This is a genomic window from Streptomyces sp. NPDC050997, from assembly GCF_040660135.1.
Taxonomy (GTDB): domain Bacteria; phylum Actinomycetota; class Actinomycetes; order Streptomycetales; family Streptomycetaceae; genus Streptomyces.
On sequence record NZ_JBFAGK010000010.1, the window covers coordinates 1 to 57,175 of the forward strand.

49 protein-coding genes and 2 pseudogenes (1 of these 51 cut by a window edge) are annotated in these 57,175 nt (G+C 70.4%); 24 read left to right on the forward strand and 27 right to left on the reverse strand.

Going from position 1 to position 57,175, the window contains the following annotated elements; translation table 11 throughout:
- The 12 genes and pseudogenes from AB0H86_RS22870 to uvrC form a co-directional block, all read right to left on the reverse strand.
- Positions 1–674: pseudogene (locus AB0H86_RS22870) on the reverse strand (glucose-6-phosphate isomerase); the annotation flags it as partial.
- A gap of 64 nt (positions 675–738) precedes the next feature.
- Complete coding sequence (locus AB0H86_RS22875; protein ID WP_362441618.1) at positions 739–2,007, reverse strand: MFS transporter; 1,269 nt, start codon at positions 2,005–2,007, stop codon at positions 739–741.
- 133 nt (positions 2,008–2,140) lie between these two features.
- Complete coding sequence (locus AB0H86_RS22880) at positions 2,141–2,476, reverse strand: RNA polymerase-binding protein RbpA (RefSeq protein WP_003957010.1); 336 nt, start codon at positions 2,474–2,476, stop codon at positions 2,141–2,143.
- Between the two features lie 213 nt (positions 2,477–2,689).
- Complete coding sequence (gene secG, locus AB0H86_RS22885; protein WP_362441621.1) at positions 2,690–2,920, reverse strand: preprotein translocase subunit SecG; 231 nt, start codon at positions 2,918–2,920, stop codon at positions 2,690–2,692.
- Between the two features lie 132 nt (positions 2,921–3,052).
- A complete protein-coding gene (gene tpiA, locus AB0H86_RS22890; protein WP_362441624.1) occupies positions 3,053–3,829 on the reverse strand; it encodes a triose-phosphate isomerase in 777 nt (258 codons plus the stop codon).
- Positions 3,830–3,833: 4 nt separating this feature from the next.
- A complete protein-coding gene (locus tag AB0H86_RS22895) occupies positions 3,834–5,045 on the reverse strand; it encodes a phosphoglycerate kinase (RefSeq protein WP_362441627.1) in 1,212 nt (403 codons plus the stop codon).
- A 133-nt stretch (positions 5,046–5,178) separates the two neighbouring features.
- Positions 5,179–6,183 carry a type I glyceraldehyde-3-phosphate dehydrogenase gene (gene gap / locus AB0H86_RS22900; RefSeq protein WP_362441630.1) on the reverse strand — a complete coding sequence of 335 codons (1,005 nt, stop codon included), beginning with the start codon at positions 6,181–6,183 and terminating at the stop codon, positions 5,179–5,181.
- A 225-nt stretch (positions 6,184–6,408) separates the two neighbouring features.
- Positions 6,409–9,357: a M14 family zinc carboxypeptidase gene (locus tag AB0H86_RS22905; RefSeq protein WP_362441633.1), complete on the reverse strand. Its 2,949-nt coding sequence runs from the start codon at positions 9,355–9,357 to the stop codon at positions 6,409–6,411.
- A gap of 150 nt (positions 9,358–9,507) precedes the next feature.
- Positions 9,508–10,497, reverse strand: coding sequence for a DNA-binding protein WhiA (gene whiA, locus AB0H86_RS22910; RefSeq protein ID WP_362441636.1), 990 nt, complete (start codon positions 10,495–10,497; stop codon positions 9,508–9,510).
- Positions 10,488–11,555 (reverse strand): uridine diphosphate-N-acetylglucosamine-binding protein YvcK, encoded by a 1,068-nt coding sequence (yvcK, locus tag AB0H86_RS22915; RefSeq protein WP_362441639.1) that lies wholly within the window; start codon positions 11,553–11,555, stop codon positions 10,488–10,490. Before yvcK ends, whiA begins: the two co-directional genes overlap by 10 nt.
- Positions 11,552–12,628 (reverse strand): RNase adapter RapZ, encoded by a 1,077-nt coding sequence (gene rapZ / locus AB0H86_RS22920; RefSeq protein WP_362441642.1) that lies wholly within the window; start codon positions 12,626–12,628, stop codon positions 11,552–11,554. The genes yvcK and rapZ overlap by 4 nt, the downstream gene beginning before the upstream one ends.
- Positions 12,625–14,688, reverse strand: a complete 2,064-nt coding sequence (uvrC, locus tag AB0H86_RS22925; protein WP_362441645.1) for an excinuclease ABC subunit UvrC — start codon at positions 14,686–14,688, stop codon at positions 12,625–12,627. Before uvrC ends, rapZ begins: the two co-directional genes overlap by 4 nt.
- Positions 14,689–15,000: 312 nt before the next feature.
- Here uvrC and AB0H86_RS22930 point away from each other — a divergent pair, with 312 nt between their 5' ends.
- From AB0H86_RS22930 to AB0H86_RS22945, 4 genes are all read left to right on the forward strand, one after another.
- Entirely contained in the window at positions 15,001–15,135 is a 135-nt protein-coding gene (locus tag AB0H86_RS22930; protein WP_362441648.1) for a hypothetical protein, read from the forward strand.
- Between the two features lie 643 nt (positions 15,136–15,778).
- Positions 15,779–16,735: a hypothetical protein gene (locus AB0H86_RS22935; RefSeq protein WP_362441651.1), complete on the forward strand. Its 957-nt coding sequence runs from the start codon at positions 15,779–15,781 to the stop codon at positions 16,733–16,735.
- A gap of 226 nt (positions 16,736–16,961) precedes the next feature.
- Positions 16,962–18,020 (forward strand): LacI family DNA-binding transcriptional regulator, encoded by a 1,059-nt coding sequence (locus AB0H86_RS22940; RefSeq protein ID WP_362441654.1) that lies wholly within the window; start codon positions 16,962–16,964, stop codon positions 18,018–18,020.
- On the forward strand, positions 18,017–18,925 hold the full coding sequence (locus tag AB0H86_RS22945; RefSeq protein ID WP_362441657.1) for a carbohydrate kinase: 909 nt from the start codon (positions 18,017–18,019) through the stop codon (positions 18,923–18,925). Before AB0H86_RS22940 ends, AB0H86_RS22945 begins: the two co-directional genes overlap by 4 nt.
- Before the next feature lie 317 nt (positions 18,926–19,242).
- On the opposite strand, the gene uvrA is transcribed toward AB0H86_RS22945, so the two are convergent.
- On the reverse strand, positions 19,243–22,281 hold the full coding sequence (gene uvrA, locus AB0H86_RS22950) for an excinuclease ABC subunit UvrA (protein ID WP_362441660.1): 3,039 nt from the start codon (positions 22,279–22,281) through the stop codon (positions 19,243–19,245).
- 223 nt (positions 22,282–22,504) lie between these two features.
- On the opposite strand from uvrA, the gene AB0H86_RS22955 reads away from it, so the two are divergent.
- From AB0H86_RS22955 to AB0H86_RS22975, 5 genes are all read left to right on the forward strand, one after another.
- Entirely contained in the window at positions 22,505–23,194 is a 690-nt protein-coding gene (locus AB0H86_RS22955; RefSeq protein WP_362441663.1) for a maleylpyruvate isomerase family mycothiol-dependent enzyme, read from the forward strand.
- A gap of 47 nt (positions 23,195–23,241) precedes the next feature.
- On the forward strand, positions 23,242–23,898 hold the full coding sequence (locus AB0H86_RS22960) for an MBL fold metallo-hydrolase (protein WP_362441666.1): 657 nt from the start codon (positions 23,242–23,244) through the stop codon (positions 23,896–23,898).
- Between the two features lie 402 nt (positions 23,899–24,300).
- On the forward strand, positions 24,301–25,185 hold the full coding sequence (locus AB0H86_RS22965) for an ABC transporter substrate-binding protein (RefSeq protein ID WP_362441668.1): 885 nt from the start codon (positions 24,301–24,303) through the stop codon (positions 25,183–25,185).
- Positions 25,182–26,096, forward strand: coding sequence for an amino acid ABC transporter permease (locus AB0H86_RS22970; RefSeq protein ID WP_362441671.1), 915 nt, complete (start codon positions 25,182–25,184; stop codon positions 26,094–26,096). Before AB0H86_RS22965 ends, AB0H86_RS22970 begins: the two co-directional genes overlap by 4 nt.
- Positions 26,097–26,116: 20 nt before the next feature.
- Positions 26,117–26,845 carry an amino acid ABC transporter ATP-binding protein gene (locus AB0H86_RS22975; RefSeq protein ID WP_362442466.1) on the forward strand — a complete coding sequence of 243 codons (729 nt, stop codon included), beginning with the start codon at positions 26,117–26,119 and terminating at the stop codon, positions 26,843–26,845.
- A gap of 24 nt (positions 26,846–26,869) precedes the next feature.
- On the opposite strand, the gene aroQ is transcribed toward AB0H86_RS22975, so the two are convergent.
- Positions 26,870–27,343 (reverse strand): type II 3-dehydroquinate dehydratase, encoded by a 474-nt coding sequence (aroQ, locus tag AB0H86_RS22980; RefSeq protein WP_362441674.1) that lies wholly within the window; start codon positions 27,341–27,343, stop codon positions 26,870–26,872.
- 224 nt (positions 27,344–27,567) lie between these two features.
- Between aroQ and AB0H86_RS22985 the strand changes: the two genes are divergently transcribed.
- A complete protein-coding gene (locus AB0H86_RS22985) occupies positions 27,568–28,839 on the forward strand; it encodes an MFS transporter (protein ID WP_362441676.1) in 1,272 nt (423 codons plus the stop codon).
- A gap of 222 nt (positions 28,840–29,061) precedes the next feature.
- Here AB0H86_RS22985 and AB0H86_RS22990 read toward each other — a convergent pair whose 3' ends face one another.
- The 3 genes from AB0H86_RS22990 to AB0H86_RS23000 all read right to left on the reverse strand — a co-directional run bounded on the left by AB0H86_RS22990 (position 29,062) and on the right by AB0H86_RS23000 (position 32,978).
- On the reverse strand, positions 29,062–30,063 hold the full coding sequence (locus tag AB0H86_RS22990) for a TerC/Alx family metal homeostasis membrane protein (protein WP_362441679.1): 1,002 nt from the start codon (positions 30,061–30,063) through the stop codon (positions 29,062–29,064).
- 225 nt (positions 30,064–30,288) lie between these two features.
- Positions 30,289–32,367, reverse strand: a complete 2,079-nt coding sequence (locus AB0H86_RS22995; RefSeq protein ID WP_362441682.1) for a TerD family protein — start codon at positions 32,365–32,367, stop codon at positions 30,289–30,291.
- Between the two features lie 32 nt (positions 32,368–32,399).
- Positions 32,400–32,978 (reverse strand): TerD family protein, encoded by a 579-nt coding sequence (locus tag AB0H86_RS23000; protein WP_362441685.1) that lies wholly within the window; start codon positions 32,976–32,978, stop codon positions 32,400–32,402.
- A 290-nt stretch (positions 32,979–33,268) separates the two neighbouring features.
- Between AB0H86_RS23000 and AB0H86_RS23005 the strand changes: the two genes are divergently transcribed.
- From AB0H86_RS23005 to AB0H86_RS23025, 5 genes and pseudogenes are all read left to right on the forward strand, one after another.
- Positions 33,269–34,249 carry a hypothetical protein gene (locus AB0H86_RS23005; protein WP_362441688.1) on the forward strand — a complete coding sequence of 327 codons (981 nt, stop codon included), beginning with the start codon at positions 33,269–33,271 and terminating at the stop codon, positions 34,247–34,249.
- A complete protein-coding gene (locus tag AB0H86_RS23010) occupies positions 34,246–36,315 on the forward strand; it encodes a hypothetical protein (RefSeq protein ID WP_362441691.1) in 2,070 nt (689 codons plus the stop codon). Before AB0H86_RS23005 ends, AB0H86_RS23010 begins: the two co-directional genes overlap by 4 nt.
- Entirely contained in the window at positions 36,312–37,259 is a 948-nt protein-coding gene (locus AB0H86_RS23015; RefSeq protein WP_362441694.1) for an AAA family ATPase, read from the forward strand. The genes AB0H86_RS23010 and AB0H86_RS23015 overlap by 4 nt, the downstream gene beginning before the upstream one ends.
- 52 nt (positions 37,260–37,311) lie before the next feature.
- Positions 37,312–38,673 (forward strand): annotated as a pseudogene (locus AB0H86_RS23020) (SAV_2336 N-terminal domain-related protein); the annotation flags it as partial.
- Between the two features lie 285 nt (positions 38,674–38,958).
- Complete coding sequence (locus AB0H86_RS23025; protein ID WP_362442469.1) at positions 38,959–39,510, forward strand: TerD family protein; 552 nt, start codon at positions 38,959–38,961, stop codon at positions 39,508–39,510.
- Positions 39,511–39,528: 18 nt separating this feature from the next.
- On the opposite strand, the gene uvrB is transcribed toward AB0H86_RS23025, so the two are convergent.
- Positions 39,529–41,670, reverse strand: a complete 2,142-nt coding sequence (gene uvrB, locus AB0H86_RS23030; RefSeq protein ID WP_362441697.1) for an excinuclease ABC subunit UvrB — start codon at positions 41,668–41,670, stop codon at positions 39,529–39,531.
- A gap of 90 nt (positions 41,671–41,760) precedes the next feature.
- A complete protein-coding gene (locus AB0H86_RS23035) occupies positions 41,761–42,630 on the reverse strand; it encodes an MHYT domain-containing protein (protein WP_362441700.1) in 870 nt (289 codons plus the stop codon).
- A gap of 280 nt (positions 42,631–42,910) precedes the next feature.
- On the opposite strand from AB0H86_RS23035, the gene AB0H86_RS23040 reads away from it, so the two are divergent.
- Together AB0H86_RS23040 and AB0H86_RS23045 are read left to right on the forward strand one after the other, a co-directional pair.
- Positions 42,911–43,786 (forward strand): glycerophosphodiester phosphodiesterase family protein, encoded by an 876-nt coding sequence (locus tag AB0H86_RS23040; RefSeq protein WP_362441703.1) that lies wholly within the window; start codon positions 42,911–42,913, stop codon positions 43,784–43,786.
- 83 nt (positions 43,787–43,869) lie between these two features.
- Positions 43,870–44,424: a methylated-DNA--[protein]-cysteine S-methyltransferase gene (locus AB0H86_RS23045; RefSeq protein ID WP_362441706.1), complete on the forward strand. Its 555-nt coding sequence runs from the start codon at positions 43,870–43,872 to the stop codon at positions 44,422–44,424.
- Between the two features lie 48 nt (positions 44,425–44,472).
- Here the strand turns inward: AB0H86_RS23045 and AB0H86_RS23050 are convergent, their stop codons facing one another.
- Entirely contained in the window at positions 44,473–44,901 is a 429-nt protein-coding gene (locus AB0H86_RS23050) for a VOC family protein (RefSeq protein ID WP_362441709.1), read from the reverse strand.
- 99 nt (positions 44,902–45,000) lie between these two features.
- Here AB0H86_RS23050 and AB0H86_RS23055 point away from each other — a divergent pair, with 99 nt between their 5' ends.
- Both AB0H86_RS23055 and AB0H86_RS23060 read left to right on the forward strand, forming a co-directional pair.
- Positions 45,001–45,909 (forward strand): pseudouridine-5'-phosphate glycosidase, encoded by a 909-nt coding sequence (locus tag AB0H86_RS23055; RefSeq protein WP_362441712.1) that lies wholly within the window; start codon positions 45,001–45,003, stop codon positions 45,907–45,909.
- A 74-nt stretch (positions 45,910–45,983) separates the two neighbouring features.
- A complete protein-coding gene (locus AB0H86_RS23060; protein ID WP_362442472.1) occupies positions 45,984–46,874 on the forward strand; it encodes a sugar kinase in 891 nt (296 codons plus the stop codon).
- 94 nt (positions 46,875–46,968) lie between these two features.
- Here AB0H86_RS23060 and AB0H86_RS23065 read toward each other — a convergent pair whose 3' ends face one another.
- Positions 46,969–47,763, reverse strand: a complete 795-nt coding sequence (locus AB0H86_RS23065; protein ID WP_362441715.1) for a methyltransferase domain-containing protein — start codon at positions 47,761–47,763, stop codon at positions 46,969–46,971.
- Positions 47,764–48,088: 325 nt separating this feature from the next.
- Here AB0H86_RS23065 and AB0H86_RS23070 point away from each other — a divergent pair, with 325 nt between their 5' ends.
- Positions 48,089–49,216 carry a magnesium and cobalt transport protein CorA gene (locus AB0H86_RS23070; RefSeq protein ID WP_362441718.1) on the forward strand — a complete coding sequence of 376 codons (1,128 nt, stop codon included), beginning with the start codon at positions 48,089–48,091 and terminating at the stop codon, positions 49,214–49,216.
- Between the two features lie 20 nt (positions 49,217–49,236).
- On the opposite strand, the gene AB0H86_RS23075 is transcribed toward AB0H86_RS23070, so the two are convergent.
- The 3 genes from AB0H86_RS23075 to AB0H86_RS23085 all read right to left on the reverse strand — a co-directional run bounded on the left by AB0H86_RS23075 (position 49,237) and on the right by AB0H86_RS23085 (position 50,908).
- On the reverse strand, positions 49,237–49,668 hold the full coding sequence (locus AB0H86_RS23075; protein ID WP_362441721.1) for a CBS domain-containing protein: 432 nt from the start codon (positions 49,666–49,668) through the stop codon (positions 49,237–49,239).
- Positions 49,669–49,773: 105 nt separating this feature from the next.
- Positions 49,774–50,187 carry a PPOX class F420-dependent oxidoreductase gene (locus tag AB0H86_RS23080; RefSeq protein ID WP_362441724.1) on the reverse strand — a complete coding sequence of 138 codons (414 nt, stop codon included), beginning with the start codon at positions 50,185–50,187 and terminating at the stop codon, positions 49,774–49,776.
- Positions 50,188–50,275: 88 nt separating this feature from the next.
- Positions 50,276–50,908, reverse strand: coding sequence for a uridine kinase (locus AB0H86_RS23085; protein ID WP_362441727.1), 633 nt, complete (start codon positions 50,906–50,908; stop codon positions 50,276–50,278).
- Between the two features lie 129 nt (positions 50,909–51,037).
- Between AB0H86_RS23085 and AB0H86_RS23090 the strand changes: the two genes are divergently transcribed.
- The 3 genes from AB0H86_RS23090 to AB0H86_RS23100 all read left to right on the forward strand — a co-directional run bounded on the left by AB0H86_RS23090 (position 51,038) and on the right by AB0H86_RS23100 (position 54,143).
- Complete coding sequence (locus AB0H86_RS23090) at positions 51,038–51,781, forward strand: DUF2293 domain-containing protein (RefSeq protein ID WP_362441730.1); 744 nt, start codon at positions 51,038–51,040, stop codon at positions 51,779–51,781.
- Between the two features lie 102 nt (positions 51,782–51,883).
- Positions 51,884–52,363, forward strand: coding sequence for an anthrone oxygenase family protein (locus tag AB0H86_RS23095; RefSeq protein ID WP_362441733.1), 480 nt, complete (start codon positions 51,884–51,886; stop codon positions 52,361–52,363).
- Positions 52,364–52,655: 292 nt separating this feature from the next.
- The gene (locus AB0H86_RS23100; protein ID WP_362441736.1) at positions 52,656–54,143 is read left to right on the forward strand and encodes a glutamate synthase subunit beta; all 1,488 of its coding nucleotides are present in this window, start codon (positions 52,656–52,658) and stop codon (positions 54,141–54,143) included.
- A gap of 53 nt (positions 54,144–54,196) precedes the next feature.
- On the opposite strand, the gene AB0H86_RS23105 is transcribed toward AB0H86_RS23100, so the two are convergent.
- Positions 54,197–54,673, reverse strand: coding sequence for a carboxymuconolactone decarboxylase family protein (locus tag AB0H86_RS23105; RefSeq protein ID WP_362441739.1), 477 nt, complete (start codon positions 54,671–54,673; stop codon positions 54,197–54,199).
- A 47-nt stretch (positions 54,674–54,720) separates the two neighbouring features.
- Between AB0H86_RS23105 and AB0H86_RS23110 the strand changes: the two genes are divergently transcribed.
- Positions 54,721–56,241, forward strand: a complete 1,521-nt coding sequence (locus AB0H86_RS23110) for a PLP-dependent aminotransferase family protein (protein ID WP_362441742.1) — start codon at positions 54,721–54,723, stop codon at positions 56,239–56,241.
- On the opposite strand, the gene AB0H86_RS23115 is transcribed toward AB0H86_RS23110, so the two are convergent.
- Together AB0H86_RS23115 and AB0H86_RS23120 are read right to left on the reverse strand one after the other, a co-directional pair.
- Positions 56,190–57,002 (reverse strand): SAM-dependent methyltransferase, encoded by an 813-nt coding sequence (locus AB0H86_RS23115; RefSeq protein ID WP_362441745.1) that lies wholly within the window; start codon positions 57,000–57,002, stop codon positions 56,190–56,192. The two genes, AB0H86_RS23110 and AB0H86_RS23115, sit on opposite strands and share 52 nt — an antisense overlap.
- A 95-nt stretch (positions 57,003–57,097) precedes the next feature.
- Positions 57,098–57,175, reverse strand: the end of a protein-coding gene (locus tag AB0H86_RS23120) for a DUF397 domain-containing protein (RefSeq protein WP_362441748.1). Its footprint extends 177 nt past the window's final position; 78 of the gene's 255 nt are visible here — the last part of the coding sequence; its start codon lies beyond the right edge, outside the window; it ends in the stop codon at positions 57,098–57,100.

Here is a 57,175-nt window from a genome sequence, read left to right on the forward strand (position 1 = left end):
GCCGAGGTCGCGTTGGTGATCGTCTCGATCGTCGTGAACGTCTTCGACGCCACGATGAACAGCGTCTCCGCCGGATCCAGGCCGTGGACCGCCTCATGCAGGTCCGCCCCGTCCACATTCGACACGAACCGGAACGTCAGCGACCGGTCGGTGTACGCGCGCAGCGCCTCGTACGCCATCGCCGGACCCAGATCCGAACCGCCGATACCGATATTGACGACATTGCGGATCCGCCGGCCGGTATGCCCCGTCCACTCACCCGAGCGCACCCGCCCGGCGAAGTCACCCATCCGGTCCAGCACCGCGTGAACCCGCGGCACCACATTCTCACCGTCGACCTCGACCACCGCACTCGCCGGAGCACGCAACGCGGTGTGCAGCACCGCCCGGTCCTCGGTGATATTGATCCGCTCACCCCCGAACATGGCATCCCGCAACCCGAACACATCCGTGGCGACGGCCAGTTCCCGCAACAGCCGCAGCGTCTCGTCGGTGACCAAGTGCTTTGAATAGTCGACGTACAGGTCACCGACCCGCAGCGTGAATGCGGTGCCGCGATCCGGGGCGGCGGCGAACAGCTCGCGCAGCCGCACCTCCCCGAGTTCCTCGCGGTGCTTCGCCAGAGCGGTCCACTCGGGCGTCTGGTTGAGTCTGGTACGGCCGTCTGTGTTCATGGAGGACTTCAGCCTTCTTTCGTACCTGTGCCTGCTGTCCCGCTGCTGTTTCCAACCTAATTGATCAGTGCGGGGCGTGAGCTGTGGTGACGTTGTCGTCGGGCGCACCAACAGATACGTCCGCCTTGAGCACGGGTATCAACGAGGCGACGGACAGGACGAAGAAGGCGGCTGCGAGCAGGGCCGGGGTGTTCAGACCCCAGGCGGTGGCCACCGCACCGCCGAGCAGGGCCCCCACGGGTGCTCCGGCGACCGCCAGGGTACGGAAGGCGGCACTGACCCGCCCCAGGGTGTCGGCGGGGGTGCGCTCCTGCATCAGGGTTCTGGTGTTGACGTTCCACAGCATGCCCATGAACCCGAAGACGGCCATGGCCGCCGCCAGGGCGAGGGGACTGGGCACCGAGCCCATGACCACCAGCGCACCGATCTGCACGGTTCCGGCGAGCAGCACCGCGCGCACCCGCCCGAGGCGGGCGACGAGCCGGCCGCTCGCCGCTCCCCCGGTCAGGCCGCCCACCGTGTAGGCGGTCATGGCCGCCGCGTAGCCCGCGGTGCCCGCGTCGAGCCAGCCGGTCACCAGGAGCACCATTCCTGCGATGAGGGCACCCATGCCGATGTTGCACAGCGCCGTGGCGGCGCACAGTCCGCGCAGGGCCTTGTCATGTCCCAGGGTGCGCAGTCCTTCGGCGATCTCGCGGCGCAGGGTGCTGCCCGCCGGTCTCGGTTTCCGCTCGGGCGGGCCGGTTCGCAGCGACGCGACCAGGGCGGCCGCCACCAGGAAGGTCACCGCGTCGGCTGCGAAGGGCATCGCGGCACCGGCCATCAGCAGCAGTGGCACCAGGGGTGCGCCCAGCAGACCCGCCGCGATCTGCTGGCCGGTCATCAGCCGGGCGTTGGCACTGCCCAGAGCGTCGCGGTCCACCAGGGAGGGCAGCAGGGCGGTGGCTGCGTTGTCGAAGAGCGTCTGGAGCGTGGTCAGGGCGAAGGCCAGCGCGATCAGCAGGCCGATCGAGGTGTGCCCGAGCGCGACGGCCACCGCGAAGCAGGCGACCAGCAGCCCTCGTACCACGTCCGCAGTCCACATCGCGCGCCGCTGGTCCACGCGGTCGGCGACGGCGCCGCCGAGCAGCCCGAAGACGATCCAGGGCAGATAGCCGCAGGCGGTGACCGCCGCGACGAGCAGGGGCCGGTCCGTCAGTGTCGCGGCGAGCAGAGGGAGCGCGGAGGTCCGCAGCGCGTCGCCGAAGCTGGAGAGCACGGCGGCGCTCCATAACCGCCCGAATCCCCCACGCCACGCGGGCGCGCATACGCCCCCCGTCTCGACCGTCGCCACGATTCCCCCTCCGGTTCGCCGATGAACAAACCGTAGAGGGCACCACTGACAATCGGCCTCGGCCGGGCATCCGGCGGCCGCTGCCGCGAACGGCTCCGGCCGGGCATCTGGATGCCCGGCCGGCTCTCAACTCCTAGATCTCGCCCCGCAGTTTGGCGAGCGCCTCGGCGAGGATCGCCTCACCGTCCGCGTCGCTGCGCCGCTCCCGCACATAGGCGAGGTGCGTCTTGTAGGGCTCGGTGCGCGGTGGGTCCGGAGGGTTGTCCCGGTCCTGCCCTGCCGGAAAGCCGCAGCGAGGGCAGTCCCAGGTATCGGGAACCTGCGCGTCGCTGGCGAAGCTGGGCTGCGTCTCATGCCCGTTGGAGCACCAGAAGGAGATGCGCAGCCGGGGCGCGGACTCGCCCCGCTCGGCCTCGCCCATCGGCCCCGCCCCGACCCGGCTTCCTCGGATCGCGTTGCCACTTGCCACGGTCGTAACTCCCTGCGTGATGGTGCCGCAAAGCGAGTCGGCGTTTCGCTTCGCTGCGAGCGCCTCAGTCTACGTAAGGCCCAACGCGCGTCCAGTGATTGGAGTTACAACCCCCATACACAGACGCAAGCCCCATGATAGGCCGCGCTCAGCTGCGCGTACCGAACATGGGGCCTTACGTGCGGAATGGACGTGCTGCGTGTGCGACGCTGATCAGTTGTTCACCTTCATCAGGATGCCGAGCACAACAATGCACGCGAACCACAGCAGACCGACCACGACGGTGATGCGGTCGAGGTTGCGCTCGGCGACCGAGGAACCACCGACCGACGACTGCATGCCGCCACCGAACATGTCGGAGAGGCCGCCGCCCTTGCCCTTGTGCATCAGCACCAGCAGCATCATCAGCGCGCTGAAGACGATCAGGGCGATCGAGAACCCCATAACCACAGCTGGACCAACTTCCTCGGATCTGGATAGACGACGGGGGCCGAAGCTCTGTCTGTGAGCTGTGCAAGCTCTCTTTCGGAGCCCTCGGCCCCCGCAAGGGTACGACGGATCGCGCCTACCGCATACTCACTGGTCGCGGAACCGTACGATCTTGACGAACTCGTCGGCGTCCAGCGAGGCGCCGCCCACCAGGGCGCCGTCGATGTCGGCCTGCGCCATGATCTCGGCGACGTTGCCCGACTTCACGGAGCCGCCGTACTGGATGCGGATCTGGTCGGCCAGTTCCTGCGTGTACAGGTCGGCGATCTTGCCGCGGATGGCCGCGCAGACCTCCTGGGCGTCCTCGGCGCCGCAGACCTTGCCGGTGCCGATGGCCCACACCGGCTCGTAGGCGATCACGACGGTCTCGGCCTGCTCGGCCGGGAGGTCCTTCAGGCCGCCCTCGACCTGGGCGAGGGTGTGAGCGACGTGGTTGGCCGCCTCGCGGACCTCCAGCTCCTCGCCGACACACAGGATCGGGGTCAGGCCGTGCTTGTAGGCGGCCTTGACCTTGGCGTTGACCAGCTCGTCGGTCTCGTTGTGGTACTGACGGCGCTCCGAGTGGCCGATCGCCACGTAGGTGCACTTCAGCTTGGCCAGCATCGGGCCGGAGATCTCGCCGGTGTAGGCACCGCCGTCGTACGCCGAGATGTCCTGGGCGCCGTACTTGATCTTGAGCTTGTCGCCGTCGACCAGGGTCTGCACGGAGCGCAGGTCGGTGAAGGGCGGCAGGACGGCGACCTCGACGGCGTCGTAGTCCTTGTCGGCCAGGGCGAAGGCAAGCTTCTGGACGTGCGCGATGGCCTCGAGATGGTTGAGGTTCATCTTCCAGTTGCCCGCCATCAGCGGCGTGCGCGTGCTCATAGGGTCAGTCCTCCAGTGCGGCAAGGCCGGGGAGCGTCTTGCCCTCGAGGTATTCGAGGGAGGCGCCGCCGCCGGTCGAGATGTGGCCGAATGCGTTCTCGTCGAAGCCCAGGATGCGGACGGCCGCGGCGGAGTCGCCGCCGCCGACCACCGTGAAGCCCGGGGAGTCGAGGAGGGCCTGGGCGACCGCCTTGGTGCCCTCGGCGTAGTCGGGGTGCTCGAAGACGCCCATGGGGCCGTTCCAGAAGACGGTGGCGGCGTCGGTGAGCTTCGAGGCGTACAGCTTGCGGGTCTGAGGACCGATGTCCAGGCCCAACTGGTCGGCGGGGATGGCGTCCGCGGCGACGGTGTTGGGGTTCGCCGGCGCCTTGGTCTTCAGGTCCGGGAACTCGGTGGAGGTCAGCACGTCGACGGGGAGGACCAGCTCGACGCCGTTCTTCTCCGCCCGCTCGATGTACTCCTGGACGACCGGGATCTGGTCCTCCTGCAGGAGGGAGGCGCCGACCTCGTACCCCTTGGCCTTCAGGAAGGTGAACACCATGCCGCCGCCGATGAGGAGGCGGTCCGCCTTGCCCAGCAGCTGGTCGATGACGGCGAGCTTGTCGGAGACCTTGGAACCGCCGAGGGCGACGACATAGGGCCGCTTGACGTCCTCGGTGAGCTTCTTCAGGACGGCGACCTCGGCGGCGATGAGGTAGCCGGCGGCGTGCGGCAGCCGGGCCGGGAGGTCGAAGACGGAGGCGTGCTTGCGGTGGACGGCGCCGAAGCCGTCGCTCACGTACACGTCCGCGAGGGCGGCGAGCTGGTCGGCGAAGGCACCGCGCTCGGCGTCGTCCTTGGAGGTCTCGCCGGGGTTGAAGCGCAGGTTCTCGATGACGGCGACCTGGCCGTCGGCGAGGCCGCCGACGGTGGACTTGGCGGACTCGCCGACCGTGTCGGTCGCGAACGCCACCTCGCCGCCGAGGAGTTCACCGAGGCGCGCGGCCGCCGACGCCAGCGAGAAGGCGGGGTCCGGGGCGCCCTTGGGGCGACCCAGATGCGAGGCGACGACCACCCGGGCGCCCGCTTCGGCGAGGGCCTTGACGGTGGGCAGCACGGCGCGGATACGGCCGTCGTCCGTGATGGTGGTGCCGTCCAGCGGCACGTTCAGGTCGGCGCGGACGAAGACCCGCTTGCCGCCCACGCCTTCGGCGAGAAGTTCGTCGATCGTCTTCATGGAGGGAACTCCTGGAGGGGGCTCGTGATGCTCGTGATCGTGAGAGGGCTGATCTGTACGTGAGTCAGGGCTCGGGCAGCGCGTCCCTGCGCTGTCCGAGCCCTGACTCACACCGAAGTGCCTGCTCTGTCGATCAGAGCTGGTTTCCGACGAAGACCGTCAGGTCGACGAGGCGGTTGGAGTAGCCCCACTCGTTGTCGTACCAGCCGATGATCTTCACGCTGTTGCCCTGCACCATGGTCAGGGAGGAGTCGAAGGTGCAGGAGGCCGGCCAGTTGACGATGTCCGAGGAGACGATCGCGTCCTCGGTGTAGTCCAGATAGCCCTTCAGCTCGCCCTGGGCGGCCTTCTGGAACGCGGCGTTGACCTCTTCCTTGGTCACCACGCGCTCCGTCTCGACGACCAGGTCGGTGACGGATCCCGTCGGGACCGGCACCCGCATCGCCATGCCGTTGAGCTTGCCCGCCAGCTCCGGGATGACCAGGCCGAGGGCCTTGGCCGCGCCGGTGCTCGCCGGAATGATGTTCTCGGCGGCGGCGCGGGCGCGGCGCAGGTCCTTGTGTGGGAAGTCCTGGAGACGCTGGTCGCTGGTGTAGGCGTGGACCGTGGTCATCAGGCCCGAGACGATGCCGAAGTTCTCCAGCAGAACCTTGGCCATCGGCGCCACGCAGTTGGTGGTGCAGGAGGCGTTGGAGATGATGTGGTGGTTCGCCGCGTCGTACTTCTCTTCATTGACGCCGAGCACGATCGTGATGTCCTCGTCCGAGGCAGGAGCCGAGATGAGGACCTTCTTGGCGCCGCCCGCGATGTGCTTCTCGGCGTCGGCCTTCTTCGTGAAGATGCCGGTCGACTCGATGACGATGTCGACGCCCAGCTCGCCCCACGGGATGTCTGCGGGGTTGCGCTCGGACAGCACCTTGATGGTGTGGCCGTCGACGGTGATCGTGTCGGCGGTGTGCGACACCTCGGCCTTGAGACGGCCCAGGATGGTGTCGTACTTGAGCAGATGAGCGGTGGTCGCGGTGTCACCCAGGTCGTTGACAGCCACGATCTCGATGTCAGCACCCTGCTCCAGCAGCGCGCGGAAGTAGTTACGACCGATGCGGCCAAAGCCGTTGATGCCTACGCGGATCGTCACGAAACCGATCTCCTCGTTGGTACGCCGGGTTCGACTCCGGCGAGCTGTATGGGATGTCCCCGACCGCCTACGACCCTACCTCCCTGAGCGATCCGTGGTGACATCGAGATGCCCCATACACGGCGAGGCGGTCCGTACCCACCAGTAGGGGTACGGACCGCCCGGGCCCGAAGGCCTGATCACCCGATATTGCTATGCGGCGTCACCTCTGGTTGACCAGGGACATCACCCGTCGAGCGCCGCGAGCGCCTTCCTCACCAGAGCCGTCCGATCGGCCGCCGAGGAGAGGTGCTCCAGACCGAAGCCCAGCAGCACGGTGTCGTCCGTGGTGACCGCTCCGTAGGTCTGGAAAAGGGTCCCGGTGCGCGCCCAGTCCTTGAGCACTGCCGGGCTGCCCGGCGGCGGTCCGGCGACGCTCCAGGCGCCCAGCGAGGTCTCGAAGCCCTCGGTCTCGGTGGCGGTGCCCCCGACGACCAGCGAGGCGTTGTCCGCGAGGACGCCGTGGCCGCCGCTGCCCGGGTCGGTGACATAGCTGATCGAGATCTCGACGGACTTGCCGGCGTACGCGCTCAGGTCGAAGGAGACCTGCTGCCAGCCCTCGGACGCGCCGGTGAAGGCGTTCCACGCGCCGGTGGTGCCGGTCGCGGTGCAGCCGTCGGCCGCCACGGTCAGGTAGTGCTCCAGTTGCGGGTGCTCGCCCACGTAGTACCCGGCCGAGCAGTCCGCCGGCACGGTGGTGCCGGTGGCGCCGCCCGTCTCGGGGAGCGTGGTCCAGTCGTCGGCCCCGGTGGTGTGGGCCTCGACGATCACGTTGTCGTAGCCGGGCTCGGTGTCCCACAGCAGCTGGGAGCGCAGAGCGGGCCCGTCGGCGGCGGTCACGCCCGTGAGGTCCACGGTGCGGGTGAGCCGCTTGTAGGAGTCGTCGGTGTGGACGGCGGCCGCCATGTAGGAGCCCGCGTAGGGCCCGTACGGGTTGACGGTCCCGGCGAACTGGCCGGCGCCCGCGCTGGCGAACCGGGGGTACTTGTCGGCGGGCAGTTCGTCGGACGTCACGCCGTAGGTGCCGGCCCGGTCCAGGGGGTTGCCGGCCGCGGGGCCGAGCGCCCCCGTGAAGCCGCCGAGTCCGCCCGATCCGGTGAAGCCGGTGGCCCCGGGTGTCGACGTACGCGAGTAGGCGCCCAGGTAGTACTGGCTGAAGTCGTCCGACGGGGTGCCGTCGGCGAGGGCGACGCTGCCGCCGGCCTGTTCGCCGGCCTCGACCAGTTTGCCGCCCTCGTTGAGGAAGGCACGCAGTTCCAGCTGGGTGGCGATGCCGGGAGTGCTCGCGCCCGTGTAGTGGACGACGGTGTCGAAGTGGTTCAGCACGCCGAGCGCGTCGGGCGCGCCCTGACGGGCGACGTCCCAGACGAGTGCCTTGCGGCCGGCGGCCTTCAGCGCGTCGACGTAGGTCTGCGCCTGTGTGGCGGCCGTGCCCTCCTCGGAGACGACGAGGACGTCCGCGCGGGGCCGTTCGGCGATGGTGTAGGTGAAGTGATCGCTGGAGACCTTCTTGCCGCTCTTCGTCTCGCCGGTGAACCAGACCTCGACCTTGTCGCCCGGTTCGCCGTCCTGGACCTTGGCCCGGTACTCGTCGAAGTGGAGGTTGTCCTCACCGCCGTAGGTCTCGCCGCCCTTCCAGGGGCGCAGCGTCTGGTCGTACGTACGGCCGTCGACGCGGTACTTGAGTTCCTTGTCGCGCACCGCCTTTCGGACGACGACGGAGACCTCCTGGTCGGCGCCGCGCGAGTACGACGTCGAGAACGGGGCCGGGGTGAAGTCGGCGGCGCTCCGGCCGACCGAGGACTTCGGCTGGTCGGGGCGGGCGGCGGACTCGGCGACGGAGAGCGCGAACGGGATGTTCTTGGCGAACTCCTGCTGGATCAGCTTCTCGTCGTCCGGGAAGTTGAAGACCGACTGGCAGTCGGCCGGGTCCCAGGCGTCGTCGGGGTCGATGTTCGACGCGGTCGCACAGGTCGACATCTCGGGGGTGAACAGCGCCGTGCCGTTGACGTTCGCCGCGTGGCCGTCCGCCTCGCCGTTGGTGGTGTACAGCTCCGAGGAGACCTGCGGGTGGTAGCCCGGGATCGCGGAGTTGTCGGGGGTGCCGGCGAGCGCCTTGTAGAGAACGTCGTCGGGGGTGTCCGTGGCCACCTGCCAGCCGACTCCGTAGAGGAGGAGTTCGGCGGCGGAGTGGTAGTTGATGCCGTACGTGAACCCGATCCGCTTCTCGAAGGCGTCCAGGGCCTGGGTCTCGGGCTCGGAGTTCGGACCCGTGCCGCGATAGGTCTGGCTGGTGGGGTTGGGCGACGAACCCTCGTCGTCGTAGCCCCACTTGTAGGCGAAGTTGCGGTTGAGGTCGACGCCGTCGCTGGTGCTGATGGTGCCGTCGCCGTTGTTGTCGCGCAGGTTCTTGCGCCACAGGCGGTTGTCGGAGTTCTGGAAGGTGTAGTCGTAGCCGTCGGGGTTGGCCGACAGCACGAACCACAGCTCGGTCGAGTCGACGAGCTTCTTTATGCGCTGGTCCGTCTTGTAGTTGTCCACGTAGTGGTGCATCAGCCGGCGGGTCATCTCCGGCGTGATCCACTCGCGCGCGTGCTGGTTGGACATGTACAGGACGGAGGGTTTGGAGCCGTCCGCGGACGTCTTGGCGCCCTTGGTCAGCTTGAGGGCGAGGATGTCCTGGCCGCTCACCGTCTTGCCGATGGAGACGACCTTGGTGAGGCCGGGGTTCTCCTGGCCGGTCCTGACGATCTCCTCTTTCAGGCCGCCGCTGCCGCTGTACGGGCGGAACACCCCGTCGGCGGCCGCCTCGAGGCGGCTCTCGGCCTTGGCGGACAGCTTGTGCTCTTTGAGGTCGACCCCCTGGTCCTCGAGCTTGTCGGCCTGCTGGTCGGTGAGGTAGACCTCGACGGTGGCCTCGCCCTTCTCGGGCACCTGCTCACCGAGTTCATGGCCGTCCTGACCGGCCGCCAGCAGCAGGGGTACCTGTTGCCGGGTGACCTCGGCCCGGAAGACCTTGACCTCGTCCGGATCGGGAGAACCGGGATTGTCCGCGGCCTGTGCGAGGGGTGCGACAGCCGCACCGCCCAACAGAAGCGCGCCAACAGCGAGGATCGGTCTCGCTCTTCGTCTCATGAGCCCCCCTAGTGTGAGTTCGCCACAGCAGGCGAACTGATGCCAGGCTCATGACAGTCCATGATCGAGTCAAGGGTGCCTCAACGACACGCGAACGCCGGTGCCGATCACCCAAGTGGGCGTCGGCACCGGCGTGTTGGACTACTGAGATCAGCCAACGAGGTTGTCGGCCAGCTCGTCGCTGAGGTTGGCCTCGGTGCTCGCGATGCCGAGGTCGGAGGCGCGCTTGTCGGCCATCGCCAGCAGCCGGCGGATACGGCCGGCCACGGCGTCCTTGGTCAGCGGCGGGTCGGCGAGCGCGCCCAACTCCTCCAGCGAGGCCTGCTTGTGGTCCATGCGCAGCCGGCCGGCGGCGGCGAGGTGCTCGGGGACGTCGTCACCGAGGATCTCCAGCGCGCGCTGCACCCGGGCACCGGCGGCGACAGCCGCGCGGGCCGAGCGGCGCAGGTTGGCGTCGTCGAAGTTGGCGAGACGGTTCGCCGTGGCGCGCACCTCGCGGCGCATCCGGCGCTCCTCCCAGGCCAGCACCGCCTCGTGGGCGCCGAGGCGAGTGAGCAGGGCGCCGATCGCGTCGCCGTCACGGACGACCACACGGTCCACGCCGCGCACCTCGCGGGCCTTGGCGGCGATCGACAGCCGGCGGGCGGCGCCGACCAGGGCGAGCGCTGCCTCCGGGCCCGGGCAGGTCACCTCCAGGGAGGAGGAGCGGCCCGGCTCGGTGAGCGAGCCGTGCGCCAGGAAGGCACCGCGCCAGGCCGCCTCCGCGTCACAGGTGGCCCCGGAGACCACCTGCGGGGGCAGGCCCCGGATCGGACGGCCCCGGCCGTCGACCAGGCCGGTCTGCCGGGCCAGCTGATCACCGCCGGCGACAACCCGAACGACGTAACGCGAGCCCCGGCGCAGTCCGCCGGGCGCCATCACGATCAGCTCGGAGCTGTGGCCGAAGATCTCCAGGATGTCCCGCTTGAGGCGGCGGGCTGCCATCGCGGTGTCCAGCTCCGCCTCGATCACGATGCGCCCGCTCACCAGGTGGAGGCCGCCGGCGAACCGCAGAATGGCGGAGACCTCCGCCTTCCTGCAGCAGGTCCGGGTGACGGGGAGCCGGGAGATCTCATCCTTCACCGCTGCCGTCATCGCCATGGGCCGATCCTTCCATGCATCCGAAAAATACGGTCGTACGCGGCGGCCAGCAGCTCCGGGTCGTGCCTCGGAGTTCCGTCGCTCCGGGCCACAGGGGCCAGCTCGACCGCGGCTCCGAGCCGCTTGGCGGCCTCGGTGAGCACATCGCGATCGGGCACGGCGGCCTCGTCGGCCAGCACCACGTCCAGGGCGAGTTTAGGGGCGTGTCGTCCCAAAACCTCCAAATGACGCTGCGGGGAGAAGCCGTCTGTTTCTCCCGGTTGCGGGGCGAGGTTCAGGGAGAGTACCCGGCGCGCCTTCGTCTGCGTGAGCGCGTCGAGGAGCTCGGGCACGAGCAGGTGCGGGATGACCGAGGAGAACCAGGAGCCGGGGCCGAGGACCACCCAGTCCGCGTCGAGGACGGCCGCCACCGCCTCCGGCACCGCGGGCGGGTCGTTCGGCACCAGATGCACCGACTGCACCTCGCCGGGCGTGAGGGCGACGGTCGCCTGCCCCCGCACGGTGTCGATGTCCTCGGGCCGGTCCGGGTCGTGGCCCTTGACCAGGGCCTGGAGCTCCAGAGGCACGGCGGACATGGGCAGCACGCGCCCATGCGCGCCCAGCAGCTTGCCGACCAGGTCGAGAGCCTGGACATGGTCGCCGAGCTGCTCCCACAGGGCGACGATCAGCAGGTTGCCGACCGCGTGTTCGTGCAGCTCGCCCTGGGACTGGAAGCGGTGCTGGATGACCCGGGCCCAGGTCTGGCCCCAGTCGTCGTCACCGCACAGCGCGGCCAGGGCCTTGCGCAGGTCGCCGGGCGGCAGCACGCCCAGCTCGTCGCGCAGGCGCCCGCTGGAGCCGCCGTCGTCGGCCACGGTGACGACGGCGGTGAGGTCGCCGGTGATGCGGCGCAGCGCGGCGAGCGAGGCGGACAGGCCCATGCCGCCGCCGAGGGCGACCACCTTGGGCTGGGCACCGCGGCGGCGCGGCTTGGCCCCCCGGGCCTCGACGGGCCTGTCCGCGCGCCCCTCGGGGACGGCCCGGCGCAGCCTGCTCAGCCGCGGACTACGTCCCGTCATTCCCGTCCCATGTCCCGGTGCACGACCACCGTCTCGACACCCTCGGCCACGAGGCGCGCGGCGAGCTTCTCCGAAGTGGCGACCGAGCGGTGCTTACCGCCTGTGCAGCCGATGGCGATCGTCACGTACCGCTTGCCCTCGCGGCGGTAGCCGGCCGCGATGAGCCTCAGCAGCTCGGCGTACCGGTCGAGGAACTCCTTCGCGCCGGGCTGGTTGAAGACGTACGCGGAGACCTCCTCGTTGAGGCCGGTGAAGGGGCGCAGCTCCGGGACCCAGTGCGGGTTGGGCAGGAAACGCATGTCCGCGACCAGGTCGGCGTCGACCGGCAGGCCGTACTTGAAGCCGAAGGACATGACGGTGGCCCGCAGCTCGGGCTCCTCGTCGCCCGCGAACTGGGCGTCCATCTTGGCGCGCAGCTCGTGCACGTTGAGGCTGGAGGTGTCGATCACCAGGTCGGCGTCGCCGCGCAGCTCGCGCAGCAGTTCGCGCTCGGCGGCGATGCCGTCGACGATCCGGCCGTCGCCCTGGAGGGGATGCGGGCGGCGCACCGACTCGAAGCGGCGCACCAGGGCGTCGTCGGAGGACTCCAGGAAGACGATCCGCCGGGTGACCTGCCTGCTGTCCAGGTCGGCGAGGGACTCGCGGAGGTTGTCGAAGAAGCGCCGTCCGCGGACGTCGACGACGACCGCGATCCGTGCCACGTTGCCCTGCGAGCGGGCGCCGAGCTCCACCATGGTGGGGATCAGGGCGGGCGGCAGGTTGTCGACGACGAACCAGCCGAGGTCCTCCAGACACTTGGCCGCGGTCGAGCGGCCGGCCCCGGACATGCCGGAGATGATCACCAGCTCGGGGATGGCCGCCTCGGGGCTCCCGGGTGTTTCGATGGCCGTACTCACTTGTGCTCCGTTTTCGTGGCGCTCTTCGTCCCGTGCGTCGTGCTGTGCGTCGTGCTGTGCGTCGTGCTGTTCCTCTTGCTGTGCTTCCTGCGTCGCGTCCCGCTGTGCGGGATCATCGCCGGTTTCCTTGTGCGGGCGATCTCGCCGCGCTGTGGACTGGTCTTCGTGCTCAGTCATGTCTCCTGCCCCCGTCGTTCGTCCGAGGCTCCCGCGGGTACGGGTTCCCCAGGGGCATCCGCCGTCGTCTCGGGTACCCCGTCCTCATCGTCTTCCATGATCTCGCCGGTCGCCGTATTGACGGCGGGTGCGGCCGGGGACGCCCGGACTAGGGCCGCGGCGATGGTCTCGGCCGTTTTGCGGCCTATACCGGGCACCTCGCAGATCTGGTCGATTGTCGCGGACCGTAGCTTCTTCACCGAGCCGAAATGCTTGATCAACGCCTGTTTGCGGGTGTCGCCGAGGCCCGGTACGTCGTCCAGCGGGCTCGACCTGAAGCGCTTGGCGCGCTTGGTGCGCTGATAGGTGATCGCGAAGCGGTGCGCCTCGTCGCGGACCCGCTGCAGCAGATAGAGGCCCTCGCTGGTGCGGGGCAGCACCACCGGGTCGCCCTCGTCGGGCAGCCAGACCTCCTCCAGGCGCTTGGCGAGGCCGCACACGGCGATGTCGTCGATGCCGAGTTCGTCGAGGGCCTTCTTGGCGGCGGCCACCTGGGGCTGTCCGCCGTCGACGACGACCAGCTGGGGCGGGTAGGCGAAGCGCTTCGGACGGCCGTCCTCCTCGGTGAGGCCGTTGCCCGGGCCGTCGGCGTTCTCGTCGTCCGCCCACTCCCCCGTCCGCTCCTTCTCGGCGAGGTAGCGCCGGAAGCGGCGGGTGATCACCTCGTGCATGGAACGGACGTCGTCCTGGCCCTCGAAGCCCTTGATCTGGAAGCGGCGGTACTCGCTCTTGCGCTGGAGGCCGTCCTCGAAGACGACCATGGAGGCCACCACGTCGTCTCCCTGGAGGTGCGAGATGTCGTAGCACTCGATCCTCAGCGGGGCGCTGTCCAGGTCGAGGGCCTCGGCGATCTCCTCCAGGGCACGCGAGCGCGTGGTCAGGTCGGAGGCCCGCTTGGTCTTGTGCAGGCCGAGTGCCTGAAGGGCGTTGCGCTGCACGGTCTCCATCAGCGCCTTCTTGTCGCCGCGCTGCGGGATGCGCAGGGACACACCGGAACCGCGGCGCTCGGTGAGCCATTCCTGGACGGGCTCCACCGGGTCGGGCAGGGCCGGGACGAGGACCTCCTTGGGGACCGCGTCGCCCTTCTCCTCGCCGTAGAGCTGCTGGAGAGCGTGTTCGACGAGGGCCCCGGTGGTGATCTCCTCGACCTTGTCGGTGACCCAGCCGCGCTGGCCGCGCACCCGTCCGCCGCGTACGTGGAAGATCTGCACGGCCGCTTCCAACTCGTCCTCGGCGACCGCGATCAGGTCGGCGTCGGTCGCGTCGGCGAGCACGACCGCGCTCTTCTCCATGGCCTTCTTCAGGGCCTCGATGTCGTCGCGCAGACGGCCCGCCCGCTCGTACTCCAGGTCCTCCGCCGCCTCCGTCATCTGCTTCTCCAGGCGGCGCAGATACGTGCCCGTGCGGCCGGCCATGAAGTCGCAGAACTCCTCGGCGAGTTCCCGGTGTTCCTCGGTGGAGACGCGGTCCACACAGGGCGCGGAGCACTTTCCGATGTAGCCGAGCAGGCAGGGTCGACCGGTGCGGGCGGCGTTCTTGAAGACGCCGGCCGAGCAGGTGCGGACGGGGAAGACCCGCAGCAGGAGGTCCACGGTGTCGCGGATCGCCCAGGCGTGCCCGTACGGCCCGAAGTAGCGCACGCCCTTCTTCTTGTGACCGCGCATCACCTGTACCCGCGGGAACTCCTCGTTCATCGTCACCGCGAGGTACGGGTAGCTCTTGTCGTCGCGGTACTTGACGTTGAACCGGGGGTCGTACTCCTTGATCCAGGAGTACTCCAGCTGCAGCGCCTCGACTTCCGTGGACACCACTGTCCACTCCACGGACGCGGCCGTGGTGACCATGGTGCGGGTGCGGGGGTGCAGGCCCGCCAGGTCCTGGAAGTAGTTCGCCAGGCGCTGGCGCAGGCTCTTCGCCTTTCCGACGTAGATCACCCGGCGGTGCTCGTCACGGAACCTGTACACCCCGGGAGAGTCCGGGATCTGTCCCGGCTTGGGGCGGTAGCTGGAGGGGTCGGCCATGTCTCACACCCTACTGGCGAGGGCCGACAGTGCGGCGAGCCTGTGGACAACGCCGGGCCGCGAGATCGACCGTGTCTCCAGGCCGCGGACATGCTTCTCGGAGGCGGCCCCGGTGACCCACGGCCGGTGGGGGCCTTCCCTCACGACTTGAGACCGGGCGCGAGGGAGGGTCGAGTCACTGCGGATACAAAGGGATCTGCCGCTCCGGACGGGGCGGCGGTCATCGGTCGAAGGGCTGCGGACATGCGGCGGACACGGATCGAGAAGCGAAGGCGGCCGGCCCGTACCGGCCGCACCACGGACGACCGCGCCATGAACGATCGGACGACGGACGATCGGAGCACGGACGGCAGGCACTCGCTGCACGATCTGCTCGACCCGCGCGACCCCGACATCGTGCGCGCCAAGCGCGCCTCGCGGACCCAGGGCGGTGGACCCCGACCCTAGGCAGTGGAACCCCGCCCCCAGGCGGTGGCCCCGCCCCCAGAGCCGGACGGATGCCTCTCCGTCCGAACCCGACCGCCCGGAGCGTACGCGACGTCACCGAGTCCAGGCTCCCCCTCCTGGACCACTCCGTCCGCGTACGCCTCGGGCGGTCACATGTCCGCTCCGGACCCGCGCACCGGCAGCCGTACGGGCACCGTCGTGCCCCTGCCCGTGCGGGCTGCTGACGGCCGGCCTGCCTGTTCTGCGTGCCTGCCGATCGTCTCGGCCCGGTCGATGAGCCCATGCGTACTGGCCGACGGGGTACCGGCCAGCCGTCGTGCTGAGCTCGCCCCGTTCCCAGGACGACTTCCAGGCGCTCGTCGCTGACAGCCCCGCGCGGTTTCCCGCACAAGTCGGCACTGTCCGTGCGGGCGATCAGGGAAGTGGCGACCCTCGACGAGTGAGCGCGAACTCGGCCAGGAGTTCTGGCTGTTGGGCAGCAGGTGTTGTCGGGACTTGGTCAACACGCTTCAATGCGGGGGAACTCGGGGCCCTGAACGACGGCGTACGGATGTGAAGACCCCCGACGTCCGCGCGGTGGCCCCGGCACCTCCCTCGAACGGTCTGACCAGCCGTTGTGCCCCCTCAACAGAAAGGGCCCTGCATGCCGCACGCCACACAACACGGGGACGTCGCCACCGGTGCCACCGCGGAACTGGACTCGGCTCTGCGTGGCGGCCCCTTCCACGTAGCGCTGCGCGCCGCGATCGCAGCCCGCGGACTGCCGCTGCAGCGCGTGCAGCACCATCTGTCACGTCACGGGGTCAAGGTCGGTGTCACGAGCCTGAGTTACTGGCAGCAGGGGGCCCGGCGCCCCCAGCGCCCGGAGTCGCTGCGGGCGGTACGCGCGCTGGAGGAGATCCTCCAGTTGCCGGAGGAGTCACTGATCCGGCTGCTCGCCCGGGCCGACGAGGACCCCGGGGCGCAGCGACCCGCGACCCGCTCCTACCGCTCCCTCGTGGCGGCCTCGGACGTGCTGGAACAGCTGCTGACCGAACTGGGCTCGCCGCTCGACGGCGGACTGCACGCCCTCGGACACCATGAACGGGTACGGATCGGGGCGCGCCGCGAACTGGCCGGTCGCGAGTCCCACCACATCGTGCGCGCCCACCGGGACGGCGTCGACCGTTTCGTGGCCGTCCACCACGGCGACCCGGGGTGCGCGCCGGAGCGCACGACCGTCCAGGCCCTGGAGAACTGCCGTACCGGACGCGTCCGTTCGCACCACGACACCGGTGTGCTGGTGGCCGAGCTGCTCTTCGACACCCGGCTGCGGGCCGGCGACACGTACCTCTTCCGCTACGGCGTCGAGGACGGCACGGCGGGCGTGTCGCGCGAGTACGTCCGCGGATTCGGCGCCGCGGGCGGCCAGTACGCGCTCCAGGTGCGGTTCGACGAGCACGCCCTGCCCGCGCGCTGCCACCGCTTCACCCAGCACTCGGCGGCGGCGCCTCGCAGTGGCCGCCAGGAACTCGCCCTCACCGGGCGACATCACTCGGTGCACCTCGTCGAGCCGCGGGTGCGGTCGGGGATCGTGGGGATCGCCTGGGACTGGGAGTGAACGGCTCCGGGCCGTGGGCAAGGGGTAGTAGGCGGTGAGGTGAGGTGAGGTGAGGTGAGGTGAGGTGACGTAAGCGCTTGCGCAAACGTTTACGTCCTCCCCGAATGGGATACGTTCCCGGGCGGAAGGCCCGCATGGCCCACACGGCCACGGCCACGCAGCCACACCAGCCCGTACCAGCTCACGCCCTGCCCACACCGCTCGCACGGCCGAGGAGGGGAACCCGATGCCGACCATGGCCGACGTCGCACGCAGCGCCGGCGTGTCCGTGGCGACCGTCTCGCATGTGCTCAACGAGACCCGGCCGGTGCTGCCCCACACCCGCCAGGCCGTGCTGGACGCCATCGACGAACTCGGTTACACGCCCAACACGCTCGCCCGTTCCCTGGTGACCTCCCGCACCCGGTCCATCGGGCTCGCGGTGTCGGCGATCAGCAACCCGTACTTCACGGAGATCCTCCAGGGCGTCGAGGCCGGTGCCCTGGAGCACGGTTACGGGCTGCTTCTCGCCGACCCGCACGACGATCCCGTACATGAGCGCAAGGTCGTCCAGCTCCTGCATGAGCGACGGGTGGACGGCATGATCGTCGCGCCCTCCGCGGACCCCCACGAGCTCGTCTCCTACCTCCGGCGTCACGACGTGCCGACCGTGTTCCTGGACCGAGCCGTCGACTCCCCCGGGGACGACCCCCCGCGCTTCGACCAGGTCTGCGCCGACAGCGCCACACCGACGGCCGAACTGGTCACCCACCTCGCCGGGCTCGGCCATCGGCGGATCGCCCTGGTCGCGGGCCGGCCCGGGCTGAGTACGACCCGTGAGCGGATCCACGGGTACCGGTACGGCCTCGCCGCCGCCGGGTTCCCCTACGACGAACGCCTGGTCGTGCACGGCGACTCCGAGTCGGCCGGCGGGCAACGGGCCACCGCGACGCTGCTGTCCCTCCCCGTGCCGCCCACCGCACTGGTCACCGCCAACAACGTGATGACCCTGGGCGCGCTGCGGGCGTTGGGCGAGCGGGGCCTGTCCGTACCCGACGACATGGCACTGTGCTGCTTCGACGACTTCGACTGGGCCGACCTGTTCACTCCCCGGCTCACCGCGGTCGCCCAGCCCGGCAGGGAGATCGGCGCCCAGGCGGTCCGGTTGCTCCTGGAACGCCTCGCCGTACCGGACCGGCCCGCCCGGACCGTGCGGCTGGCCTGTACCTTCGTCCACCGCACCTCGTGCGGCTGCCCCGGCGGGCCAGAGCGGTCCGCCGAGTCCGAGAGAGGAATCGTCCCGTGATCGTCGTCGCCGGTGAGGCCCTGATCGACCTGGTACCGCAGGGCACGGGTGCCCTCGCGGGCCTCCAGCCGGCGCTCGGCGGGGGCCCCTACAACACGGCCGTGGCCCTCGGCCGCCTCGGCTCCCCCACCGCCTTCTGCTCCCGCACCTCGCGCGACGCCTTCGGCGAGGCTCTCCTGGACGGGTTGCGGCGGGCGGGGGTGGACGTGTCCGCGGTGCAGCGCGGCACCGAGCCGACCACCCTCGCTGTCGCCACCATCGACGCGCACGGTTCGGCCGCCTACTCCTTCTACGTCGACGGCACCGCCGACCGGCTGTTCAGGACTCCCGCGGAACTGCCCGAGGGAACGCGGGCGGTGTCCTTCGGTACCTGCTCGCTCGTCCTGGAGCCGGGTGCGAGCGCCTACGAGGAGCTGCTGCGGACGGCGTCCGCGCAGGGCGTGTTCACCGCGCTGGACCCGAACATCCGGGCCGGGCTGATCCCCGACGCGGACGCGTATCGGGTGCGGTTCAAGAGCTGGCTGCCGTCGGTGTCGCTGCTCAAGCTCTCCGAGGAGGACGCCCTGTGGCTGGGTGGCACTCCTCGCGAGTGGCTGGCCGCCGGCCCCTCGGCCGTCGTGATCACCCAGGGCGGCGACGGGCTGACCGTCTTCACCCGGGACGGCTCGGTGCACTCCGTGCCGGGCGAGAAGGTCGACGTCGTGGACACGATCGGTGCGGGCGACACCGTGAACGCGGCCCTGCTGCACGGTCTGGCCGCACAGGACGCCCTGTCCTCGGAGGCGCTCGCAGGCCTGGGCACCGACGGCTGGACCCAGCTCCTGCGGTTCGCGGCCCGCGCCGCAGCGATCACCTGCTCGCGTGCGGGGGCGGAGCCGCCGTACGCCCATGAACTGGACGGCTGACGGGCACCGCGTGCTTGCGACGGCTGACCGTGTCGTGTGATCCGCGAGGAGCAGCCGGGGCGCTCGATGCGGGCTCGACTGCCACCGCACTCGTCGGCCCCGCTCAGCCGGCCGGCCCCATGGCCCGGAGCACACCCTGGACGGTCCGCGGCCGCCGGACCGTCCAGGACGGCCGGACGGTCCGTGTGCCCTGGCCCCGTTTGTCCCTGGCCCGCGCGGCCCAGGCCTATGAGGCCCGGGTCGCGCAAGCGGGTCGCGCGGTCCGTTCGGCTCAGGCCTTGCGGGCCGAGACGCTCAGGCCTTGCGGGCCCGGACGCTCAGGACTTGCGGGCCTGGGCCGTCTTCCTCGCGGGTGCCGCCTTCTTCGTGGCCGCGGCCGCCTTCTTCGTGGCCGTGCTGTTGGCGGTTCCCGTCTTGGCCGTCGCCGTCTTCTTCGTCGCCGTCGACTTGGCCGCGACCGTCCTTTTGACCGCCGTCCGTCGCGGGGCCTTCACCGGTGCCCCGTCGCTGATCCGGTCGGCACCGAGGATCTCCCGCAGGAACTTGCCGGTGTGGCTGGCCGGGATCCCGGCGATCTGCTCCGGCGTGCCCTCGGCCACGACCAGACCGCCGCCGGCGCCGCCCTCGGGGCCCATGTCGACGACCCAGTCGGCGGTCTTGACCACATCGAGGTTGTGCTCGATGACGATGACCGTGTTGCCCTTGTCGACCAGGCCGGACAGGACAGTCAGCAGCTTGCTGATGTCCTCGAAGTGCAGACCTGTGGTCGGCTCGTCCAGGACGTAGACCGTGCGTCCGGTTGAGCGCTTCTGCAGCTCGCTGGCGAGCTTCACACGCTGTGCCTCGCCGCCGGACAGGGTGGTCGCGGCCTGGCCGAGACGGACGTAGCCGAGACCGACGTCCTTGAGCGTGTTGAGGTGGCGGGCGATCGAAGGAACGGCTTCGAAGAACTCCGTCGCCTCCTCGATCGGCATGTTCAGGATCTCGGCGATGGACTTGCCCTTGTAGTGGACCTCCAGGGTCTCCCGGTTGTAGCGGGCGCCGTGGCAGACCTCGCACGGGACGTACACGTCCGGGAGGAAGTTCATCTCGATCTTGATGGTGCCGTCGCCCGAGCAGTTCTCGCAGCGGCCGCCCTTGACGTTGAAGGAGAAGCGACCCGGCATGTAGCCGCGGACCTTCGCCTCGGTCGTCTCGGCGAACAGCTTGCGGACGTGGTCGAAGACACCGGTGTACGTCGCCGGGTTGGACCGGGGGGTACGGCCGATGGGCGACTGGTCGACATGCACGACCTTGTCGACGAGGTCGTCGCCGTCCACGCGCGTGTGCCGCCCCGGGACGTTCCTGGCGCCGTTGAGTTCGCGGGCCAGGTGGGTGTACAGGATGTCGTTGACCAGCGTGGACTTGCCGGAGCCCGACACGCCCGTGACCGCGGTGAAGACGCCCAGCGGGAAGGAGACGTCGATGTCCTGGAGGTTGTTCTCGCGGGCGCCGTGCACCGTGAGCTGCCGGGTCGGGTCGAGGGGGCGCCGGATGTCGGGCAACGGGATGGACTTCTTGCCGGACAGGTATTGGCCGGTCCGCGACTCGGCGTTGGCGAGCAGCCCCTCCAGGGAACCGCTGTGCACGACCTTGCCGCCGTGCTCGCCGGCGCCGGGACCGATGTCGACGACCCAGTCCGCGACCTTGATGGTGTCCTCGTCGTGCTCGACGACGATGAGCGTGTTGCCCATGTCGCGCAGCCGGACCAGGGTCTCGATGAGCCGGTGGTTGTCGCGCTGGTGCAGACCGATGGACGGCTCGTCGAGAACGTACAGGACGCCGACGAGGCCGGAACCGATCTGGGTGGCCAGGCGGATGCGCTGGGCCTCGCCGCCGGAGAGGGTGCCGGCCGCGCGGTTGAGCGAGAGGTAGTCCAGGCCGACGTCGACCAGGAACCGCAGTCGCTCGTTGACCTCCTTCAGGACGCGCTCGGCGATCTTCTTGTCGCGGGCGTTGAGCTTCAACTCGCCCAGGAAGTCCGCGCAGTCGCTGATGGACATCGCGGAGACCTCCGCGATCGACTTCCCCATGATCGTGACCGCGAGGACGATCGGCTTGAGGCGCGTGCCCTCACAGGTGGGACAGGGCACCTCGCGCATGTAGCCCTCGAAGCGCTCGCGACTCGCGTCGCTCTCGGCCTCGCTGTGCCTGCGCTTGACGAAGGGGACGGCACCTTCGAAAGGCGTGGTGTAGACCCGCTCGCGCCCGTAGCGGTTGCGGTAGCGGACCTCGATCTGGGTCTTGTGACCGTGCAGCAGGGCCTTCCTGGCCCGCTGCGGGAGGCCCGCGAAGGGGATGTCCGTGCGGAAGCCCAGCGCGTCCGCGAGGGCGCCGATCAGGCGGCCGAAGTAGTCCTTGGTGTGACCGTGCGACCAGGGGTGGATGGCGCCCTCGTCGAGGGACTTGTCCTCGTCAGGGACGATCAGCTCGGGGTCGACCTCCATGCGCGTGCCGATGCCGGTGCACTCGGGACAGGCGCCGAAGGGCGAGTTGAAGGAGAAGGAGCGGGGCTCCAGTTCCTCGAAGGACAGGTCGTCGTACGTGCAGTACAGGTGCTCCGAGAACATGCGCTCGCGCTCGGGGTCGTCCTCGGGGAGGTCGACGAAGTCGAGCACGACCATGCCGCCGGACAGGCCGAGGGCCGTTTCCACGGAGTCGGTGAGGCGGCGCTTGGCGGAGTCCTTCACCGTGAGGCGGTCGATGACCACCTCGATGGTGTGCTTCTCCTGCTTCTTCAGCGTGGGCGGGTTGGAGAGCTGGACGGTCTCGCCGTCCACCCGCGCGCGGCTGTACCCCTTGGTCTGGAGGTCGGCGAAGAGGTCGACGAACTCGCCCTTGCGCTCCCGCACGAGCGGGGACAGCACCTGGAAGCGGCTCCCCTCCGGCAGCTCCAGGACCCTGTCCACGATGGCCTGCGGCGACTGGCGCGAGATCGGGCGGCCGCACTCGGGACAGTGCGGCTTGCCGATGCGGGCGAAGAGCAGCCGCAGGTAGTCGTAGACCTCGGTGATGGTGCCGACCGTCGAGCGCGGGTTGCGCGAGGTCGACTTCTGGTCGATGGAGACCGCGGGCGACAATCCCTCGATGAAGTCGACGTCCGGCTTGTCCATCTGGCCGAGGAACTGGCGGGCGTACGAGGACAGCGATTCCACGTAGCGCCGCTGGCCCTCGGCGAAGATGGTGTCGAAGGCCAGGGAGGACTTGCCCGACCCGGACAGGCCCGTGAAGACGATGAGCGAGTCGCGAGGCAGATCGAGCGAGACGTTCTTCAGGTTGTGCTCGCGCGCGCCACGGACGATGAGACGGTCGGCCACGCCGGTCCGCACCTTTCTTGAGAGAAGTGACAGGGGCGAGGCCCCCGTGCTTTCTCAGACTAGGGGGAGCCACTGACAACGCCGGTCGGATTCCCGGATGCATAACGATCCCCGGCTATCCAGCATGCCCGACGCCACGCCCGACTCTATAGCACGCACATTCGATTTCCGGCACTCGTTCACCACCTTCACCCAAAGGTGCGGCGGGGCTAGTGTCAGGACCATGATTGATCACGCTCATGACCTGGCGTCTGTACGTGACGCGACGGATCGGCTGCTCACCGCAGTCGCCGAACTGGACAACGCGTCGGTGACCGAGCCGACACGGCTCCCCGGCTGGAGCCGCGGCCACATCCTGGCCCACCTCGCCCGCAACGCGGACGCCCTCGTGAACGTCCTCGAGGGGCGCCCGATGTACGCGTCCGGGGACGCACGGGACGCCGACATCGAGCGGGACGCCCCACGCCCGCTCGACGTGCAGCTCGCCGACCTGCGCGACAGCGCGGCCCGCTTCCAGGAGACCGGGGCCGCAGCCTCGGACTGGTCGCGCACGGTCGAGCTCCGCAACGGGGTCACCGACTCGGCTTCCCGGGTGCCGTTCCGGCGCTGGATCGAGGTGGAGCTGCACCACGTGGACCTCGGCATCGGGTACGAGCTGGAGGACCTCCCCGCGGAGTTCGTGGAGCGGGAGACCGACTTCCTCACCGAGCGGTTCACAGGGCACCCCGAGGTGCCGCCGACCCACCTGACGGACGGCACGCGCGCGTGGAGCACGGGCCGCAGTGACACCACCTCGCCCGAGGTCACCGTCACGGGCCCCGCGCCCGACCTGCTCGGCTGGCTCTGCGGCCGCCGCGACGGCTCCGGACTGACCGTGGCCGACGGCTCGCTTCCGGTGCTCCCTCCGCTGTAGGGCTCGAAACGGTCTTGGGGCCGCCGCCCCGCTATAGGCTGACCGCCATGACGTACAGCGGACAGGTGACGGTCGGCGGCCCGGCGGACGTACACGAACTCAAGGACCTGATGATCACCAAGGTCGCGGTCGGCCCGATGAACAACAACGCCTATCTGCTGCGCTGCCGGGCCACGGACGAGCAACTGCTGATCGACGCGGCCAACGACACGGACACGCTGCTAGGCATGATCGGAGACGACGGCATCGCGTCCGTGGTCACCACGCACCAGCACGGCGACCACTGGCAGGCACTCGCCGACGTCGTCGCGGCCACGCGCGCGCGTACGTACGCCGGCCGGGACGACGCCGACGGCATCCCGGTGCCGACCGACGTCCTGGTCGACGACGGCGACATCATCCGCGTGGGGCGCGTGGAACTCACCGCGCGCCACCTGGTCGGTCACACGCCGGGGTCGATCGCCCTCGTGTACGACGACCCGCACGGGCATCCCCATGTGTTCACCGGGGACTGCCTCTTCCCCGGAGGTGTGGGCAACACCCGTAAGGATCCGAAGGCGTTCGCCAGCCTGATCCGTGACGTCGAGACGAAGATCTTCGACGCTCTCCCGGATGAGACCTGGGTCTACCCGGGACACGGCGACGACACAGCCCTGGGCGCCGAGCGACCGCACCTGCCGGAGTGGCACGCGCGCGGGTGGTAAGCGCGAAGGTGTGAGCACAGGGCGGTGAACCCCGTCGCACGGGCGATGGGTCCGGACGCGGGACGGCAACGCGCGTACCCGGCTCCACCCGCCGCCCCTCCAACTCGCCGCCCCCTCCCTCAACGCGCCCCGCACACGCGCCCCGTGTGAAACGTTCACACGCGCCGGTGACACGCGCGCGCTCCCGGCGCACTTGGTTGCGCAGTCAACTGGGAGCAGCCCCGCACAGGATGACGGCTCCTGTGCGGTACGGGCCGCCGGTCTTTCGATCCCCGCCCTCGACCGGCGGCCCCGGCACCTCTCCCGTAACGCGTTCACAAGAACGCAACACCCGTTCCCACTATGCGGACAGTTCCTGCCGTGACCTCGACAAACGGGACGGTCGACTGCCAATCTCCCGCCATGCATCCTGCCTCGCGCGCGCTGCGCCGCGCCGTCGCCGCCGCGACCACAGCCCTGCTCGCCACCGCCGTCGGCTGTGCTCCGCAGCCGGAGGAGAAGGCCGCCGACACGCCTTCGGGGTCGGCCGGGACCACCTGTGCCAAGGGCAAGCTGGCCACCGAGACGTCCGGCAAGCTGACCGTCGCCACCGACGAGCCCGCGTACGAGCCCTGGTTCAAGGACGACAAGCCGGCCGGCGGCGAGGGCTTCGAGTCGGCGGTCGCGTACGCCGTCGCGAAACAGCTGGGCTACGACAAGAGCGACGTGGTCTGGCAGAGCGTCCCCTTCAACAAGGCCTTCGCGCCCGGTGAGAAGACGTTCGACTTCGACATCAACCAGGTGTCGATCAGCGATGAGCGCAAGAAGGCCGTCGACTTCTCGTCCGGCTACTACGACGTCCGCCAGGCCGTCATCGCGCTCAAGGGCACCAAGGCCGCGAAGGCGACGACCATCGCGGACCTGAAGGGCCTCAAGCTGGGCGCCCAGGTCGGCACCACCAGCCTCGACTACATCGACGACCTGGTGAAGCCGAACCAGGACGCGGCCGTCTACGCCAAGAACGACCAGGCCAAGTCCGCGCTGAAGAACGGCCAGGTCGACGCCATCGTCGCCGACCTGCCTACCGCGTTCTACATCACCGCCGCCGAGGTGACGGACGCGAAGATCGTGGGTCAGTTCGAGAACCAGGGCGGCGCGCCGGAGCAGTTCGGGCTCGTGCTCGACAAGGGCAGCGCGCTCACCTCGTGCGTGTCGGACGCCGTGGACGCCCTGCGCGAGAACGGCACGCTGGCGAAGCTGGAGCAGCGGTGGCTGTCCGACGCCGTCGACGCTCCGGTACTCAAGTGACGGTCACGAAGGAGGAGTCCGGCCAGGAGGACGCGGACGACAAGGGCGGCATGACCGGCGGCGACGGATACGCCCCGTCGCAACGGCGGATCGAACGCGAGGCCTACAAGCGCGCCCGGTCCCGCCGTGCCACGGCCGTCGCCGCGCTCTCGACCCTGGCGACCGGTGTCGTCCTCTACCTGGTCGTCGTCAACGCGCCCGGCTGGTCGCGCACCAGGGAGACGTTCTTCAACGGGCAGTACGCGCGCGAGGCGCTGCCCAAGGTCCTCGACGGGCTGTGGCTCAACGTCCGGCTGCTGCTGATCTGCGGCGCCGCCGTACTGGTCCTCGGGATGCTCATCGCCATCGCCCGCACCCTGCGCGGCCCGGTGTTCTTCCCGCTGCGGGTGCTGGCCGCCGCGTACACCGACTTCTTCCGCGGCCTGCCGCTCATCATCAACCTGATGATCGTGGTCCTCGGCGTCCCCGCGCTGCGACTGCAGGGCGTGACCGTCGATCCGGTGCTGCTGGGTGGCACCGCGCTCACGCTGACGTACTCGGCGTACGTGGCCGAGGTGTTCCGCGCCGGCATCGAGTCCGTCCATCCCTCGCAGCGTGCGGCGGCCCGCTCGCTCGGCCTGTCCAACCGGCAGGCGCTGCGGTACGTGGTGCTGCCGCAGGCGGTGCGCCGTCAGGTGCCGCCCCTGCTGAACGACCTGGTGTCCCTCCAGAAGGACACCGGGCTGGTGTCGATCGGCGGCGCGATCGACGCCGTTCGGGCCGCGGACATCATCGTGGGCCGCAGCCTCAACTACACGCCGTACATCGTCGCGGGCCTGGTCTTCGTGGCGCTGACGATCCCGATGACCCGGTTCACGGACTGGGTGACGGCCCGGATGGACCGTCGCCGGGCCCAGGGAGGAGCGCTGTGAACGATACACCCGTGCTGCGCATGCAGTCCGTCCGCAAGACCTTCGGCGACACGGTGGTGCTGCGGGACGTCGACCTGGAGGTGGCCCCGCACACGGTGACCGCGTTGATCGGCGCCTCCGGCTCCGGCAAGTCCACGCTGCTGCGGTGCGCGAACCTCCTGGAGGAGATCGACGACGGTGCGATCTGGCTGGACGAGGAGGAGATCACCGACCCACGTGTCGACCAGGACGCGGTGCGCCGCCGTATCGGCGTGGTCTTCCAGGCGTACAACCTCTTCCCGCACATGACGGTCCTGGAGAACATCACGCTCGCCCCGCGCCGCGTGCACGGCGTGACCCGCGCGGAGGCCGAGGCCCACGCGCGCGAGCTGCTGGAGCGGCTCGGGCTGGGCGACAAGGCCGGTGAGTATCCGGACCGGTTGAGCGGTGGTCAGCAGCAGCGCGTCGCGATCGTGCGTGCCCTGGCCGTACGTCCTCGGCTGCTGCTGCTCGACGAGATCACCGCCGCGCTCGACCCGGAGCTGGTGGGCGAGGTCCTCACGGTCGTCCGTGACCTGAAGGACGACGGCATGACCATGGTGTTGGCCACACACGAGATGGGCTTCGCCCGCGATGTCGCCGACCAGGTTTGCTTTCTGGACTCGGGGGTGGTGCTGGAGAGGGGCACCGCCGAACAGATCTTCGGCGATCCGCAGCAGGAGCGTACCCGGCGCTTCCTGCGGCGGATCGTGGAGGCGGGCCGGCTGTGAGGAGCCCGCCGGGCGCGTAAACGCTTACGCGTCGGCCTGCCCCGTCCCCGCCAGCGCCGCGACCCGCTCGACACCGAACACGTATCCCTGCACCCCGCACCCCGCGATGACACCGTCGGCGCGCAGCGAGACGTACGAGTGGTGCCGGAACGACTCGCGCTGATGGATGTTGGAGATGTGGACCTCCAACACCGGCAGTCCGTCACAGGTGTTGAGTGCGTCCAGAATCGCGACCGACGTGTGCGAGTAGGCAGCCGGGTTGATGACGATCCCGCAGTGGTTGAGCCGTGCCTCGTGGATCCAGTCGACCAACTCCCCCTCATGGTTGGACTGCCGGAAGTCCACCGTGCCGCCGTGCGCGGCCGCCGCCTTGACGCAGAGGGTCTCGACGTCGGCGAGTGTGTCGGAGCCGTAGATCTCCGGCTGGCGCTGGCCGAGCAGGTTCAGGTTGGGGCCGTTGAGAATCATGATCGGGGCGTTGGCCAGGGTGCGGGGCACGGTTCCTCCGGTCCGTCGGGGTGGGGCGATCCGTCGAGGACCGCTGCTCGGACACGGTCTATCACGGTGCGCGCGGGAGGGCGGCCCTGCCTTCGCGGGATGACGACACCGGCGCATCACCGTCACCTCCTGGTGTGCCGCGCCTCCACGCGCCCCCGTAACCCGCGATCACTGTGGGTAGTTGACGCGACATGCACGACGTACGCTCCGTAAGGAAGCCCTCCATGCTGCGGCTCGCGACCGCCTCGCTCGCCGGGACGGCCATCGAGTTCTACGACTTCTTCGTCTACGGGACGGCGGCGGCGCTGATCCTGGGGCCGCTGTTCTTCCCGACGTTCTCGCCGCTGGCGGGGACACTGGCCGCCTTCGGAACCTTCGGCGTGGGGTTTGTCGCACGGCCGCTGGGTTCGGTGCTGTTCGGGCACATCGGGGACCGGCACGGGCGCCGCCCGGTCCTGGTCGCCTCGCTGCTGTTGACCGGCGCCTCCACGGTCGCGGTCGGCTGCGTGCCGACGTACCACACGATCGGTGTGGCCGCTCCGGTACTGCTGCTGGTGCTGCGCTTTCTGCAGGGGCTCGGGCTCGGCGGGGAGTGGGGCGGGGCCGTGCTGCTGACCGCGGAGCACGCGCCCGCCGAGCGGCGCGGCCTCTGGTCGAGTTTCCCGCAGGTCGGTCCCGCGCTGGGGTTCCTGCTCGCCAACGGTGTGGTGCTGGCACTGTCGGCGACGCTGACCGAGGCGCAGTTCGCCCAGTGGGGCTGGCGGGTGCCGTTCTGGGCGGCCGGGGTGCTGGCCGTGGTGGGGCTGTGGCTGCGGTCGTCCATCACCGAGAGCCCCAGCTTCCTCGGCATCGACGACCACGCGCGCGTGCCGTTCGCCGAGGTGGTGCGCGACCACTGGCGACTGGTGCTGCTGACCGCCGGGGCGCTCGCCGTCGGATACGCGATCTTCTATGCCGTCACGACATGGTCCCTCGCGTACGGGACCGAACGGCTCGGGGTGAGCCGTACCGTCATGCTGACCTGCATCATGGCCGCGGTGCTGGTGAAGGGCTCGCTCACGCCGGTGGTGGCCATGCTCGGCGACCGTTACGGGCGGCGCCCCTTGTGCCTGGCCGGGTGTGCGGCCGCCGCGGTGTGGATGTTCCCGATGGTCGCGCTCCTCGCTACCGGTGAGCCGTTGCTGATGTTCCTCGGCTTCCTCGGGGCGATGCTCGCGTTCATCACGATGTTCGCGGTGATCGCCGCGTATCTGCCGGAGTTGTACGAGCCTCGGGTGCGCTGCACGGGCGCCGCGGTGGGCTACAACCTCGGCGGGGTCGTGGGAGGCGCGCTCACGCCGATCGTGGCGACCGCGCTCGCCGAACAGGGCGGTCGGGTGCCGTGGGGCGTGGGCGTGTATCTGACGGGGATCGCGCTGCTGAGCCTGGCGTGCTTCGCGCTGCTGCCGGAGACGCGGCCGGTAACGGTGGTGGCGGCGCGGCCGGTCATGGATTGATCGCCAGAGCCAGGTACGCGGCGAACAGCACCAGATTGCACGCCGCCCTGGAGCGCTGTGAGCCGAGCGATCATGGAGTGATCGTCGCAGAGACGAACAGGCCCCGCGCTCCGGAGGCATGGGCTCTCGGAGCGCGGGGTCCGTCAGGTCACTTCAGCTCGGCCATATCCACCACGTCTCAGCCGGTGAAGGACGGCGGCTGGTGCACGGCGCGGCCATCTGTCAGGCCTCGATGCTGTCCTTCGGGGCGCCTTCGCTCTGTGCCTTCTCCGCCTCGGCCGCCGCCTGCTTCCTGGACGCCCTGAGGCTGGTGATCGTGGTGACGATCAGGACGGAGCAGATCACACCGAGAGAGACCGGGATGCTGATCTCCGGGACGTGGACCCCGGACTCGTGCAGCGCGTGCAGGACCAGCTTGACGCCGATGAAGCCCAGGATGATCGACAGACCGTAGCTGAGGTGCACCAGCTTCCTCAGCAGGCCGCCGATGAGGAAGTACAGCTGCCTGAGACCCATCAGGGCGAAGGCGTTGGCGGTGAACACGATGTACGGGTCCTGCGTCAGGCCGAAGATCGCGGGGATCGAGTCGAGTGCGAAGAGGACGTCCGTGGTACCGATCGCGAGCATCACGACCAGCATCGGGGTCATGACCCGCTTGCCGTTCTCCTGGATCCACAGCTTGGTGCCGTGGTACCGGTCGGCCACGCCGAAGCGGCGCTCGACGGCCTTGAGGATCTTGTTCTCCTCGAATTCCTCGTCCTCGTCGTCGGCGCGGGCCTCCTGGATGAGCTTCCAGGCGGTCCAGATCAGGAAGGCACCGAAGATGTAGAAGACCCAGGCGAAGCTGGCGAGGATGGCGGCGCCCGCGGCGATGAAGATCGCCCGCAGGACCAGGGCTATGAGGACGCCGACCAGGAGCACCCGCTGCTGATACTGCGAGGGCACCGCGAACTTCGCCATGATCAGGACGAAGACGAAGAGGTTGTCGACGCTCAGCGACTTCTCGGTGATGAAGCCGGCGAAGAACTCACCGGCGGGCTGACCCCCGCCGAAGATCAGCAGGCCGAGCCCGAAGAGGCCGGCCAGCGCGATCCAGACGATCGTCCAGATCCCGGCTTCCTTGATGGACACGTCGTGCGGTTTGCGGCCGATGAAGAAGTCGACCGCGATCAGGACTGCAAGGCCCACGATCGTGAGGACCCATAGGGCCAGGGAAACATCCACTTGTGCCTCCGACATACGTAACGGCAAGAACCAGCGTCGTCGCGCTGCCGGAGGTCTCTTCCACCCAGGATGGGCCGACGCCCCGGGATCAGGCCTGATCCGTATTGACGGGAACGCCGCAGTCGACAGGGAGTACTCCCCTCCGTGAGGAAAACGGTACCCCAATCACCAAGGGAAGGTAAAGCGATTGGCAAAAGAAAGGTCAAACTCCCTGGTCAGGTGACTTTACGTGTACTTGGTACGGGCCGCGGCGACCAGGCTGAGCACCTGCTGGAGCACCTGGCTGCCGACGGGCACGAGCGCGGGCTCGTACGTCCAGGCGTGTCCGACCCAGGGGTCGGCGAGGTGGTCGTCGGGCACCGGCGTGAGCCGCAGCAGCGAACGCCACAGCGGGTCGAGCAGGGGACCGTAGGCGGTGGCCTCCTCGCGGTCCGCGACCACCATGAGGTGGACGCCGACGGCCGGGCCCTCGTCCGCGAGGTAACGCAGCTGGTTCACCGCTCCGTCGTCGAAGCCGTGCGGGAAGTCGTTGACGATCAGCAGTTGCTCGGCGGTGTCGAGGTCCGGCGGGAGCGAGTCGGCGGCGCCGCCGCGCACCGCCATCTGCACCAGGTCGACCCGCTGGGTCAGTCGGGCCAGGACGTCCGCCACCCCCGCCGCTCCGATCGCGGGCGGCGCCGCGAGGACACCGGCCCGCACCAGCGGGACGAGCGGCTGCGCGCCGGACCCCGCGGGGTCGATGACATGCACGCTGAACTCGCCCGCGGGGTAGACCGCGAGCAGCCGGGCCGCGTGTGCCACCGCCGTCTCCATCGCGAGCCGCCGCAGGTCATGGGTGTCGGTGAAGGAGCCGTCGAGCGATCCGGCGGACCCGCTGTCGATCCACAGGCCACGTTCCAGCGGCAGCCGGATCAGCAGGGGAATGCGCAGGTCGGCGGATTCGGGGAGGTGGAGATCGCCCACCCGCAGGGTCATCGGGATCTCCATGGGCACGCGATAGGCGTGCCACACGGGGCTGTCCCAGCGTGCGAAGGCAGGCGGCAGCGCGGGCTCGAGGACCTCGGCCTCGGCGGCGAGTTGGGCGAGGTCCCGGTCCAGGGCGGCCCTGGCCTGGTCGACGAGCTGGGCGTGCTTGGCGCGGGCCGCCTCACGTGCGGCGTCGCCCTGTCCGCCGATCCGGTTGCGCGGGTCGGACAGGACCTGGTCGAGTTCCTTCTCCATCCGCGAGTCGGCGAAGTCGACGGCACCGCGGTACGCGGCCGTGGTGCGGGCCAGGTCCTCGAACATGCCCCACACCTGGTTGTACAGCCGCTCGTCCATGGACCAGCCGGTGGCGTCGCCCGCGACCGGGGGCGGGGGCTGGTCGGACGGGTCCGGCGCGGGGGCCGGCCGGGGCGCCTGCCGTCGACGCGGGTGGCTGTAGTCGATCGGGGTGCCGCCAGGGGCGGGGCCGGTGGGGTGGGTCGGCGGGTCGGGCGGACCCTGGGCGCCCTGGCCGCCGTACGGGGAGGTGGGTTCTCGCGGTACGCCCGGGTCCGTGGCGTCGTACGGAGAGACGGGCTGTTGCGGCCTGGCCGGTCCGGAGAGCCCGTACGGAGTGATCGGTGGAGTGGTCGACTGTGGTGGTACGGGCCCGGAGGCCCCCTGAGGCGCCGGGCCGCCGGCCTGGTCGCCTCCGAGGGTCGGGGCGGGCGCCCGGTGGGAGCGGTCGGCGTCCGGCGGGCGGATCGGGGGTGCCGTGTGGGAGGGGGACGGGCTGTGGGCGATCGCGCCGTCGATCCTGGTCGCGAGCTGTCGGGCCTCGGGAAGTCCCTGGTCGGTGAGGAGCTCGGCGAGGCCGCCCGCGTATCCCTGGCCGACGGCCCGCACCTTCCAAGCACCCTGGCGGCGGTAGAACTCCAGAGCGACGACGGCCGACTCGGCGTCCAGGCCGGTGATCGTGTAGTCGGCGATCCCCGTGCCGTCGGGGCCGACGACCGCGGCGTGCGGGGCGGGAAGGCCGCCGAAGCGCTGCGGGCCACCGATACCGATGGGCAGCGCGATCAGCACATTGACCCGGCGCGCCGATTCGGGAAGCGCGTCGAGGTCGAGGGCCAGCCGGTGCTGGGCGGCGACCTGTCGCGGCACCTCCAGCCCAGGGAGGTCCGGCGAGCCCGGGTGCGCGACCCAGTCGGGCCGCGGCACCCGCCGGTGCTCGTCGGTGAGCGTGATGCCGGCGATCACCGGATGGCCGGCCGACAGCCGGATCTCCAGCCGTGACCCGGGCAACGGATGGTTCTGTCCCTGCACCAGCTCGGCGGTCATCGCGCCCACTCCCCCGTCCCGTTCCCGGCTCGCTAGAGGTACGGCACGATCGCCGGGGCGAGCTCCTGGATCGTACGGCCCTGGCTGGGCTCGCCGATCGCCTGCATGCTCCAGCCCGTGCCCTGCCGGGTCACCTTCGCCATGATCTGGGCGGTGGCCGAGCCACCACCGGTAAGGGTGTAGCGGGCCAGCTCCTGGCCGGTGGTCTCGTCGACCAGACGGCAGAAGGCGTTCTGCACCTCGGCGAAGGTCTGGCCGGTGAAGGAGTTCACCGTGAACACGATCTGGTTGATGTGCACCGGCACGCGCGCCAGGTCGACGAGGATCGACTCGTCGTCGCCGCCCTGGCCGGCACCGCCCACCCGGTTGTCCCCGGTGTGACGGACGGACCCGTCGTCGCTCACGAGCTGCTTGAACCAGACGGCGCCCACGGCCTGCTGGTCGGCGAACAGGACGGCCGAGGCGTCGAGGTCGATCTCACGGGTGCGGCTGCCGAAGAGCCCGCGGCGCGGGGCGGCCTGCCAGCCCAGACCCATCCGGACCGACTTCAGGGTGCCGCCGTCGGACTTCTGCAGGCTGATGGCCTGCCCCTTGGACAAGTTGACGCTCACGCGGTCCCCTCCTCATGCGGTACCGACCGCCGGGCGGCCGGACATGGCAGCGATCTGACTGCTCTGCGGCAACCTAAATGCCCCGGTACCGGACCTGGCCACCAGGAGGAGAGCTTTGTGTCAGGGTTGCAACACGCCGCCCGCCACCCCTACCGCCTCCCGGCCTGTCCGCACCAGCACCCTGCCAAAACAGTGAACGGGCAGGCCCGGTACCTCTACTCTGCTGTCGGCGACGCTGATCGGGAACGGTCGCGTGCTTGTCGATGCGGCATTGCGGCAACGGGGGTGCGATGAGGCCTCGGCTGGTGTTCGTGCACGGGGTGGGCGGTCCACGGGACGCGACCGCGGAACTGGCCGCCTGGACGGACGCGTTGGCGTCGGGGATGCGCAAGGCGGGCCATTGCGACGTGGCCGCCGCGTTGTCGGACGGCACGGTCGACCGCGCGTTCGTCCACTACGGCGATCTCTTCCGGCCCGCGCAGGCGCAGGGCGGCGCGGTGGAGATCCAGGACGACGCGTCGGCCGAGATCCTCCTCGAGTTACTCGACGAGATGCTGGCCGGCCTGTCCGACCCGCTCCCGGAGGCTCCGACGGCCGAACAGGACAGGTACCGCGCCAAGATCCTCGCGCACGCACGGGCACAGACCGCGCCGCGGCCTCAGGAACAGGGAGCGATGGCCGCGGTGCGCCGTGCCCTCGATGTGGCCACCACAGTGCTGTCCGCACCGCTGTTCCGGGGCCTCGGGCAGTGGGCCGCTCCCAAGCTGATGGTGCGTGACCTCGGTCAGGTGGCCCGCTATCTGGCCCGGCGGGAGAGCGACGGAACGGGCCGGGCGCTCGACGTGGGGATCCGCGGCCGGGTGGCGCGGGAGCTCGCCTTGGGCGCCACGGTGCTGGTGGCCCATTCCCTCGGCACTGTCGTCAGTTGGGAGACCCTGCACGAACGCCCCTCGCCGGTACGGCTGTTGGTGACACTGGGCTCGCCGCTGGGCATGCGTACCGTCGTATGGCCGCGGCTGGTCCCGCGACCGCCGTGCACGCCCGAACAGGTCGGCGCGTGGCTGAACTTCTTCGACCCCGACGACCCGGTGGCCGTACGCCCCCGGCTCGAGGACGACTTCGGACCCAACAGCGCACGGATACGGCCGGAGAGCCGAAGGGTCGACTCGGTGGGCCTCTGGGTCCATCCCGCCGTGCTCTACCTGGCGCAGCCCGGTGTGGCCGGCCCGGTCGCCGAGGCGCTGCGCACGGCCCTCGCCGGAGAGCGATGACCGCGCCCCCGCGTCACGTGCTGGTGATCAGCGCCCAGTGTGCCCCCATGGGGCACCTCGACCGGTTGGAGGAGTCGGCGAGCCTGCTGCACAGCGTTCTGGTCGATCCGCGCTTCGGCGGATGCGTTCCTGGGCTGCGCGATGGCCGTTCCCTGTTCACGGGGCCGGAGTTGACCGGCGCGAGGATCGGCGAACTGGTCCGCGAGGGGTACCGCTTCGCGGGCGAGCGCGGTGCCGTCCTGGTGGTGGCGCTGCTCGGACACGGCTTCGTGCCCGGCACCAGCGGTTCCCTCTGCTACATGGGCACCGATTCCCAGCCCGAGGTGCGCGAGGGAGCCGTCGAGGTCGGCCCGCTGCTTCGGGACGCCGCCGACCGGAACGGCGTGCACGGGGTCGTGTGCGTCGTGGACACCTGCCATGCCGGTGGCGCCATGCCGAACCCCAACGAACTGGCGGGCGGAGTCCGCGGCGGCAGCGTGCGGCTGAACGTCCTGATGTCCTGCGGGGCCGCTCAGCCGTCCGTCGACCTGCGGCTGTCCCGGGAGCTCGCCGACCTCCTGCAGCGAGGATGGGCCCGGGCCGGGCAGGTCATCGACACCGGCACGGCCGCCTTCGCGATGCGGGGCCGGCTGCCCGGCCAGAACGTCGGCCATTCCGCCCTGGACGGCGACCCGTTCGCGCAGGAGCCCCTGTGGCTGGGCCGCAACGTCTGCCACCCGGAGTACAGCGTGGGGCCGCGCGCCGGCGTCCCCGGGCCGCGGGCGCGGCAGGCACTGGCCGCCGCTCTCGCCGCTCTGGACCCTCCGCTCGGCGACGGCCGTCTGCCGAACACCCTGGACGGTACCGTGGCGCTGCTCGACACCCTGGCCGACCGGCCGGCCGACCCCATGACCCAACGGGCGGTGCGCGCCGCGGAGAACCTGGTCATCGAGTTCCGCACGGTGGACCTGCTCTCCGGCCGGCTCGGCGGCGAGATCAGCACCGCGCACCTGCGCCGCGCGCTCGGCGCGGTGCTGACCGCCGAGGACGGTCCGCCCAGAGGCAGCCCCAGGCCGACCGTGCCGGACGCCGTCGACCATCTCGTCTACGAGCATCCCGTCACCGACCCGGACTGCCGGCGTCGGCTCACCCACTTCGTGGTCCTGCTGGCGCAGGAGGCCGGACAGGATCCGGCGGATCCCGTCGTCAAGCAGTGGGCCCAGTCCATCGACGCCTCCGTCGCGCTCAACAACGCCCTCGGCTTCGCCCGCGCCCAGCGGGAGAGGCAGCGGCTCAGCCTCGTGGTCAGCCTGCACGCCTCGTTGACGGGCGACTGGCCCGACTCCCTGGACGCCTGGCTGTTGCGTGACGGTGACATCATCGGCCACGAGCCGTTCAAGGCACCGGACACCAACCAGGCGAGCGTCGAGGACGCCCTCGACCGTGCGGTGATCTGGGCCGAGGACACGGCGGACGAGCTCGGCATCGACCTCCACCGGGTCGACGTGGCACTGCCGACCGCGCGGCTGCTGGACTGGCCTCCCGAGGAGGCCGGGCCGGACGTACGGCTCGGCCACCAGTACGCCGTGGTCCTCCACTGGAGCGAACGGCTCGCTCCGACACGCTCGCTGAGACGGCTGCGCAGCGTCGTGAAGGACCGCTGGGAGCAGATGCACAACCGCACCGCCGACGTGCCCCTGGACTGGCTCGACCGCCGGGCCGTACAAGACCGCGAACAGCTGTACGACGAGTTGCGCAAGGGCCGCTACAGGCAAGGCATCGGCCTGCTGCACCACCCGGGCGGCGACACGTCCCTGGTGGAACTGCTCCTGAAGTACACACCGGTGTTCCTCTGGCCGCGGGACGGCGACTGCCGTGCCGACTGGCCCAGCTGCCTCGACCGGTACTGGCCGACCCTGCCCATCGGCCTCACTCAGGCCTATCGGCGGCGCTGGCTCGGCGAGTGCGGTGAGCCGATCGCGGACCTGCGCGTCGTGTGGGACAGCGGCGAGTGGCTCGCGTTCTGCCGCAGCATCGCCCTGCCCGTGCCGCCGACGGCGCCCCGACCCCTGCTGGAGGAGCAATGAGCTGGAACAGCTACTACACCGGCACCGGAGAGCCCCGGCCGAATTCCTGGTTGCCCCCCGCACCGCCCTGGCGGACCTTCCCGCACCAGCCGGCCGGGGACGTCTTCCAGCCGCCCGAAGGACTGACCGACGCGGTGAACGCCGCGCTGTGCCTACGACGGCCGCTGCTGCTCACCGGCCCGCCGGGCTCGGGCAAGTCGACGGTCATCGAGCAGGTGTCACTGGAACTGGGCCTCGGGACGGTGCTGCGCTGGCAGATCACCTCCCGCAGCATCCTGGCCGACGCGCTCTACCGCTACGACGCGCTCGGCCGCATCCACGCCCACCGGCTGGCCCAGGACCGCGACGACACCTCCGGCGCGGCGGAGGACATCGCCACCTTCCTGCAGCTCGGCCCGCTGGGCACCGCCCTGCTGCCGGCCCGGCGGCCGCGCGCCCTGCTCATCGACGAGATCGACAAGGCCGACCTCGATCTGCCCGGCGACCTGCTCGACGTCCTCGAACGGGGCGAGTTCACCCTCGTCGAACTCCTCCGCGAGAATCGGACGGCGGCGGATGTGCGCACCTGGGAGCCGGAGGTCGTGCACCGCGTCGAGAGCGGCAGAGTCCGCTGCACCGAGTTCCCGTTCATCGTCATGACCAGCAACGGGGAGCAGGAGATGCCTCCCGCGTTCCTGCGCCGCTGCGTCCGGTACAGCATGCCCGCGCCCACGATCGCGCTGATGTGCGACGTGGTGCGCAGGCACCTGGGGCTCGAGGTCCGCGAGTCGAGCCCGGAGGCGGACCTCGTCCAGGAGTTCGTCGAGCGGGTGGGAGCGGGCGAGACGGTCGCCGTCGACCAGTTGCTCAGTACGCTCCACATCCTCAGCGGTACCCCGTCGACGGACGTCGGCGAACGGGAGCGGGTGAAGCGGCTGCTGATGAAGGATCTCTCCCGTGCCTGACGAGTGGTCCCGGGGGGAGTCGGGCGACGCACTGGCCCGCGTCGCCCGGGCGGTGCTGCGTGCGGACCCGGGGCGGGACGCGTTGGGCCTGGCGGAGCTGCTGTGGCTCGCCGGTCTCGGACCGCCGCAGCCGGATCCGTCGGCCGGCGCGGACTCGGTGCCGCTCCCCGGGGGCGCGTCCGACGGCGTGTCGTCCCCCGCCGCACCGGCTTCCGGGACCGCGCCGCCCACCGCGGTGCCGGACGCGGACGAGAGGACGCCCGCCCTCGGGACCGAGGGCGAGGACGAGGACGGCCCGGCCCGCTCCGTGGTGGTCCCCGGCGGGCGGCCGCTCCTCAAGGCGCCCGAACTGGTGCGCGCCCTCTACCCGCTCCGACGGCAGTGGCCGCGCGGACGGGTCCGGCGACTGGACGTCGCCGCCACGGTGGCGGAGTACGGCCGAACCGGAGAGCTCTGGCCGGTGTTCGCCCCCGCGCCCGAGCGCTGGTTCGATCTGACCCTGGTCGTCGACACCAGCACCACGATGTCCGTCTGGCAGGAGACAGCCGACGAACTCGGCCGCCTGCTCAGGACGTTGAATGCCTTCCGCGCGATCCGGATCGGCAGCCTCGACGCGGATCTGCCCGCCCCCGAGCTCCACTCCCGCACGCGGCGCTCCCCGCGGCTGGCCCCGCTGTCCGTCCCGGTGCCGACCGGTCGGCGCGGGCTCGTCCTCGTGTTCTCCGACTGCACCGCGCACGCCTGGCAGAGCGGGTACCTGTGGGGGCGGCTGCACGACTGGGCGCACACGCAGACCACCGTCCTCGTCAATCCCCTGCCCACGCGCGTCTGGCGGCACGTCGGAGTGGATCTGCCGGCGGTGCGGGTCTCTTCGGCGGGAACACCGGGAGCGTCGAACAGCGGGCTGTTCTTCCGGGCGCCTCCGGAGCCCGGGCAGCTGCCGGTCCCGACCGTCACGCTGTCGCCCCGGCCGGTCGGCCACTGGGCGCGCACCCTGATGCGGTGCAGCCCCGAGGGGTGCGACGCGCTGCTGCTGCCGCCTCCCGGCAAGGGGGCCCAGAACCGCTGGGGGCTCCCGCCCGAGGTGGACGGTCCGCAGGATCCCGATCACGCGCTGGCGAAAGCCTTCCGCTACCGGGCCTCGACCGCGGCGGTGCGGCTGGCCGTGCTCTGCTCCCCGTTCCCGGAGCTGAGCGTCCCCCTACTGCGCCTGATCGCGGACGAGCTCGTGCCCGAGGCCACCGAGTCCGATCTGGCGGAGTTCCTCGTCGGCGGGCCCGTCGTCCCCGGCAAGCGGGTCCGTACGGGCGGTGAGGAGTCGGCGTGGGTGCACTACCGGCCCTCGGCCCGGGACTACTTCACGTCACTGCTCACCTCGCGTGAGGCCTGGCAGCTCTACGACGCCCTGACCCGGGCCGTGGCTCGCGGTCCCCAGGGCCGGACGCGTCGGTGTGGGCAGGGGGGCCTGTCCGTCGGCGCCGGAGCGGCCCTGGCGGGCGGGGCGTCGTTCGCCGACGCCCCTGCTCGGGTGCTGGAGTTGCTGGGGATCGCGCTGGGTCAGGAGCCGGACACGGCGCCGGTCGAGGAGACGACGGATACGCCGGTCGAGGAGGCGGCAGAGCCAGCGGCCGAGGAGGCGACGCCGGCCGAGGACGCCCCTCAGGAGGAGCCAGGGCTGCCGCTCGGGGAGAGCGTGCACCTGGCCAAGGGGCAGACGATCGTTCTGCGGCAGGCCGGAGTTCCCCTGTCGGTGGTCCGCGTCCAGGCGAGCTGGGAGGCCGCCCGGCGCCGCGGCCTCTTCCGGTCCCGAACCCTGGATATCGACCTCGATCTCTCGGTCGTCCTGTTCGCCGACCGGCAGCCGGTCGATGTGGTGTTCTTCCGCCATCTGGTCAGCGACGACGGCTCTGTCAGGCACACCGGCGACGCCATCACCAGCAGCGTCAACGACGAGTCGGTCCTCGTCGACCTGCAGCGCGTCCCTGCGCACATCGACAGCCTCGTCATGACGCTGAACTCGTTCACAGGTCAGACGTACAACGACGTGGCCCACGTCCAGCTCCGGCTCGTCGACCAGTCCACCGGTCGGGACGTCGCCCGGTACGGGCTGGCCGGCGGCGGCACGTACGCGGCCCAGGTACTGGCCAAGCTCAGCCGGCAGGGCGACGACTGGACCATGACGGCGCTCGGCACCCCGGCCAACGGCCGCACCTTCCAGGACCTGATGCCCGCGATCCTCCCGCTTCTGTGAGCGTCCCTCTCAGGTCGGTCAGGCCAGCCCGGCCTCCCGCATCTGGCGCAGTTCCTTCTTCATCTCGGAGACCTCGTCGCGCAGTCGGGCGGCGATCTCGAACTGGAGGTCGGCGGCCGCGGCGCGCATGCGCTCGGTCATCTCCTCGATCTGTCCGGCGAGTTCGGCCGCGGGACGGTCGGTCGGGACCGTCTCCTTGCTCTTGGCGGCCTTGGCGGCCTTGGCGTTCTTGGCCGCCTTGTTGCCGAGTGCCGGCACAGGTGCCTTGGCGCCCTTGCCGTCCTGCGACTTGCGGTAGCCGGAGCCGAGCAGCTGCTCCGTGTCGATGTCCTCGCGGGCGATCTGGGCCACGATGTCGTTGATCTTCTTGCGGAGCGGCTGAGGGTCGATGCCGCGCTCGGTGTTGTACGCGACCTGCTTCTCCCGGCGGCGGTTGGTCTCCTCGATGGCCTTCTCCATCGCCGGGGTGATCCTGTCCGCGTACATGTGGACCTGACCGGAGACATTGCGCGCCGCGCGGCCGATGGTCTGGATGAGGGAGGTGCCGGAGCGCAGGAAGCCCTCCTTGTCGGCGTCGAGGATCGCCACCAGGGACACCTCGGGCAGGTCGAGGCCCTCGCGCAGGAGGTTGATGCCGACCAGGACGTCGAACTCGCCGGAGCGCAGCTCGCGCAGCAGTTCGACACGGCGCAGGGTGTCGACGTCGCTGTGGAGATAGCGGACCTGGATGCCGAGTTCCAGGAAGTAGTCGGTGAGGTCCTCGGCCATCTTCTTGGTGAGCGTGGTGACCAGGACGCGCTCGTCCTTCTCGACGCGCTCCCGGATCTCGTGCACGAGATCGTCGATCTGGCCCTCGGTCGGCTTGACGACGACCTCCGGGTCGATCAGACCGGTGGGGCGGATGATCTGTTCGACGGCGCCGTCCCCGCGCGAGAGCTCGTACTTGCCCGGTGTCGCGGACAGGTAGACGGTCTGCCCGATGCGCTCCTGGAACTCCTCCCACTTCAGGGGGCGGTTGTCCAGGGCGGAGGGCAGCCGGAAGCCGTGGTCGACGAGGGTGCGCTTACGGGAGGCGTCGCCCTCGTACATCGCGCCGATCTGCGGGACGGTGACATGGGACTCGTCGATAACGAGCAGGAAGTCGTCCGGGAAGTAGTCGAGCAGGGTGTTCGGCGGGGAGCCGGGCGAGCGGCCGTCGAAGTGCATCGAGTAGTTCTCGACACCGGAGCAGGAGCCGATCTGGCGGAGCATCTCCAGGTCGTAGGTGGTACGCATGCGCAGTCGCTGGGCCTCCAGGAGCTTGCCCTGCTTCTCCAGGTCGGCCAGACGCTCGCCCAGCTCCTTCTCGATGTCGTTGGCGGCCCGCTCCAGGCGCTCGGGTCCCGCTACGTAGTGGGTGGCCGGGAAGATGTACAGCTGCTGGTCGTCGCTGATGATCTCGCCGGTGAGCGGGTGGAGGGTGGACAGGGCCTCGATCTCGTCGCCGAACATCTCGATCCGCACGGCGAGTTCCTCGTAGACCGGGAAGATCTCGATGGTGTCGCCGCGCACCCGGAACGTCCCGCGGCTGAAGGCCAGGTCGTTGCGTGTGTACTGGATGTCGACGAAGCGGCGCAGCAGCTGGTCCCGGTCGAGCTCGTCGCCGACTCTGAGGGGGACCATCCGGTCCACGTACTCCTGCGGAGTACCGAGGCCGTAGATGCAGGAGACGGAGGCGACCACGACGACGTCACGGCGGGTGAGCAGCGAGTTGGTCGACGAGTGGCGCAGCCGCTCGACCTCCTCGTTGATCGAGGAGTCCTTCTCGATGTAGGTGTCCGACTGCGGGACGTACGCCTCGGGTTGGTAGTAGTCGTAGTACGAGACGAAGTACTCGACGGCGTTGTTCGGCAGCAGCTCGCGGAACTCGTTCGCCAACTGGGCGGCCAGTGTCTTGTTCGGGGCCATCACCAGAGTGGGGCGCTGGAGCTTCTCGATCATCCACGCGGTGGTGGCGGACTTGCCGGTGCCGGTGGCGCCGAGCAGTACGACGTCCTTCTCACCGGCCTCGATGCGTCGGGCCAGGTCGGCGATGGCCGCCGGCTGGTCGCCGCTGGGCTGGTAGGGGCTGACGACCTCGAAAGGCGCCACCGTGCGTTCGATCTGAGAAACGGGCCGCATGACATCAACCGTACGACCCCCCACTGACAACGCGCCCCGATCAGCGGTTTTGCGGGGGCACGGGAGCCGGGACGGGCCGGCGGCGGCGCGTCAGCGGTTCTGGGGGGTGCGGGACGTGTGGTGGTCCGCGTGGCGGCGGGTGCGGAGGGTGGGGCGGCGGGTGGTGCCGTGCGAGACGAGTTCCCTCGCGGGTACGCCCGGCTTGTTCTCCACGGGTGTCCAGACGGGCTTCCCCATGACCATCAGCGGGTCGAACAGCACCACGACGCCGGCGAGCAGCAGGAAGGCGAGCGGCCCGATCATCATGGGCGCGAGCAGCGAGGTCGGCGAGTCGCCCGAGGTGGGGGCCGCCGTGCCGTGGAGATGGGCGCTGAGGGCTGCCATGCCGGTGTAGTGCATGCCGGTGACGGCGAGCCCCATGATCAGGCTCGCACCCACGCTCCACAGGAAGCCCCTGACCTGACCGGCCGCCCACAGGGCGACGGTGGCGGCGACGACGGCTATCACGACGGACGCGGCGACGGTGAGCGTGTTGTACTCCAGCTTGCCGTTGAAGCGCATACCGGCCATGCCCAGGTAGTGCATGGTGGCGATGCCCAGTCCGGTGACGGCGCCCCCGGTCATCAGGGCCGTCCCCCTGGCTCCTCGGTAACCGACGATGAAGATCCCGATGCCCACCATGACGATGGCGACGACCAGGCTCGCGTATGTGGTGATCCTGTCGTAGTGGATCGGCGCCTGCTCGATGTTGAAGCCCATCATCGCGATGAAGTGCATGGTCCAGATACCGGAGCCGATCGCGGCCGAGCCGAGGGCCAGCCAGCCGGGGCGCCAGGAGTTGCCGACGAGCATGGACCGGGTGGTGCAGCGCAGTCCCAGGGCGCCGCCCAGGCAGGCCATGAGGTAGGCCACCAGCGGTGTGACGAGTCCGTAGTTGAATCCGTCGATGGTGCCTCGCATGCGCGGCTGCCCTTCCGCCTTCTTACGTCCCGGAAATTTCTGATGTGCACCCCCTCCCAGGACCGTCCAGGCGGTCAGGGCTGAGGCAGAGAGTATGACCCCCACTGGAATGGTCGAACGATTTTCCGGCAAAGAAACACGGCCTTGCCCCAGTTGTGCGGCACCGGTGAGCGGACTTGGGACATCAGCGTTCAAGTTGTGGTCATCCTGTACCCGTCTACGGTTGACCCTCTGCTGTCAGAGTTGTGCTGTACGTGTTCGCTCGACGCGAGGAGTACGCATGCACGCGCGCGCTATCGCCGCCACGACCACCGCGCTACTGGGGACCGCAGCCCTCCTGCTTCCGCCCTCCCACGCCCGGGCCGACGGAGACGGGGGGCGCCCCACGGTCATCGCCCACCGGGGCGCCTCCGCCTACGCACCGGAGAACACCCTGGCCGCCGTCGACAAGGCGGCCGAGATGGGCGTCGCCTGGGTCGAGAACGACGTCCAGCGCACCCGGGACGGCGAGCTCGTCGTCCTGCACGACGACAGCCTGCAGCGCACCACCGATGCCGAGGAGGTTTTCCCCGGGCGGGCGCCCTGGAAGGTGAAGGACTTCACCGCGGCCGAAGTCGCGCGCCTCGACGCGGGAAGCTGGTTCGGTCCCGAGTACGCGGGCGCGCGCGTGCCGACGCTCCAGCAGTACGTACGTCGTGTGGAGCTGCACCACCAGAAGCTGCTCCTGGAGGTCAAGAACCCGGAGCTGTATCCGGACATCGAGCAGCAGACCCTGAAGCTTCTGGGCAACGAGGGCTGGCTCGACCGGCGGCATCTCGCGGACCGGCTGATCGTGCAGAGCTTCAGCGCGGACAGTGTGCGGATCGTCCATCAGCTGAAGCCCGGCGTCAGGACCGGCTTCCTCGGCACGCCGCCCGTGGCCGACCTGCCCGCGTACGCCGTTTTCGTCGACCAGATCAATCCGTCGTACAGCTCTCTCTCCAAGGGGTACGTCTCCGCCGTCCACGCCTCGACGGGCGCGCACGGCAGGCCGCTGGAGGTGTCCACCTGGACCGTCAACGACGCGAACACCGCCCGGCTGGTCACCGGGTACGGCGTCGACGGCATCATCAGCAACAAGCCCGACGTGGTGCGTGACGCGCTGCCCGCCGTCTGACCCCGGCCTCGCCCGGGGAGCCGGCGCGGGTGGTATCCGCCGCTCCCCGGGCGTTGTCAGTGGCGGGCCGTACGGTGGGTCGTATGGACAGCCATGGGCAGTACGAGCAGCAGGTCGTGTGGACCGTCGTGGCCACCGACATCGGTCCGCTGCTGCTGGCCGCGACCCGCGAAGGCCTGGTCAACGTCGTCTTCCACGCCACGGACGCGGTCCGCGACAAGTCGCTCGACCGGCTTGCGTCCCGGCTGGGCGGTGAGCCGGTCGAGGCACCCGACTCCCCGCTGCTGGCGGAGGCGATACGCCAGGTGCGGGCGTACTTCGCGGGCGAGCGGCACGACTTCGAGCTGCCCCTGGACTGGTCTCTGATCTCCGGCTTCAACCGACAGGTGCTGCGCGAGCTGGCGTCCGGCGTGCCGTTCGGCAGGGTCGTGGGGTACGGCGATCTGGCCGGCCGGGTCGGCCAGCCGGGGGCCGCCCAGGCGGTGGGGGTGGCGATGGGCTCCAATCCGCTGCCGGTCGTCGTGCCCTGCCATCGGGTCGTCGAGAGGGACGGCGGCATCGGCGGTTTCGGGGGCGGGCTGGAGACCAAGCGGAAGCTGCTCGCGCTGGAGGGAGTCCTTCCCGAGCCGCTGTTCTGAGCCCCCGGGCACGGGCGACACCGCATTCCAGGGTCGCCTGCCGCGGCACTAGTCGTAGTGCCGTGCCTCGAAGACGTTGCCGTCGGGGTCGCGGAAGTAGAAGCTGCGGCGGGCCGTCCCACGGGCGCCGAAGGAGTCGTACGAGATGTCCGAGACGGGGACCGACCGTTCCTCGAGGCGACCGCGCAGTGCCTCGAAGTCGTCGCCAGGCATGGCCAGGCAGACATGGTTGACCGGGTGGCCGGCGCTGTCGGCGGCGCCGGGGACCATCGTCATGCTCGGCGCGGTGGAGAGGGCCATGAGGTCGAAGATGGTCTCGTCGTTGAGCCGCACGGAGGGGAAGGAGACCGCCCCCGCGGCGAAGTCGGTGAGCCGCACGGGTTCCATGCCGAGCGCCTTCTCGTAGAAGTCGGCCGACGCCACCGGGTCGTGCACCCAGAGGACGACGTGGTCGAGACGTGTCGTGTTGTCCGTCATGCGGTCCAGGCTGGTGGGGTCCCCCACAGGGTGCAAGTGTTTGACCGGGTGTGCCGCCCGCCAGAGATGAGGAAAGACCGACCGACAGGAGGCAGGCTCGTGGTGCTGGTGCTGTCCGAAGAAGTGCGGGACGCGATCGACGCGCGTCGACCCGTGGTGGCCCTGGAGTCCACGATCATCGCGCACGGGTTGCCGCGCCCGCGGAATCTCCAGGTGGCGCTGGAGCTGGAGGACGTGGTGCGGCAGGAGGGTGCCGTGCCCGCGACCATCGCCGTGCTGGACGGGCGGCCCCATGTCGGCCTGGACAAGGAGCAGTTGGAGCGGGTCGCGAACGAGGACGGCATCCGCAAGCTCGGCCACCGGGACCTGCCGCTCGCGGTGGCCTCCGGGGCGAGCGGGGCGACGACGGTGTCGGCGACCGCGCTGCTGGCGGCCCTGGCGGGCGTACGGGTGTTCGCGACGGGTGGGCTCGGCGGGGTGCACCGGGAGTGGACGGTGACCCAGGACGAGTCGGCCGACCTCGGGCTGTTGGCACGCACGCGGATCACCGTGGTGTGCGCGGGCGTGAAGTCGATCCTGGACGTCCCGGCGACGCTGCAACGGCTGGAGACCCTGGGTGTCGCGGTGGCCGGATACGCCACGGACCGCTTCCCCGGCTTCTATCTCTCCGACTCGGGGCACCCGGTGGAGTGGACGCTGGAGACTCCTCGGCAGGTGGCGGACGTCATGAGAACTCAGGACGCGCTCGACGGCCCCGGGTCGGCGCTGATCGTCGCCAATCCGGTACCCGAGGCGGAGCAGCTGGATCCCGAACTGCACGCGCGGGTGCTCGCCGAGGCACTGCACGCGTGCGGGGAGGAGGGGATCACCGGCCAGGCGGTCACGCCGTTCCTGCTCGACTACCTGGTGCGGCACACCGACGGGGCGTCACTGAGCGCCAATCTGGCGGCGGTGCGCGGCAACGTACGGCTGGCGGGGCGGATCGCGGCGGCCTGGGCAGGCACGTGACGGAGCGGCCCCGGCCCGGTGCGGTCGGTGCGGCGGACCAGCGGGCGACCCGAACCGACCGCCCCGAGGGTGCGCTGCTGGTCGTGGGGGATGTCATCACGGACGTCGTCGCCCGGCATCACGGTCCGCTCGCCGCGGGCACGGACACGGTCGCGACGATCCGTACGGTGCCGGGCGGAGCGGGGGCCAACGTGGCCTGCTGGGCCGCTCACCAGGGGCACTGCGAGGTGCGGCTGGTCGGGCGGGTGGGCGCGGACTCGGCCGCCTGGCACGAGCGGGAGCTGGTCGCCTGCGGGGTGCGGCCAGAACTCGTCGTCGATCCGCAGGCGCCGACCGGGACGGTGATCTGCCTGGTCGACGCGGACGCGGCGGCCGAGCGGACGTTCCTCACCGACAGCGGGGCATCGTTGCGGCTCGCGCCCGAGGACTGGTCGGACACGCTGCTCGACGGGGTCGCACGGCTTCATCTGTCGGGCTACCTGCTGTTCTCCGAACCGAGCCGGGCGCTGGTGGCGGTGGCTTTGGCGGCGGCACGGGCGCGTGGGGTGCCGGTGAGCATGGACCCGGCGTCGGCCGGTTTCCTGGTGGCGTTGGGAGTGGACCGTTTCCTCGCGCTCGTCGAGGGCGTGGACGTGCTGTTGCCCAGCCGGGACGAGGCGTGCCTGCTCACCGGGTTGCCCGACGCGGCGGACGCGGCGGCCAAGCTGAGCCGTCACGTCCCGCTGGTGATCGCCAAGCAGGGCGCGGAGGGTGCGCTGGTGGCCCGGTCGGGCAGCGTCGTCGCCCGCGTACCCGCCGTACCGGCGACCCCCCGTGACACCACCGGAGCCGGCGACGCCTTCACCGGCGCCTTCCTCGCGGCCCTGCTCATGGGCGCCGCCCCCGAGGACGCGGCGGTGGAGGGCTGCCGGGCGGGGGCGCTGGCGGTGGAGGGGGTAGGGGGGCGGCCGCCGAGGGTGGGGTGAGGAGGGGCCGGCCCTGTCCACGCCTACCTACGCCGCCCCATCGCCCCCTTCGCCCAACCGCCCAACCGCCCCGGCGTCAACTTCCGCCGCTCTCCTAGCCCTTGCGTCCCCACGCCGAGATCATCGGGGCCGTGGCGAGGTCCATGGCGCCGGAGGCGACGTTCGCGAGGTGGCGGTCGATGTCCTTGGCGGTGGCGATGCCCGCGGTGACGAGTTGGTCGCGGATCTGGCGGACGGTGGCCGATTCCAGGGCGGCGCAGGCGGGCGAGCTGACCGGGAAGTAGGCGTCCGCCTCCACCCGGCGCAGGCCGGCCTCGCGGAGCAGCCGCGGCAGCCTGCGCCCGTAGGCCAGATCGGCGCCCCGGTCGGCGAGGAGTTGACGGAAGCCCTGCCTCAGCCGGTTCGCGAGTTGCTGCTCGGGGCCGTGCTCGTCGGGGCAGAGCAGCGGCTGGAGGGCCGGATCGGCGTCCTCGACCAGGAGGCGCCCGCCCGGTCGCAGGGCCTTGACCATCGATCGCAACGCCCTTTCCCGGTCCGGTACATGAACGAGGACGAGCCGGGCGTGCACCAGGTCGAACGCCGCCTCCGGCGGGTCCTCGGCACCCACGTCGTGCACCCGCACCTGCACCGGCGGGCGCGCGGCCGCGGCGACCCGTGAGGTGTCGATGTCGGTCGCGAGGACCCGTCCGGTCGGGCCCACCTTCTTGGCCAGCCAGGACACCACGGAGGTACCTCCGGCCCCGACCTCCCAGCAACGCCAGCCGGGTCCGACGCCGAGGCCCTCGAGGTGCCGGAAGGTCGTGGGGTCGAAGAGCGCGGCGAGGGCGTCGAAACGTTCCCCCGCCTCGGTCTGCCCGTTGTCGAGGAGATACCCGTCGGTTCGCGTCATACCGCGATCATCCCAGTTGCCCGGCTTGTCCGGAGCGGTCGACGCGATGCGACTCCTACGACGAGATGGCCGCGCTCCTGTCGGCACACGGCCCACGTCCGTCCGACGGACTACCCACGTCCGTCCGGTGCACAGCTGACGGTCCTGCCCCCGGATTCCCCGTGTCCAGGCGTCCACATCCGGGCACGAAGCCGTTGTCCACAGGCGGGAACCAAACGGAACGTCCTGCTCCCACAGGCTTACCCGCCGCTCACTCCGAGCTGGCAAACTGGCACGCCAGGGCGCAGGAATGTGGCGCGGGGGAGATCCACGCAAGGAGATCCATATGTCCATGGCAGGGAATCTGCGGAAGGTCACGAGCTTCGGCAGGGTAGGGGGCCTCCGCAAAGTGGCGCGGCTGGCGCGGCGGCGCCCTCGCGTCGACCTGAGCCATCCGGCCCGGTCCCCGCTGGGCTCCTCGGTGGTCAACTGCGTGACGTATCGGGAGGGTGTCCGGATCCCCGCCGGCAGTGACTTGGTCGACGCGGTGGAACGGGTGCGCAAGAACCGCGACGGATTCGTCTGGCTCGGCCTGCACGAGCCGACGGACCAGGAGTTCGCGGGTGTCGCCGAACTCTTCGACCTGCACCCGCTGGCGGTCGAGGACGCGGTCGAGGCGCATCAGCGCCCGAAGCTGGAGCGCTACGGCGAGACGGTGTTCGCGGTGTTCAAAACGGTCTGCTACGTCGAGCACGAGGAGCTCACGGCGACCAGCGAAGTGGTCGACACCGGCGAGATCATGGTGTTCGTCGGCGAGGACTTCGTGATCACGGTGCGCCATGGGCGGCACGGCTCGCTGGGGCCGTTGCGCGAGACGCTGGAGTCCTCTCCCCAGCAACTCTCCAAGGGCCCGGCCGCGGTACTGCACGCGATCGCGGACCATGTGGTCGACGACTACCTGCACGTCACCGACTCGGTGCAGGCGGACATTGACCTGGTCGAGACGGCCGTGTTCGCGGAAAACGGCGCGCGGGTGGACGCGGGGCGCATCTACCAGCTCAAGCGGGAACTCCTGGAGCTCAAGCGGGCCGTCGTGCCGCTCGGGCGCCCGTTGGAGGAGCTCGCCACCCGACCGATGCGGGTGGTCGACCCGGAGATACAGGCCTACTTCCGTGACGTCTCCGACCACCTGCTGAGGGCCAAGGAACAGATCGCCGCCTTCGACGAGTTGCTCAACTCCATCCTCCAGGCCCATCTCGCGCAGGTGACGGTCGCGCAGAACGAGGACATGCGGAAGATCACGGCCTGGGCAGCCATGGTCGCCGTACCGACGATGGTGTGCGGCGTCTACGGCATGAACTTCGAGCACATGCCTGAACTGCACTGGCGGTTCGGCTACGGCCTGATCATCGGCGTGATATCCGTCGCCTGTGTGTTCCTCTACCGGGGCTTCCGGCGCAACGGCTGGATCTGATCGGACCGGAGCGACGGCGGTCAGTGGGCGCCGGCCGTCCGGGCGTAGACGCTCTCGGCCCAGGCCGCGATCTGGTCGTCCGTGAGGTTCTGGGCCAGGTCGGCCTCACTGATCATGCCGACCAGGCGCTTGTCGTTGATGACGGGGAGCCGACGGATCTGGTGCTCCTGCATCTCGTGGAGCACCTCGCTGACATCGGCGCTGGCGTCGATCCAGCGCGGGGTGCCCCGGGCCATCTCGCCCGCGGTGACCTCGGCCGGGTCGTGGCCCATGGCCACACAGCCGACGACGATGTCGCGGTCGGTGAGGATGCCGCAGAGCCGTTCGTTCTGGTCGCTGATGGGCAGAGCACCGACATTGAGGTCGCGCATCAACTGGGCGGCGCGGTCCAGGGTCTGATGGGCGGGGATCCACTGTGCGCCCCGGTGCATGATGTCTCCGGCGGTGGTCATGGTGGTACCTCCCGGTGCCGGGCGGCCGGCGCGGAGCGGGGTCACCGCAAGTCCCGGCATCCAACATTCTCGCGGCGCCGCCCGGCGCACGCACCCGGAGCGGGCTCAGGCCGAGAAGCCCACGATTTTTCGCGGGACGACACGGATGATCACGCGGACCTCGTCGTCCTTCTCGGCGGGCGGGTCGATGCCGAGGTACTTGTGCGAGAGCTCGTGCGGGAGTCGCTTGTCCTCGTCCGGGAGGATCTCGGCGGTGCCGCGGATCTCGACCGAGGTGTAGGGGTTGGCGAGGTCGAAGACCGACAGGCTGACGCGGGGGTCGCGGCGGAGGTTGCGCACCTTCTGGCGCCCGTCGGTGGAGGAGAAGAGCACGGTGTCGTCCTCGCGCTTGATCCAGACCACCGAGTTCTGCGGGGCGCCGTCGGGGCCCAGGGTCGCGACGGCGGCGAAGTTCCTGCCGTCGAGGAGTGCGCGGACCGAGTCGTCGAAGGTGACGGGATCACTGGAGGAGGTCGTCATGGAGGCAGCGTAGTTAAATGCGCGCGCATATAAAGCGGTTTGGTGGATCTGCGAACGGAGGTGGATCCGCGGAGGGAGAGGGCCTCGGTCAGCCGTTCCAGGCCGGGTGACGTGGATCGTCGGCGCGCACGAGGACATCGGCCGTGCCGGCCGGGTCGGACTCGTTCTCGTAGCGCTCGAAGGCGGGCAGCGTCCAGTGGTCGGACTCGGGGGTGCGGCGCCGCAGGGCCCCCGGCGAGAGAAGCACGTGCACGGTCAGATCGAAGGGGAACCAGTGGTGCAGCAGGAGGGGACCGTGCAGCAACAGGAAACCGGCGGGCGGGAGTTGGACGTAGGGGCTGCGGGTGGCGCGGTCGGTGGCGGGGTCCCACAGGTCGGGCAGGACCCGGCCGTCGCCGCCGGGTTCGAGAGGGCCGAACACCTCGCGCCACAGGGCGGCGGTGTCGAACCAGCCGGTGTAGTAGGCCTCCGGGTCCCGGTGGCCGTACTCCAGGCGGAGCGAGGCGGGGCGCAGGAAACCCTGTGTCCCGACGGCCAGCGAGGCACGGCCGCGTATCCGGAGCGCTGCCGATACGCGGTCGGCGAGGTCGCCCGGGCGGGCCGCGGGGGCCCCGTCGAAGGCGATGCGCGGCCAGGGGCTGCCGTCGGCCGGTTTCAGGTCGAGCAGTCGCTCGGCGAGCTGGTCGCCGAGCCGGTCCCAGGTGATCGCTTCGAGTCGCACACGGCCCATGATGCGTCAGGCCGCGTTCAGGACGCGTCACGCTCATGGGGGCGGTCGCCGCCTGGCCGCGGCAGACCAGGACGGGTGGAGGGCGTAGTTCCGGGGGCGGAAGTCGGGAATGAACCCTGTATGGCGCACCTCGCAACTCCCCCTTCCCGTACCGGAACCCGAACCGGATCCCGAACCGGATCCCGAACCGGACCTCTCGTCGTCCAGCCGCTGCGGAGACGGCAGTGCGCGGAGTGCCGGCGCGGGCCGTTGTCGCTGGTCGTCGTCGAGGACGGCGCGCCTCGGTGCCTCGACTGTGCCGATCTGGGGCATCTGGTGTTCCTGCCGCGCGGCGACACCGCGCTGACGCGCCGGTCCCGGGAGGAGAGCACGTTGTCGGCGGTGGTCGTGCGGTTCAACCGGCGCAAGGGACGGTACGAGCGGCAGGGCGTCCTCGTCGAGGAAGCGGGGCTCGCCCGGGCCGAGGCACGCTGCCTGGCCGACGCGGAGGCACGGCGCCGACGCCGGGTTCGGGACGCTGCGCGGCGGGCGGCGCAGGACGTGCGGTTCACGGATGCCTTCGCGGCGGAGATACGACGGCTGTTTCCCGGGTGCCCGCGGGCGCGGGCACGGGAGATCGCCGAGCACGCCTCGGTGCGGGGCAGTGGCCGGGTGGGACGGAGCGCGGCGGGGCGGGCGTTGTCCGAGGGGGCGGTGACCTCGGCGGTCGTGGCGTCCGTACGGCATGTGGAGACGCCCTATGACCAGCTGCTGATGAGCGGGGTGGCGAGACATGAGGCGCGGCGGCGGATCGCGGGGGCGGTGGAGATGGTGGTCCGGGGGTGGCGGGAGGACGAGGACGGGGTGGAGGTGGCGGCCGGGTGAGAGCTGGACCGGGGCTGCTGTGGGGGACGGGATTCGGGGATTCACTGGTGGTGACGGTGGGTGCCGGGCCGAGGCTCGGCGGATGCGGGAGTGGGTGTTGGCGTGATCGATGGGCCGTACTTCGTACTGACCATGGTGGGTGTGTTGGGGACCGGTTTGGTGGCGGGGGTGTTCTGCGGGTTCTCGACCTTTGTGATGCGTGCGCTGGCCGCGTTGCCGCCCGCTCAGGGCGTCGCCGCGATGAACGCGATCAACGTGACAGCGGTGCGGCCCGCGTTCATGCTCGTGTTCACCGGGACTGCCGTGGTGTGCGCGGTGATCGCGGTGGTGACGTTCGTGTTGTGGCCGGACGAGGGGACGGTCGAGTTGCTGGTGGGCAGCGCGCTGTATCTGTTCGGCGTGTTCGGGCTCACCGTCGTGGCGAACGTGCCGCGCAACGACGCGCTGGCCAAGCTGGACCCGGGCACCCGGGAGGCGGCCGCGTACTGGCCGACGTACGTGCGCGAGTGGACGATGTGGAACCACGTCCGCACAGTCGCCTCGGCCGCGGCGGCGGTTGCGTACGTGCTGGCGCTGACCTGAGCGCGGGCTGGATCCCAGCTGAGCGGGAGCCTGACCCAGCCTGCGAGAAAGCGCCGTCGGACGCTCTGCAAGGGGGACCCACGGGACGTATCGTGGCCGAAAGAAGTACCTGGAGACGTACCGAACGATGCACCGCACCATGCAGCAGACGATGTACCGGACGATGTACCGGGCTATGTATCAGACGATGTACCGGGCTGGGTATCAGACGCAGTGCCGCAGGACTGCCGCCCGATGACGCACGGCCACGTCGGACGCGCAGGCGTCGCACGCGCAGGCAAGGAACACACCCATGGCCGATCCCAAGGGATTCATGACCACGCCCCGCCAGGACTGGCCGCGCCGGCCGGTCGAGGAACGGGTCCGGGACTGGGACGAGGTGTACGTCCCCGGGGCGCTGCTGCCCATCGTCAGCAAGCAGGCGGACCGCTGCATGGACTGCGGTGTCCCGTTCTGCCACGACGCCTGTCCGCTCGGCAATCTGATTCCCGAGTGGAACGACCTCGTGTCCCGGGAGGACTGGCGGGCTGCCTCGGACCGACTGCACGCCACCAACAACTTCCCTGAGTTCACCGGCCGGTTGTGCCCGGCGCCCTGCGAGGCGGGATGTGTGCTGGCGATCAACCAGCCCGCGGTCACGATCAAGAACGTCGAGGTCGCCATCGCCGACCGGGCCTGGGAGCTCGGGTTCGCGCCGCCGAGCCCGCCGGAGCGGCTGTCCGGGCGGACGGTCGCGGTGATCGGCTCGGGACCCACCGGCCTCGCCGCGGCACAACAGCTGACCCGCGCGGGGCACACGGTCGCCCTGTACGAGAAGGACGACCGGCTCGGCGGGCTGATGCGCTATGGCATCCCCGCGTTCAAGATGGAGAAGAGCCATCTGGAGCGCCGGATCGAGCAGATGCGGGCCGAGGGCACGAAGTTCCGTACGTCCACCACGGTCGGGCGGGACATCGACGCCGCGGAGCTGCGTGCGCGCTACGACGCCGTGGTGATCGCCACCGGCGCGACGGCATGGCGTGAACTGGATGTTCCGGGGCGCGAGTTGGCCGGTGTGCGACAGGCGATGGAGTATCTGCCGCTGGCCAACCGGGTGCGCGAGGGGGATCTGGAGGTCTCGCCCCTGTCCGCCGCCGGGCAGCATGTCGTCATCGTCGGCGGCGGGGACACGGGGGCCGACTGTCTGGGCACGGCGATACGGGAGGGGGCCGCGTCCGTGACCCAGCTGGACATCTACGTCCAGCCCGGCGCCGAGCGCGACGAGGACGCCGAGCCGTGGCCGACGTATCCGAAGGTCTACCGGCTGTCGGCCGCGCACGAGGAAGCGCGGGACCTGCGGACGGCACCGGCGGCGAACGCCGACGCGCGCCTGTTCGCCGCGTCCACGCTCCGCTTCACCGGGGACACCGACGGGCATGTGCGGTCGCTGCACCTGATGGAGGTGGACGCGCGGCGGCGGCCGGTGCCGGACAGCGGACGCAGCCTGCCCGCCGACCTCGTGCTGCTCGCGCTCGGTTTCTCGGGTCCGGACCAGGAGGACGGGCTCATGGGTCAGTTGGGGCTGGAACTGGAGCCTCGCGGGACGATCGCGCGGGACGCCGGGTTCGCCACGAACGTCCCCGGCGTGTTCGCCGCGGGGGACGCCGCGCGGGGACAGTCGTTGATCGTGTGGGCGATAGCGGAGGGGCGGGCGGTGGCGGCGGCCGTCGACCGCCATCTGACGGGCAGTTCGCAACTGCCGTCACCGATCGGCCCGTACGACCGCCCGATGGTCGTGTAGCCGTGTAGCCGCGCACCGCCACCGGGCTGAGGAGACCGGCGGAAGCGGGCGCGTCAGCGGCGCTCGTCCGTCCCGGCTACCTTGCCTGTCGACAGTGCCAGCCGGTTCCAGGTGTTGATCGTGAGGATCAGGGCCAGTACACGGGCCAGTTCCTGGTCGTCGAAGTGGGCCGCGGCCCGGGCGTAGACGTCGTCCGGGACACCTGCGTCGGCAACGCGTGTCACCGCCTCCGTCAGGGCGAGGGCGGCCTGTTCCTTCTCGGTGAAGAAGTGGCGGGCCTCGCGCCAGACCGCGACCATGTGCAGCCGGTCCTCGTTCTCGCCGGCCTTGCGGGCGTCGTTCGTGTGCATGTGCAGGCAGTACGCGCAGTGGTTGAGGTGTGAGGCGCGGATCTGGATCAGCTCGACCAGCGCCGGGTCGAGGCCCTCCCGGGCCGCGGCGTCGAAGCCGACGAGGGCGCGGAAGACCCTCGGGGCGGACTTCGCGAGGTCCAGGCGGGTCCGCCGGACGTCAGTCGTGTTCGTCGTCATGTGCATCAACCTACGATCGGAAAAGACCCTCTGTAGGGTGCATTTCCATGGATGAATCGTGGGTCAATTCCGCGGAGCGCATCGGTGCCGACCTGCATCTGGAGCTGTCCGGCCCGGGCGGTCGGCGGGCCGCGCTCATCGGGGCGCTGCGCGAGGCCGTACGCAGCGGGCGGCTCGCCCCGGACACCCGGCTGCCGCCGTACCGTTCGCTCGCCGCGGACCTCGGGATCGCCCGCAACACGGTGGCCGACGCCTACGCGGAGCTCATCGCGGAGGGCTGGCTGACCGCTCGCCAGGGCTCGGGCACCCGGGTGGCGAAACGGGCCGAGCCGCTGCGCCACACCGTACGAGTGCCGCGCAAGGGACCTTCCCGCGCGCGTGGGCCCCGGCACGATCTGCGCCAGGGCACCCCGGACGCGTCGGCGTTCCCGCGCGCGGCCTGGCTCACCTCCTACCGGCGGGCTCTCCAGCAGGCGCCCAACGAGGTGTTCGGGCCCGGTGACCCTGCCGGCCGTGTCGAGTTGCGGGAGGCACTCACGGAGTACCTGGCACGCGCGCGGGGTGTGCGCACCGAGCCGGGCCGGATCGTGATCTGCTCCGGTTTCTCGCACGCGCTGCGGCTGCTGTTCGGCCAGGACCGGGGCGGCGGGGGCGGCGTGCTGCGCGGTCCCCTGGGCGTGGAGGCGTACGGGCTGGGCTTCCACCGGGAGTTGCTCCGGGCCGCCGGGGTGCGGACCGTGCCGCTCCCCCTCGACGAACACGGCGCGCGGGTCGACGGGCTGGGGCGTGAGCGGGCCGTGCTGCTCACCCCCGCGCACCAGTTCCCGACCGGCGGACCGCTGGATCCCGCGCGCCGGGCCGCGGCCGTCGACTGGGCACGCGCGCGTGGGGCGGTGATCCTGGAGGACGACTACGACGGCGAGTTCCGCTACGACCGCAAACCGGTCGGTGCCGTCCAGGGCCTCGATCCCGAACGTGTGATCTTCATCGGCTCGGTCAGCAAGAGCCTGTCGCCCGCGGTGCGGCTGGGGTGGATGGTGCTGCCGGAGCGGTACGTCGACGATGTACTCGCGACCAAGGGCGAGCGCGAGACCTGGGCGAGCGTTCTCGACCAGCTGAGTCTCGCCGACTTCCTGTCCTCCGGGTCCTACGACCGTCATGTGCGGCGCATGCGTCAGCGGTACCGCGGCCGTCGGGACCGGCTGGTCGCGGCGCTCGCCACGCACGCGCCGCATGTCGAGGTCACCGGTGTCGCGGCCGGCCTGCACGCGGTGCTCAGGCTGCCGCCGGGCACCGAGCGGTCCACAGTGAAGGCGGCCGCCTGGCAGGGCGTCGCCCTGGACGGCCTCGCCGAGTTCCGGCACCCGGAGACCGACATGGCGGCGGGCGACGGTCTGGTCGTGGGGTACGCGACGCCCTCGGAGCACGCGTACGCGGCGGCGCTGGACGCGCTGTGCGCGGTGCTCCCGCCGGAGGAGGCACCCGCGGCGGGGTTCACTGGTAGTGGTGGTGATGCTCAGAGCTTGCGTGCCACCGCCCCGTACCCGGGAATGACCCCGTCGTCCTGACCGGGGACCGGGTCGCCCAGTTCGGGGTGCCACAACTGCGGCACCTCGACGCCGGGTTCGACGAGTTCCAGGCCGTCGAAGAAGCGGGCGAACTCCTCGCGGGAGCGCAGCGCCAGGGTGACGCCGGCCGCCTTGAGCTTCTCAGTGGCCGCCTTCGACTCCTCGGGCGTGAAGTCGGCCGTGGCGTGACTGACCACCAGGTAGCTGCCCGAGGGCAGTTCGGACAGCAGCCGCGCCACCAGCTCGTGGGCGCCGTCCTCGTCGGAGACGAAGTGCAGCAGCGCGATGAGCGAGAGCGCGACCGGCCGGCCGAAGTCCAGGACCTTCCGGGCGCCTTCGAGGACGGCGTCCGGGTCCCGCACGTCGGCCTGCAGGTACTCGGTCGCCCCCTGGTCCGTGCCGCGCAGCAGGGCCGCCGCGTGGGCGAGCACGATCGGGTCGTTGTCGCAGTAGACGACCCGCGCGTCGGGGGCGACCCGCTGGGCGATTTGGTGGAGGTTCGGTTCGGTCGGGATGCCGGTGCCGACGTCCAGGAACTGGCGTACGCCGTGCTCGGCGAGCCAGCGCGTGGCCCGCTGCATGAAGGCCCGGTTGACCCGCGCCATCACCGGCACCCTCGGGTCCAGGGCCAGCATCTGCCGGCCCATCGCCTCGTCGACGGGGTAGTTGTCCTTGCCGCCGAGATACCAGTCGTACATCCGCGCCGGATGCGGCCTGCTGGTGTCGATCTCGGCGGCGCCGAAGGGGTCCTGCCCGGTCATGAGGCACTCCGAAAGACGCGATGGGTATTCAATCAGCACCAAAATTAAGGGAGTTGAGCGAGAGAGAGGCAATCATTCGAAAAAACGGCAATGAGTCAGGAGAGGAGGAAGTCGGCCTCCCCCGCCTTGGCGCCCTCGATGAAGGCGGTCATCTCGTCCGTGGTGTAGATCAG

Bases quoted from the DNA above. Each gene is read 5' to 3' on its own strand.
- AB0H86_RS23070 (WP_362441718.1), top strand. From the start codon at position 48,089: ATGTCCATGGCAGGGAATCTGCGGAAGGTCACGAGCTTCGGCAGGGTA.
- AB0H86_RS23050 (WP_362441709.1), bottom strand. From the start codon at position 44,901: ATGACGGACAACACGACACGTCTCGACCACGTCGTCCTCTGGGTGCAC.
- uvrC (WP_362441645.1), bottom strand. From the start codon at position 14,688: ATGGCCGACCCCTCCAGCTACCGCCCCAAGCCGGGACAGATCCCGGAC.
- AB0H86_RS22905 (WP_362441633.1), bottom strand. From the start codon at position 9,357: ATGAGACGAAGAGCGAGACCGATCCTCGCTGTTGGCGCGCTTCTGTTG.
- rapZ (WP_362441642.1), bottom strand. From the start codon at position 12,628: ATGACTGAGCACGAAGACCAGTCCACAGCGCGGCGAGATCGCCCGCAC.
- AB0H86_RS22895 (WP_362441627.1), bottom strand. From the start codon at position 5,045: ATGAAGACGATCGACGAACTTCTCGCCGAAGGCGTGGGCGGCAAGCGG.
- AB0H86_RS23065 (WP_362441715.1), bottom strand. From the start codon at position 47,763: ATGACGCGAACCGACGGGTATCTCCTCGACAACGGGCAGACCGAGGCG.
- AB0H86_RS22995 (WP_362441682.1), bottom strand. From the start codon at position 32,367: ATGACCGCCGAGCTGGTGCAGGGACAGAACCATCCGTTGCCCGGGTCA.
- AB0H86_RS23115 (WP_362441745.1), bottom strand. From the start codon at position 57,002: ATGACCGGGCAGGACCCCTTCGGCGCCGCCGAGATCGACACCAGCAGG.
- AB0H86_RS23035 (WP_362441700.1), bottom strand. From the start codon at position 42,630: ATGCGAGGCACCATCGACGGATTCAACTACGGACTCGTCACACCGCTG.
- AB0H86_RS23040 (WP_362441703.1), top strand. From the start codon at position 42,911: ATGCACGCGCGCGCTATCGCCGCCACGACCACCGCGCTACTGGGGACC.
- AB0H86_RS23110 (WP_362441742.1), top strand. From the start codon at position 54,721: ATGGATGAATCGTGGGTCAATTCCGCGGAGCGCATCGGTGCCGACCTG.
- AB0H86_RS23015 (WP_362441694.1), top strand. From the start codon at position 36,312: ATGAGCTGGAACAGCTACTACACCGGCACCGGAGAGCCCCGGCCGAAT.
- AB0H86_RS22965 (WP_362441668.1), top strand. From the start codon at position 24,301: ATGCATCCTGCCTCGCGCGCGCTGCGCCGCGCCGTCGCCGCCGCGACC.
- AB0H86_RS22940 (WP_362441654.1), top strand. From the start codon at position 16,962: ATGCCGACCATGGCCGACGTCGCACGCAGCGCCGGCGTGTCCGTGGCG.
- secG (WP_362441621.1), bottom strand. From the start codon at position 2,920: ATGGGGTTCTCGATCGCCCTGATCGTCTTCAGCGCGCTGATGATGCTG.
- whiA (WP_362441636.1), bottom strand. From the start codon at position 10,497: ATGGCGATGACGGCAGCGGTGAAGGATGAGATCTCCCGGCTCCCCGTC.
- AB0H86_RS22935 (WP_362441651.1), top strand. From the start codon at position 15,779: ATGCCGCACGCCACACAACACGGGGACGTCGCCACCGGTGCCACCGCG.
- tpiA (WP_362441624.1), bottom strand. From the start codon at position 3,829: ATGAGCACGCGCACGCCGCTGATGGCGGGCAACTGGAAGATGAACCTC.
- AB0H86_RS23010 (WP_362441691.1), top strand. From the start codon at position 34,246: ATGACCGCGCCCCCGCGTCACGTGCTGGTGATCAGCGCCCAGTGTGCC.
- AB0H86_RS22955 (WP_362441663.1), top strand. From the start codon at position 22,505: ATGATTGATCACGCTCATGACCTGGCGTCTGTACGTGACGCGACGGAT.
- AB0H86_RS23100 (WP_362441736.1), top strand. From the start codon at position 52,656: ATGGCCGATCCCAAGGGATTCATGACCACGCCCCGCCAGGACTGGCCG.
- AB0H86_RS23090 (WP_362441730.1), top strand. From the start codon at position 51,038: ATGGCGCACCTCGCAACTCCCCCTTCCCGTACCGGAACCCGAACCGGA.
- AB0H86_RS22985 (WP_362441676.1), top strand. From the start codon at position 27,568: ATGCTGCGGCTCGCGACCGCCTCGCTCGCCGGGACGGCCATCGAGTTC.
- AB0H86_RS22930 (WP_362441648.1), top strand. From the start codon at position 15,001: ATGAACGATCGGACGACGGACGATCGGAGCACGGACGGCAGGCACTCG.
- uvrB (WP_362441697.1), bottom strand. From the start codon at position 41,670: ATGCGGCCCGTTTCTCAGATCGAACGCACGGTGGCGCCTTTCGAGGTC.
- AB0H86_RS22960 (WP_362441666.1), top strand. From the start codon at position 23,242: ATGACGTACAGCGGACAGGTGACGGTCGGCGGCCCGGCGGACGTACAC.
- AB0H86_RS23080 (WP_362441724.1), bottom strand. From the start codon at position 50,187: ATGACGACCTCCTCCAGTGATCCCGTCACCTTCGACGACTCGGTCCGC.
- AB0H86_RS22975 (WP_362442466.1), top strand. From the start codon at position 26,117: ATGCAGTCCGTCCGCAAGACCTTCGGCGACACGGTGGTGCTGCGGGAC.
- AB0H86_RS23075 (WP_362441721.1), bottom strand. From the start codon at position 49,668: ATGACCACCGCCGGAGACATCATGCACCGGGGCGCACAGTGGATCCCC.
- AB0H86_RS23045 (WP_362441706.1), top strand. From the start codon at position 43,870: ATGGACAGCCATGGGCAGTACGAGCAGCAGGTCGTGTGGACCGTCGTG.
- AB0H86_RS23105 (WP_362441739.1), bottom strand. From the start codon at position 54,673: ATGACGACGAACACGACTGACGTCCGGCGGACCCGCCTGGACCTCGCG.
- yvcK (WP_362441639.1), bottom strand. From the start codon at position 11,555: ATGACGGGACGTAGTCCGCGGCTGAGCAGGCTGCGCCGGGCCGTCCCC.
- AB0H86_RS23005 (WP_362441688.1), top strand. From the start codon at position 33,269: ATGAGGCCTCGGCTGGTGTTCGTGCACGGGGTGGGCGGTCCACGGGAC.